The sequence below is a fragment of the Herbaspirillum sp. WGmk3 genome (assembly GCF_023952535.1).
Classification (GTDB): Bacteria; Pseudomonadota; Gammaproteobacteria; order Burkholderiales; family Burkholderiaceae_D; genus Herbaspirillum; species Herbaspirillum huttiense.
This window is the reverse complement of sequence record NZ_JAKYWT010000004.1, coordinates 226847-283326: the sequence shown is the minus strand read 5'-3', so window position 1 is coordinate 283326 and position 56480 is coordinate 226847. Positions and strand designations below refer to the sequence as shown.

At 63.4% G+C, this 56480-nt stretch carries 53 protein-coding genes, 1 tRNA gene and 1 pseudogene (2 of these 55 running past the window's edge); 40 read left to right on the top strand and 15 right to left on the bottom strand.

Going from position 1 to position 56480, the window contains the following annotated elements; genetic code table 11:
* Positions 1-1485, top strand: partial view of a dihydrolipoyl dehydrogenase gene (gene lpdA / locus MKD49_RS17005; protein WP_134134784.1) — the 3' portion only. The gene continues 291 nt to the left of window position 1, outside the view; 1485 of the gene's 1776 nt are visible here — the last part of the coding sequence; the start codon falls outside the window, past its left edge; the stop codon is at positions 1483-1485.
* A gap of 90 nt (positions 1486-1575) precedes the next feature.
* Here lpdA and MKD49_RS17000 read toward each other — a convergent pair whose 3' ends face one another.
* Together MKD49_RS17000 and MKD49_RS16995 are read right to left on the bottom strand one after the other, a co-directional pair.
* Positions 1576-2991, bottom strand: a complete 1416-nt coding sequence (locus MKD49_RS17000) for an FAD-binding oxidoreductase (RefSeq protein ID WP_121038413.1) — start codon at positions 2989-2991, stop codon at positions 1576-1578.
* 8 nt (positions 2992-2999) lie between these two features.
* Positions 3000-3686: an aspartate/glutamate racemase family protein gene (locus MKD49_RS16995; RefSeq protein ID WP_204725157.1), complete on the bottom strand. Its 687-nt coding sequence runs from the start codon at positions 3684-3686 to the stop codon at positions 3000-3002.
* 118 nt (positions 3687-3804) lie between these two features.
* Between MKD49_RS16995 and MKD49_RS16990 the strand changes: the two genes are divergently transcribed.
* From MKD49_RS16990 to MKD49_RS16950, 9 genes are all read left to right on the top strand, one after another.
* Complete coding sequence (locus tag MKD49_RS16990) at positions 3805-4749, top strand: LysR substrate-binding domain-containing protein (RefSeq protein ID WP_252696882.1); 945 nt, start codon at positions 3805-3807, stop codon at positions 4747-4749.
* A 131-nt stretch (positions 4750-4880) separates the two neighbouring features.
* Positions 4881-5822, top strand: coding sequence for a dihydrodipicolinate synthase family protein (locus MKD49_RS16985; RefSeq protein WP_252696881.1), 942 nt, complete (start codon positions 4881-4883; stop codon positions 5820-5822).
* Between the two features lie 10 nt (positions 5823-5832).
* Positions 5833-6612, top strand: a complete 780-nt coding sequence (locus MKD49_RS16980; protein WP_209583008.1) for an SDR family oxidoreductase — start codon at positions 5833-5835, stop codon at positions 6610-6612.
* Positions 6613-6627: 15 nt separating this feature from the next.
* Positions 6628-8100: a dihydropyrimidinase gene (gene hydA, locus MKD49_RS16975; protein WP_252696880.1), complete on the top strand. Its 1473-nt coding sequence runs from the start codon at positions 6628-6630 to the stop codon at positions 8098-8100.
* Complete coding sequence (locus tag MKD49_RS16970; protein ID WP_252696879.1) at positions 8097-9056, top strand: N-carbamoyl-D-amino-acid hydrolase; 960 nt, start codon at positions 8097-8099, stop codon at positions 9054-9056. Before hydA ends, MKD49_RS16970 begins: the two co-directional genes overlap by 4 nt.
* 38 nt (positions 9057-9094) lie before the next feature.
* Entirely contained in the window at positions 9095-9967 is an 873-nt protein-coding gene (locus tag MKD49_RS16965) for a transporter substrate-binding domain-containing protein (protein WP_134134791.1), read from the top strand.
* A gap of 53 nt (positions 9968-10020) precedes the next feature.
* Positions 10021-10770 carry an amino acid ABC transporter ATP-binding protein gene (locus MKD49_RS16960; RefSeq protein ID WP_256497688.1) on the top strand — a complete coding sequence of 250 codons (750 nt, stop codon included), beginning with the start codon at positions 10021-10023 and terminating at the stop codon, positions 10768-10770.
* Between the two features lie 3 nt (positions 10771-10773).
* On the top strand, positions 10774-11445 hold the full coding sequence (locus MKD49_RS16955; protein ID WP_134134793.1) for an amino acid ABC transporter permease: 672 nt from the start codon (positions 10774-10776) through the stop codon (positions 11443-11445).
* 12 nt (positions 11446-11457) lie between these two features.
* A complete protein-coding gene (locus MKD49_RS16950; RefSeq protein WP_121038443.1) occupies positions 11458-12132 on the top strand; it encodes an amino acid ABC transporter permease in 675 nt (224 codons plus the stop codon).
* Between the two features lie 20 nt (positions 12133-12152).
* Here MKD49_RS16950 and MKD49_RS16945 read toward each other — a convergent pair whose 3' ends face one another.
* Entirely contained in the window at positions 12153-13781 is a 1629-nt protein-coding gene (locus tag MKD49_RS16945; RefSeq protein ID WP_252696878.1) for a methyl-accepting chemotaxis protein, read from the bottom strand.
* Between the two features lie 703 nt (positions 13782-14484).
* Between MKD49_RS16945 and MKD49_RS16940 the strand changes: the two genes are divergently transcribed.
* The 20 genes from MKD49_RS16940 (at position 14485) to MKD49_RS16845 (ending at position 33682) form a co-directional block, all read left to right on the top strand.
* Positions 14485-15270 carry an ABC transporter ATP-binding protein gene (locus tag MKD49_RS16940; RefSeq protein WP_121038449.1) on the top strand — a complete coding sequence of 262 codons (786 nt, stop codon included), beginning with the start codon at positions 14485-14487 and terminating at the stop codon, positions 15268-15270.
* Positions 15271-15335: 65 nt separating this feature from the next.
* Complete coding sequence (locus MKD49_RS16935) at positions 15336-16331, top strand: ABC transporter substrate-binding protein (RefSeq protein WP_034340420.1); 996 nt, start codon at positions 15336-15338, stop codon at positions 16329-16331.
* Between the two features lie 2 nt (positions 16332-16333).
* Positions 16334-17194: an ABC transporter permease gene (locus MKD49_RS16930; protein ID WP_252696877.1), complete on the top strand. Its 861-nt coding sequence runs from the start codon at positions 16334-16336 to the stop codon at positions 17192-17194.
* A gap of 40 nt (positions 17195-17234) precedes the next feature.
* Positions 17235-18005: an SDR family oxidoreductase gene (locus MKD49_RS16925; protein WP_166675534.1), complete on the top strand. Its 771-nt coding sequence runs from the start codon at positions 17235-17237 to the stop codon at positions 18003-18005.
* A 67-nt stretch (positions 18006-18072) separates the two neighbouring features.
* Positions 18073-18609, top strand: a complete 537-nt coding sequence (locus tag MKD49_RS16920; RefSeq protein WP_034340408.1) for a cupin domain-containing protein — start codon at positions 18073-18075, stop codon at positions 18607-18609.
* 17 nt (positions 18610-18626) lie between these two features.
* A complete protein-coding gene (locus MKD49_RS16915) occupies positions 18627-19523 on the top strand; it encodes an alpha/beta fold hydrolase (RefSeq protein WP_252696876.1) in 897 nt (298 codons plus the stop codon).
* 5 nt (positions 19524-19528) lie between these two features.
* Positions 19529-20362: an IclR family transcriptional regulator gene (locus MKD49_RS16910; RefSeq protein WP_166675535.1), complete on the top strand. Its 834-nt coding sequence runs from the start codon at positions 19529-19531 to the stop codon at positions 20360-20362.
* Between the two features lies 1 nt (position 20363).
* Positions 20364-21188 carry an SDR family oxidoreductase gene (locus MKD49_RS16905; RefSeq protein ID WP_039787815.1) on the top strand — a complete coding sequence of 275 codons (825 nt, stop codon included), beginning with the start codon at positions 20364-20366 and terminating at the stop codon, positions 21186-21188.
* Positions 21181-22902 (top strand): thiamine pyrophosphate-binding protein, encoded by a 1722-nt coding sequence (locus MKD49_RS16900; RefSeq protein ID WP_252696875.1) that lies wholly within the window; start codon positions 21181-21183, stop codon positions 22900-22902. Before MKD49_RS16905 ends, MKD49_RS16900 begins: the two co-directional genes overlap by 8 nt.
* A gap of 10 nt (positions 22903-22912) precedes the next feature.
* Complete coding sequence (locus tag MKD49_RS16895; RefSeq protein ID WP_209582983.1) at positions 22913-23713, top strand: aspartate dehydrogenase; 801 nt, start codon at positions 22913-22915, stop codon at positions 23711-23713.
* A 22-nt stretch (positions 23714-23735) separates the two neighbouring features.
* Entirely contained in the window at positions 23736-25214 is a 1479-nt protein-coding gene (locus MKD49_RS16890) for an aldehyde dehydrogenase (RefSeq protein WP_039787808.1), read from the top strand.
* Positions 25215-25233: 19 nt separating this feature from the next.
* Positions 25234-26205 carry a VOC family protein gene (locus MKD49_RS16885; protein ID WP_121038470.1) on the top strand — a complete coding sequence of 324 codons (972 nt, stop codon included), beginning with the start codon at positions 25234-25236 and terminating at the stop codon, positions 26203-26205.
* Between the two features lie 23 nt (positions 26206-26228).
* Positions 26229-27383, top strand: coding sequence for an FAD-dependent monooxygenase (locus MKD49_RS16880; protein ID WP_121038473.1), 1155 nt, complete (start codon positions 26229-26231; stop codon positions 27381-27383).
* 41 nt (positions 27384-27424) lie between these two features.
* Positions 27425-27730, top strand: a complete 306-nt coding sequence (locus MKD49_RS16875) for a hypothetical protein (RefSeq protein ID WP_371925490.1) — start codon at positions 27425-27427, stop codon at positions 27728-27730.
* Positions 27730-27963, top strand: a complete 234-nt coding sequence (locus MKD49_RS16870) for a recombinase-like helix-turn-helix domain-containing protein (protein ID WP_034338512.1) — start codon at positions 27730-27732, stop codon at positions 27961-27963. Before MKD49_RS16875 ends, MKD49_RS16870 begins: the two co-directional genes overlap by 1 nt.
* A 34-nt stretch (positions 27964-27997) precedes the next feature.
* Positions 27998-29047: an aromatic ring-hydroxylating dioxygenase subunit alpha gene (locus MKD49_RS16865; RefSeq protein WP_034338505.1), complete on the top strand. Its 1050-nt coding sequence runs from the start codon at positions 27998-28000 to the stop codon at positions 29045-29047.
* A complete protein-coding gene (locus tag MKD49_RS16860) occupies positions 29044-29487 on the top strand; it encodes a RidA family protein (protein WP_252696874.1) in 444 nt (147 codons plus the stop codon). The genes MKD49_RS16865 and MKD49_RS16860 overlap by 4 nt, the downstream gene beginning before the upstream one ends.
* A gap of 38 nt (positions 29488-29525) precedes the next feature.
* The gene (locus tag MKD49_RS16855) at positions 29526-30473 is read left to right on the top strand and encodes a PDR/VanB family oxidoreductase (protein ID WP_204725164.1); all 948 of its coding nucleotides are present in this window, start codon (positions 29526-29528) and stop codon (positions 30471-30473) included.
* Positions 30474-30741: 268 nt separating this feature from the next.
* Positions 30742-31815 (top strand): porin, encoded by a 1074-nt coding sequence (locus MKD49_RS16850; RefSeq protein WP_121038485.1) that lies wholly within the window; start codon positions 30742-30744, stop codon positions 31813-31815.
* Between the two features lie 208 nt (positions 31816-32023).
* Complete coding sequence (locus MKD49_RS16845; RefSeq protein ID WP_252696873.1) at positions 32024-33682, top strand: methyl-accepting chemotaxis protein; 1659 nt, start codon at positions 32024-32026, stop codon at positions 33680-33682.
* Here the strand turns inward: MKD49_RS16845 and MKD49_RS16840 are convergent.
* Together MKD49_RS16840 and MKD49_RS16835 are read right to left on the bottom strand one after the other, a co-directional pair.
* Positions 33586-34893 carry an MFS transporter gene (locus tag MKD49_RS16840; RefSeq protein WP_252696872.1) on the bottom strand — a complete coding sequence of 436 codons (1308 nt, stop codon included), beginning with the start codon at positions 34891-34893 and terminating at the stop codon, positions 33586-33588. The genes MKD49_RS16845 and MKD49_RS16840 overlap by 97 nt on opposite strands.
* A gap of 57 nt (positions 34894-34950) precedes the next feature.
* Positions 34951-35757, bottom strand: coding sequence for a substrate-binding domain-containing protein (locus tag MKD49_RS16835; protein WP_252696871.1), 807 nt, complete (start codon positions 35755-35757; stop codon positions 34951-34953).
* 109 nt (positions 35758-35866) lie between these two features.
* Here MKD49_RS16835 and MKD49_RS16830 point away from each other — a divergent pair, with 109 nt between their 5' ends.
* Entirely contained in the window at positions 35867-36775 is a 909-nt protein-coding gene (locus tag MKD49_RS16830) for a LysR family transcriptional regulator (protein ID WP_121038496.1), read from the top strand.
* A gap of 738 nt (positions 36776-37513) precedes the next feature.
* Here the strand turns inward: MKD49_RS16830 and MKD49_RS16825 are convergent.
* From MKD49_RS16825 to MKD49_RS16810, 4 genes are all read right to left on the bottom strand, one after another.
* Positions 37514-37598: transfer RNA gene (locus MKD49_RS16825), tRNA-Leu, on the bottom strand.
* A gap of 79 nt (positions 37599-37677) precedes the next feature.
* A complete protein-coding gene (locus tag MKD49_RS16820) occupies positions 37678-38118 on the bottom strand; it encodes a surface-adhesin E family protein (protein ID WP_121038499.1) in 441 nt (146 codons plus the stop codon).
* A gap of 287 nt (positions 38119-38405) precedes the next feature.
* Positions 38406-39485, bottom strand: a complete 1080-nt coding sequence (locus tag MKD49_RS16815; RefSeq protein WP_121038501.1) for a tartrate dehydrogenase — start codon at positions 39483-39485, stop codon at positions 38406-38408.
* A gap of 214 nt (positions 39486-39699) precedes the next feature.
* Positions 39700-40638, bottom strand: coding sequence for a D-hexose-6-phosphate mutarotase (locus MKD49_RS16810; RefSeq protein ID WP_134134807.1), 939 nt, complete (start codon positions 40636-40638; stop codon positions 39700-39702).
* Positions 40639-40806: 168 nt separating this feature from the next.
* On the opposite strand from MKD49_RS16810, the gene MKD49_RS16805 reads away from it, so the two are divergent.
* A complete protein-coding gene (locus tag MKD49_RS16805) occupies positions 40807-41721 on the top strand; it encodes a LysR family transcriptional regulator (protein WP_034332993.1) in 915 nt (304 codons plus the stop codon).
* A gap of 10 nt (positions 41722-41731) precedes the next feature.
* Here MKD49_RS16805 and MKD49_RS16800 read toward each other — a convergent pair whose 3' ends face one another.
* Complete coding sequence (locus MKD49_RS16800) at positions 41732-42715, bottom strand: LysR family transcriptional regulator (RefSeq protein WP_252696870.1); 984 nt, start codon at positions 42713-42715, stop codon at positions 41732-41734.
* Between the two features lie 135 nt (positions 42716-42850).
* Positions 42851-43918, bottom strand: a complete 1068-nt coding sequence (locus tag MKD49_RS16795; protein ID WP_034332988.1) for a substrate-binding domain-containing protein — start codon at positions 43916-43918, stop codon at positions 42851-42853.
* A 229-nt stretch (positions 43919-44147) separates the two neighbouring features.
* Here MKD49_RS16795 and MKD49_RS16790 point away from each other — a divergent pair, with 229 nt between their 5' ends.
* The 6 genes from MKD49_RS16790 to MKD49_RS16765 all read left to right on the top strand — a co-directional run bounded on the left by MKD49_RS16790 (position 44148) and on the right by MKD49_RS16765 (position 52458).
* Complete coding sequence (locus MKD49_RS16790) at positions 44148-45794, top strand: OFA family MFS transporter (RefSeq protein ID WP_121038509.1); 1647 nt, start codon at positions 44148-44150, stop codon at positions 45792-45794.
* 487 nt (positions 45795-46281) lie between these two features.
* A complete protein-coding gene (locus MKD49_RS16785; protein ID WP_252696869.1) occupies positions 46282-46758 on the top strand; it encodes a formate dehydrogenase subunit gamma in 477 nt (158 codons plus the stop codon).
* Positions 46758-48320, top strand: a complete 1563-nt coding sequence (locus MKD49_RS16780) for an NADH-quinone oxidoreductase subunit NuoF (RefSeq protein ID WP_252696868.1) — start codon at positions 46758-46760, stop codon at positions 48318-48320. Before MKD49_RS16785 ends, MKD49_RS16780 begins: the two co-directional genes overlap by 1 nt.
* 53 nt (positions 48321-48373) lie before the next feature.
* Positions 48374-51247, top strand: coding sequence for a formate dehydrogenase subunit alpha (gene fdhF, locus MKD49_RS16775; protein WP_121038515.1), 2874 nt, complete (start codon positions 48374-48376; stop codon positions 51245-51247).
* Between the two features lie 79 nt (positions 51248-51326).
* The gene (fdhD, locus tag MKD49_RS16770; protein ID WP_252696867.1) at positions 51327-52169 is read left to right on the top strand and encodes a formate dehydrogenase accessory sulfurtransferase FdhD; all 843 of its coding nucleotides are present in this window, start codon (positions 51327-51329) and stop codon (positions 52167-52169) included.
* 61 nt (positions 52170-52230) lie between these two features.
* Positions 52231-52458, top strand: coding sequence for a formate dehydrogenase subunit delta (locus MKD49_RS16765; protein ID WP_034331331.1), 228 nt, complete (start codon positions 52231-52233; stop codon positions 52456-52458).
* A gap of 260 nt (positions 52459-52718) precedes the next feature.
* Here MKD49_RS16765 and MKD49_RS16760 read toward each other — a convergent pair whose 3' ends face one another.
* A complete protein-coding gene (locus MKD49_RS16760; protein ID WP_252696866.1) occupies positions 52719-53219 on the bottom strand; it encodes a flavin reductase in 501 nt (166 codons plus the stop codon).
* A 204-nt stretch (positions 53220-53423) separates the two neighbouring features.
* Here MKD49_RS16760 and MKD49_RS16755 point away from each other — a divergent pair, with 204 nt between their 5' ends.
* Both MKD49_RS16755 and MKD49_RS16750 read left to right on the top strand, forming a co-directional pair.
* Positions 53424-54350, top strand: a complete 927-nt coding sequence (locus MKD49_RS16755; protein WP_252696865.1) for a LysR family transcriptional regulator — start codon at positions 53424-53426, stop codon at positions 54348-54350.
* Between the two features lie 25 nt (positions 54351-54375).
* Positions 54376-54691, top strand: a pseudogene (locus MKD49_RS16750) (antibiotic biosynthesis monooxygenase).
* A 3-nt stretch (positions 54692-54694) separates the two neighbouring features.
* Here MKD49_RS16750 and MKD49_RS16745 read toward each other — a convergent pair.
* The 3 genes from MKD49_RS16745 to MKD49_RS16735 form a co-directional block, all read right to left on the bottom strand.
* The gene (locus MKD49_RS16745) at positions 54695-55507 is read right to left on the bottom strand and encodes an alpha/beta fold hydrolase (protein WP_252696864.1); all 813 of its coding nucleotides are present in this window, start codon (positions 55505-55507) and stop codon (positions 54695-54697) included.
* 127 nt (positions 55508-55634) lie between these two features.
* Complete coding sequence (locus MKD49_RS16740; RefSeq protein WP_134134823.1) at positions 55635-56195, bottom strand: nuclear transport factor 2 family protein; 561 nt, start codon at positions 56193-56195, stop codon at positions 55635-55637.
* A 114-nt stretch (positions 56196-56309) separates the two neighbouring features.
* Positions 56310-56480: the end of an ABC transporter permease gene (locus MKD49_RS16735; protein ID WP_034331325.1), read on the bottom strand. 648 nt of this gene lie beyond the right edge of the window; 171 of the gene's 819 nt are visible here — the last part of the coding sequence; its start codon lies off the right edge, out of view — the gene reads right to left on this strand; it ends in the stop codon at positions 56310-56312.

The window sequence follows — 56480 nt, the reverse complement described above, 5'->3', positions numbered from 1 at the left end:
CCTGCTGCTGCACCCGCCGCACCGGTGGCGGCACCGGCCGCTGCCAGCTTCGGCGGCAGCGCCGACGTGCAGTGCGACGTGATGGTGCTCGGTGGTGGTCCTGGCGGTTACTCGGCTGCCTTCCGCGCGGCCGACCTGGGTCTCAATACCGTCATCGTCGAGCGCGATGCCACCTTGGGTGGCGTCTGCCTCAATGTCGGCTGCATCCCCTCCAAGGCCCTGCTGCACGTGGCGGCCGTGATCGACGAGACCGCCGCCATGGCCTCGCACGGCGTGAGCTTCGGCAAGCCCGAGATCGACATCGACAAGCTGCGCGCCTACAAGGACAAGGTCATCGGCACCATGACCGGTGGCCTGGCCGGCATGGCCAAGGCGCGCAAGGTGCAGGTGGTCCGTGGTGACGGCCAGTTCGCCGGCCCCAACCACATCGAAGTCACCGCCGGGGACGGCAGCAAGAAGGTGGTGCAGTTCAAGCACGCCATCATCGCCGCCGGTTCGTCCGTGGTGAACCTGCCGTTCGTACCGCAGGATCCGCGCATCGTCGATTCGACCGGCGCGCTGGAACTGCGCCAGGTGCCCAAGCGCATGCTGGTCATCGGCGGCGGCATCATCGGCCTGGAAATGGCCACCGTCTATTCCACTCTGGGCGCACGCATCGACGTGGTCGAGATGATGGATGGCCTGATGCAAGGCGCGGACCGCGACATGGTCAAGGTCTGGCAGAAGTTCAACGAGAAGCGCTTCGACAACGTCATGGTCAAGACCAAGACCGTGGCCGTGGAAGCCCTGCCGGAAGGCATCAAGGTCACGTTCGAAGCCGCTGAAGCCGGTGCGACTGCACCCGAGCCGCAACTGTACGACCTGGTGCTGGTGGCCGTGGGCCGTAGCCCCAACGGCAAGAAGCTGTCGGCCGACAAGGCGGGCGTGATCGTTTCGGATCGCGGCTTCATCGCCGTGGACAAGCAGATGCGCACCAACGTGCCGCACATCTTCGCCATCGGCGACCTGGTGGGCCAGCCCATGCTGGCGCACAAGGCGGTGCACGAAGGCCACGTGGCTGCTGAAGCGATTGCCGGCGAGAAGAGCTTCTTCGATGCCAGCGTGATCCCCTCGGTGGCTTATACCGATCCGGAAGTGGCATGGGTCGGCGTGACCGAAGACGAAGCCAAGGCCAAGGGTATCAAGATCGAGAAGGGCCACTTCCCGTGGGCCGCTTCCGGCCGCGCCGTGGCCAATGGCCGGTCGGAAGGTTTCACCAAGCTGCTCTTTGATGCCGAGACCCATCGCATCATCGGTGGCGGCATCGTCGGTACGCACGCAGGCGACATGATCGGCGAAGTGGCGTTGGCCATCGAGATGGGCGCGGATGCCGTCGATATCGGCAAGACCATCCACCCGCACCCGACCCTGGGTGAATCGCTGGGCATGGCCGCTGAAGTCGCAGAAGGGCATTGCACGGACTTGCCGCCGCAGCGCAAGAAGTAAGCGCAGCGTCTTGCATGAACAAAATGGCGGACCCTCGGGTCCGCCATTTTTTTTCGTGCATTCACGGTTCAAGCCTGCTTCATTCTCCGGCTAGAGCAACTTGCCCGGATTCATGATCAGGTTGGGATCAAACGCCTGCTTGATGCGCAGCATCAGTTCCATCTCCAGCGGCGACTTGTAGTGCCGCAGTTCGTCGCGCCGCAATTGGCCCACGCCATGTTCGGCGCTGATGCTGCCTTGTTTCTCCGTCACCAGGTCGTGCACCAGTCTGTTGAGCTGCAACGTGGCCTGCCTTACCTCTTCATAAGAAGAGGACAGCGGGATCATCACATTGAAATGCAGGTTGCCATCGCCCAGATGGCCGAAGTTGATGATCTCGGCCTGCAGCCCGCAAGCGGCGATCGCGCGCTCGGCCTGGTCCACGAACCCGGCGATGGCCGAGATCGGCAGGGCGATGTCGTGCTTGATGACCTTGCCCGCCCGTACCTGCGCCTGCGAAATGCCCTCGCGGATTTTCCACAGGGCGGCGGCCTGGGTACCGTTGGAGCAGAGCATGGCGTCAGTGACCAGCGCATCTTCCATGGCTTGCCCGAGCAGCTCCTCCAGCATGGATTGCAAGCCCAGGTCTTCGGTATCGGCCAGTTCGATCAGGGCGTTGTAGCGAGCCGGCTGCGCCAGCGGCGCGCGGGTGTCGGTGACGTGCTGCAGCACCAGCGCCAGCGAGGCGGCCGACATCATCTCGAAAGCCACCAGCCGGTCGCCGCAGCGCGCCCGCGTGCGCGCCAGCAGCTCGGCCAGCTGCGCCAGGCTGTCGCAGCCGACCCAGGCGGTAGCGCGCGCGTGCGGTTGCGAAAACAGTTTCAGTACCGCGCCGGTGATCACGCCCAGCGTACCTTCGGAGCCAATGAACAGGTCGCGCAGGTCGTAGCCGGTGTTGTCCTTGCGCAGGCCGCGCAAGCCATTCCAGATGCGGCCATCGGGCAGGACCACCTCCAGTCCCAGCGCCAGCTCGCGCATGTTGCCAAAGCGCAGTACCGCAATTCCGCCGGCATTGGTGGCCAGGTTGCCGCCGACCGTGCAGCTGCCTTCGGCCCCCAGGCTGAGCGGGAAGTAGCGTCCTGCGGCGCGCGCCGCTTCCTGTGCATGGGCCAGGATCACCCCGGCGTCCACCGTCATGGTGTTGTTGATGGGGTCCACTGCGCGGATGCGGTTCATGCGCGTGGTCGAGAGAATCACCTGGGCGCCGCTGTCGTCGGGCGTAGCGCCGCCACTCATGCCGGTGTTGCCACCCTGGGTGACGATGGGGGTATGGGTCTGGTGGCACAGGCGCACCACTTCGGCGGTTTGCGCGGTGTCGGCCGGGCGCACCACGACGGCGACGCGGCCCTGCCATTTGTTGAGCCAATCCTTCACGTACGGCGCCTGCTCGTCGGCTGCGGTGACCAGTCCGGCATCCCCCACGATGCTGCGCAGTTGCTCGATCAGTTGCTGGGTATTTTCATTCATATCGGTCCTCAGGCACCATGCCAGTTCATCTTGATGCGGCCGATGGCCATGGCCGCTGCTGCCTGGCTGGGTTCCACCACCGGTATGCCCAGCGCTTCCTGCAAGGCGTCCCGATAGACCGCCATGCCGGCGCAACCCATGACGATCACGTCGGCACCCTGTGTATCGCGCAGGCGCAGGCCCACTTCGCACATGCGGGCCAGCGTGCGGTCGTAGTCGGCCAGATCGGTCACGTTCAGGCCGATGGCCAGTTCGCCCGCCAGCCGTGATTGCACGCCCATCGCGCCATAGGCGCGCAGATGGCGCGGGATCGAGCCCGGCAGGATGGCGATGACGCCGAAGCGCTGGCCCAGTGTCAGGGCTGTCAGCACGCCACTTTCCATGATGCCCAGCACCGGCACGTCCACCGCCTCGCGTACCGCGTGCAGGCCGGGATCGGAATAGCAGGCAATCACGAAAGCCCCCGCACGGGCACGCAAGGAGCGCGCCAGCGCCACCAGCTGCGGGGCCACGTTGTCCACGTCCTGCTGGGTCTGGATGCCGGGCGGTCCCGACGGCAGCGACAGGCATTCGATGGCCGGTCCGCCGGCCATGCGCAGCGGCGTCATGGCCGCATCGATGCCGCGCGTGACGGCGGCCGTACTATTGGGATTGATGACGAACAGGGCAGGGCCGTCGGCCGGGACAAGGGACATGATGGTTTCTCGCAAAACAGGAGTCAGCACAGGCAACGACTCTACCCCAGGCCGACGGGCATGCTCCTTGCTCATTTGTGTGTTCCCCTTAACATGCTGTTATGCGCGATGAGGATCCATGGCACTGAACCTGCGCCAGATCGAGGTGTTCCGCGCGGTCATGACGACCGGCTCCATCAGCGGTGCCTCGCAATTGCTGTTTGTCTCGCAGCCGGCGGTGAGCCGCCTGCTCTCCCACACCGAACAACGGGTCGGCTTCGCCCTGTTCGAACGCATCAAGGGCCGGCTGTACGCCACGCCCGAGGCCAAGAAGCTGTTCCATGAAGTGGAATATGTGTATCAGGCCGTGCAGCGCGTCAACGAACTGGCCACCGACCTGTCGGAAAACCGCAGCGGCATCCTCAACATCGTCTCCAGCCCGAGCATCGGGCAGATGCTGATCCCGCAGGCCATCGCGCTGTTCCGCAACCGCCATCCGGAGGTCAAGCTGACCTTCCACTGTCTCAACTATGGCTACCTCAAGGACCGCCTGCTGTCGCGCCAGGCCGACCTGGGCATCATCATCCTGCCGATGGAACACCCCAGCCTGCAGGTCACGCCCCTGTGCAGCAACCGCCTGGTCTGCGTGCTGCCCTACAACCACGAACTGACCCGGCGCGGCACGCTGAGCCTGGCCGATCTGCGGCCATTCCCGCTGATCTCCTACAACCGCGATTCGCCCTTCGGCGGCATCGTCGGACGCTTCTACCAGACCGAGGAAGAGCCCCTGCGCCCCATCATGGAAGTGGGCTCGCCCCAGAACGCCTGTTCGCTGGTGCAGATGGGGGCGGGGGTGGCGCTGGTCGATGAGTTTTCGGTGCGCAGCTGGGCCGGCACCAGCCAGATGGTGGTGCGGCCGGTGGCGCGCGCCCCCATCTTGCGGGCCAACCTGGTGCATGTGCGAACCGAGCCGCTCTCGCAATTGACCCAAGCCTTCATTGCTGAACTGCAGCAGCTGGTGCGGGCGCAGGGATATGGCCTGCCTGATGAAGAAACGAACATATCGGCTGGAACCGGCGATTAACACGACGTTAAGGCAAGCACACAAAAAGGCAAGCGACAAGCGCAGATGACTCCACGACAATCGTTTCCAACTTCTCCGGTCCGCCCTCAGGCGGGCCACCGTGTCCACACTCTCTTCATGGAACGTCGCGCATGTCTTCAACTCTTGCCCCTGCTTCCGCGCTGGCCACTGCGCGCGGTGTCTATACCATCTGCCCCACGCCTTTCACTGTCGATGGCGCACTGGACCTGGGCAGCATCGCTACCCTGGTCGAGTTCCAGATCGAAGCCGGCGTCTCGGGCCTGGCCATCCTCGGTTTCCTGGGGGAAGCGCACAAGCTCTCCAATGCAGAGCGCCGCGCGGTGACGTCAACGTTCGTCAAGTGTGCAGCAGGACGGGTGCCGGTCTGGGTCGGCGTGCGCGCCCTGGGCCTGGCCGGTGCCATCGAGCAAGCCACGGAAGCGGCTGAGGCGGGTGCGGCGGCCGTCTTCGCAGCACCCTTGGACATGGCTTCGGATGCGGTGCAGTTCGACTATTACAAGTCGCTGGCTGCAGCCCTGTCCATTCCTGTCGTGATCCACGACTTCCCCGATTCCTTCGGGACCGAGATCAAGGCCGAGGTGATTGCCCGCCTGGGGCGCGAAGGCGGCGTCAACTTCATCAAGATGGAAGAACCGCCGGTGGGCCAGAAGATCAGCCGCATCCGCGACCTGGCCGGTGAATCGATGCGCATCTTCGGTGGCCTGGGCGGCGTGTATTTTCTGGAAGAGCTGCAGCGTGGCGCGGTCGGCACCATGACCGGCTTTGCCTTCCCCGAGATCCTGGTGCGCATCTACGACCAGTTCGCCGCCGGTGACCTGGCGGGTGCGGCAGCGACCTTCGACAAGTATTGCCCGCTGATCCGTTACGAGTTCCAGCCCAAGATCGGCCTGTCGCTGCGCAAGTATGTCTATCGCAAGCGCGGCGTCATCAGCAGCGATGCGATCCGTTCGCCGGGCATGCGCATCGATCCCGAGACCGAGCGCGAACTGGAAGCCGTGATCGCCCGCGTGGGCCTGGACCTGGATCAGCGCGGCGCGCTGGCCATCCGCTGAGGAGCCGCCGATGGATCTGGGAATCAGCGGGCGACGCGCCCTGGTATGTGCCTCCAGCAAAGGCCTGGGCCTGGCCTGTGCCATCTCGCTGGCACGCGAGGGCGTGGCCGTGACCATGACCGCACGCGGGGCCGAAGTCCTTGAGGCCGCAGCGCAGCAGGTACGCGCGGCCACCGGGGCCACCGTCACGACGGTGGCGGGCGACATCACCACGCCCGAGGGCCGCACACTGGCGCTGGCCGCCTGTCCCGCGCCGGACATCCTGGTCACCAACGCCGGCGGTCCCAAGCCGGGCGATTTCCGCGAATGGTCGCGCGAGGACTGGATCGCGGCCATCGATGCCAACATGCTCACCCCCATCGAACTGATCAAGGCCACCGTGGATGGCATGATGCAGCGTGGCTTCGGCCGCATCGTCAACATCACCTCCGGCGCGGTGAAGGCGCCCATCGACATCCTCGGTTTGTCCAACGGCGCGCGCTCCGGCCTGACCGGATTCGTCGCCGGCCTGGCAAGAACGACCGTGGCCCACAACGTCACCATCAACAACCTGCTGCCCGGTCCTTTCGAGACCGAGCGACTGCTGACGACGGCCGCGGCCAGCGCACGCGGCAGCGGCAAGTCGGCCGAAGAGGTGCTGACGGCCCGCCGCGCCGCCAACCCGGCCCGCCGCTTCGGCCAGCCTGCCGAATTCGGCGACGCCTGCGCCTGGCTGTGCAGCGCCCAGGCAGGTTTTGTCACAGGACAAAACCTGCTCATGGATGGCGGTGCCTATCCCGGAACCTTCTGACCTCAAGACTCCCGCATGGACTTCGACCTCACCATCCGCAACGGCCGCATCTCTACCGACCGCGAGACCTTCTTTGCCGATATTGGCGTCAAGGACGGCGTGATCGCGCGCATTGCGCCGCACCTGCCGCCAGGACGCGAGGACATCGATGCCGCCGGACGCTGGGTCCTGCCTGGCGGCATCGACAGCCATTGCCACATCGAGCAGCTCTCCGGCATGGGCATGATGTGTGCCGATGATTTCTATTCGGGCTCGGTCTCGGCGGCTTTTGGCGGTACCACCACCATCATCCCGTTCGCGGCCCAGCATCGCGGCAACCGCATCCCCGACGTGATCGCCGACTATGCGCAACGTGCCCGCGAGAAGGCGGTGATCGACTATGGCTTCCACCTGATCCTGGCCGACCCCGACGAGCAGGCCCTGCAACACGACCTGCCGCAAGCCATTCGCGATGGCATCACCTCGCTGAAGGTCTACATGACTTACAACGCCCTCAAGCTTGATGACTACCAGTTGCTGGACGTGATGGCGCTGGCCGGCCGCGAAGGGGCGCTGGTGATGATCCATGCCGAGAACCACGACATGATCCGCTGGCTCGCCTCGCGCCTGTTGGACCAGGGCCATACCGCGCCCAAGTTCCACGCAGTGGCCCACGACCCGCTCGCTGAGGCCGAAGCCAGCCAGCGTGCCATTGCGCTGTCGCGCCTGATCGGTGTGCCGGTGTTGATCGTGCACGTGGCCGGGGCCGAAACGGTGCAGACCATCCGCAGTGCCAGACTGCTGGGCGCGCAGATCTATGCTGAGAGCTGCCCGCAATACCTGTTCCTCACGGCCGAGGATATCGATCTGCCCGGCGTGGAGGGTGCCAAGTATTGCTGTAGCCCGCCGCCGCGCGATGCCAATGCGCAGGAGGCGGTCTGGGCCGGGCTCAAGGATGGCACGCTGGGCATGTATAGCTCCGACCATGCGCCGTATCGCTTCGACGAGAACGGCAAGCTGCCGCGCGGTGAAGACACCACCTTCAAGGAAATGGCCAATGGCGTGCCGGGCATCGAGCTGCGTCTGCCGCTGCTGTTCTCCGAGGGCGTGCTCAAAGGCCGCCTCGACATCCACGAATTCGTGCGCCTGACGGCCACCAATCACGCCCACATGTATGGGCTGTCGCACTGCAAGGGCAATATCGCCGAGGGGCTCGATGCCGATCTGGTGATCTGGAACCCGGAACGCGAGACCACCATCACCGCAGCGCTCCTGCACGACAACGTCGGCTATACGCCCTATGAAGGACGGCACATCCGGGGGTGGCCGGAAGTGGTCACCAGCCGCGGCCGCGTGGTGGTCAGCGAGGGGGAATTGAAAGTGGCGCGCGGCTCGGGCCGCTTCATCGCACGCCACTGTCCGGCACCGGCCAGTATTGCGCAGCGGCCGACGCGCAGCCATCTGCCGGGCTTGCTCGGCCTCAAGGGAAAGGCATGGGAATCGCAATGAGCAACAAGGACAATCGCTTCGGCCTGGCCGTGGCGCAGATGGGGCCCGTGCAACTGGCCGAGGACCGGACCACGGTGGTGCGCCGCCTGCTGGAGATGATGCGCGAGGCCGCAGCCCGTGGCGCGAAGATGGTGGTGTTTCCGGAGCTGGCGCTGACCACGTTCTTCCCGCGTTACTGGATGGAAGACCAGGCCGAAGTCGATGCGCGCTTCTTCGAGAGCGAGATGCCGGGTCCGCAGACACGGCCCTTGTTCGAACTGGCCGCGCAGCTCAGGATCGGTTTCTACCTCGGCTATGGCGAACTGACCCCCGATGGCCATCACTACAACACCGCTATCCTCGTGGATGAAACAGCCCGGATCGTGGCCCGCTATCGCAAGATCCACCTGCCGGGACACAGCGACCACAAGCCCGATGCACCCTTCCAGCATCTGGAAAAGAAGTACTTCGAGGTCGGCAACGATGGCTTTGGCGTCACCGACATGCTGGGCACCCGCATCGGCCAGTGCCTGTGCAATGACCGCCGCTGGCCCGAGACCTATCGCGTCATGAGCCTGCAGAGCGCACGTATCGTCACGCTGGGCTACAACACGCCGTCCTGGAACATCCACTGGAACGAACCGCCCCATCTGCGCATGTTCCACCACCTGCTGTCGCTGCAGGCCAATGCCTACCAGAACGGATTGTGGGTGGCGGCCGCTGCCAAGTGCGGCTTCGAGGATGGCTTCCACATGATCGGCGGCTCGGCCATCGTCGCGCCTTCCGGCGAGATCGTGGCGCAGGCGCAGGGTGAAGAGGATGAGGTGATCTTCGCCAGTTGCGATCTGCAACTGGGTGAAACTTTCCTGCAGCACGTCTTCAATTTCGCCAAGCACCGCCGTCCGGAACATTACCGCCTCATTGTCGAGCGCACCGGGGCCGGTGCGCCGCTGGCACCGTCCGAGCTGTCTACCTGAATCACTGTCCACCTTCCACCCAATCGAGGAGTGTTGCGATGTTTCCGTTCCTGGTCCTGCCTTCCAAGTCTTCCCTGAAATACTCCCTGCTGGCCGTCCTCTCGGCCAGTGCACTGCTGTCGGCCGGTGCCATGGCCCAGGGTGGCCCGCTGCGCACCGGAGTCGATGCCACCTTTGCGCCGCATGCGATGGTCAAGCTGGGCGGCGGCCTGCAAGGCTTCAACATCGACCTGGGCGAAGAACTGGCACGCCGCCTGGGCCGCAAGATCGAAATCGAAGGCACGGAATTTTCCGGGCTGGTGCCGGGCCTGAATGCCAAAAAATATGACTTCGTGCTGGCCCCCGTCACCGCCACCCCGGAGCGTGCCAAGGCCATGCTCTTCACCGAAGGCTATCTCGATACCGACTACACCTTCGTCATCAAGAAGGGGGCAGCCCCCATCAATGCGCTGGAGGACCTCAAGGGCAAGACCATCTCGGTCAACAAGGGCTCTGCCTATGAGCTCTGGGCGCGCGACAACGCCCCCAAGTACGGTTTCAAGTACGACGTCTATGGCAACAATGCCGATGCGGTGCAGGCGGTGCAATCCGGCCGCGCCGATGCCAACCTGGCCGGCAGTACGGTAGCCGCCTGGGCTGCCAAACAGAATCCTGCCGTGCAGACCACTTACACCGTCAAGACCGGTCTGGTGTGGGCGCTGGCCTTCCGCCTGGACGACAAGGCCGGCCGCGATGCTGCCGGCATGGCGCTCAAATGCATGAAGCAGGATGGCACGCTGGGCAAGATCGCGCAGAAGTGGTTCGGCTATACCCCGGCCGCCGATGCCACCGTGGTCAAGGTCGGCGTGGGGCAGGGCGTGCCTGGGCTGGATGGTTACGACCCGACCCCGGTGACGCTCAAGTGCAATTGATGCCACTGAGCCGACACTTTATGCCGACCGCCTGAACCGAGACAGAAGCCTCCATGAACCTTGCCGCTCCCATCCTAGAAATTGTCGGCCTGCACAAGTCCTATGAAGGCAATACCGTCCTGCGCGGGATCGACCTGCGCGTACGGCCTGGCCAGTTGATCTGCGTGATCGGTCCGTCCGGTTCGGGCAAGAGCACCATGCTGCGTTGCTGCAACCGGCTCGAAGAACCCAGCGCCGGCCAGATCGTGGTGGATGGGCAGGACATCATGCATGCCCGCACCGATCTCAATGCGGTACGCCAGAAGATCGGCATGGTGTTCCAGCAGTTCAACCTGTATCCGCACATGAGCGTGCTGGGCAATGTGATGCTGGCGCTGAAGAAGGTCCAGAAGCATACGCATACCGAGGCCGAGCGCCGCGCGCGGCGCGCCTTGGAACAGGTGGGCATGCTGGAGAAGGCATCTGCCTTCCCCGGCCAGCTCTCCGGCGGACAGCAGCAGCGCGTGGGCATTGCCCGGGGCATCGCGCTGGAACCCAAGGTGATGCTCTTCGATGAACCCACCAGCGCGCTCGACCCCGAACTGGTCGGCAGTGTGCTGCAGGTGATGCGGCAGTTGCGCGAGGCTGGCATGACTATGCTGGTGGTCACGCACGAAATGGCCTTTGCCCGGGCGGCGGCCGACCGTGTGGTTTTCATGGACGGTGGCGTGATCGTCGAGGAAGGGCCGCCCGAGCAGATCTTCGGCGATCCGCAGCAGGCTCGCACCAAGGCCTTCGTGGCGCGCTTCGCACAGCACGGCTGAGCCATGGAGCAATTTCTCTTTACCTTCTTCAATGCCGAGGTCGCTGCGCGCTACTGGCCGGACATTCTGCGCGGCATGGGCGTGACGGTCCTGCTGAGCCTGGCGGTGATTGCCTCCGGCCTGCTGCTGGGGCTGTCGCTGGCGGTGCTGCGTGCGACCGGCAAGCGCGGCCTGGTGTGGCTGGTGGTGGCCTTTGCCGATGTGATGCGGGCCTTGCCGCCGCTGATCCTGATCATCGTGCTCTTCTTTGCGTTTCCGTACATCGACCTGGCCATGTCGTCCTTCACCGCGACCTGGCTGGCGCTGACCCTGGTACTGGCGGCCTATGCCGAGGAAAGCATCTGGGCCGGCATCGCCTCCTTGCCGCGCGGCCAGAGCGAAGCGGCGCGCTCGACCGGCCTGTCATGGGGACAGACCATGGTCGCCGTGATCCTGCCGCAGGCACTGCGTATGGCGGTGCCGCCGCTGACCAACCGGGTCATCTCGATTACCAAGAACACGGCACTGGGATCGGTGGTGGCCTTGTCGGAGATTCTCAATACGGCCCAGGCCGCCAGCAGCAATGCCGGCAATCCCACACCCCTGATGCTGGGTGCGGCGGCTTATCTGGTGATCTTCATTCCGGTGGTCTTGTTCGCGCGCTGGCTCGAAACCCGCTGGCGCTGGAAACGATAGGAGAGGACCGTCATGGATGCCTTGCTGCAGAATTTCTTCAACCTGGAGGTCTATCGCCAGGTCCTGCCCTTCCTGCTGGGCGGCTTGTGGACCACGGTGTGGCTGTCGCTGCTGGTCATTCCCATCGGCGTGGCTTCGGGTTTGCTGCTGGCCTTGCTGGCCACGCAGAGCCGCTCGCGCACGGTGCGCATTGCGGTGGCGGTGTATGTGGATTTCTTTCGATCCTTCCCGCCGCTGGTGCTGCTGATCCTGATCTATTTCGGCGCACCCTTCCTCGGGCTGGAACTGCCCAAGCTGCTGGCCGTGGCGCTGGGCTTCATGTTCAACAATTCCAGCTATTTCGCCGAGGTGCTGCGCGCCGGCATAGAAAGCGTACCGAGCGGCCAGATGGAAGCGGCCCGTTCTACCGGCCTGTCGCGCACTCAGGCGCTGGCCTGTGTGATCGTGCCGCAGGCCGTGCGCAACGCCTTGCCTGACCTGGTCGGCAATGGCATCGAGGTCATCAAGCTGACCACCATTGCCAGCGTGGTGGCACTGCCTGAACTGCTGCGCGTGGCACGCGATGCGCAATCGCTGGTCTACAACCCTTCGCCCATCGTGCTGGCAGCCTTGCTCTATCTGGCGCTGTTGCTGCCGCTGGTGCGCTGGCTGTCGCGGCTGGAGCACCGCGGCCGCACCTTGCACTGAGGGCGGCCGCAGGCGCTGCATCAAGCTGCGCTGAGCAGCCCCATGCGCGGATGAATCGCGGTCTCGCGTGTCGGAGCCACGGCAGGCTGAACCTGTTCCAGCCGGAACACTGATACGGCATCCCGCAGACTGTCAGCCTGTTGCGCCATGGATTGCGCCGCACTGGCCGACTCTTCCACCAGCGCCGCATTCTGCTGCGTCACTTCATCCATCTGCGAGATGGCGATGTTGATCTGGCTGATCCCCGAACTCTGTTCGCTGGAGGCGGCAGTGATCTCGCTCATGAGGTCGTTGACCTGCTGGATCGATTGCACCACTTGATCCATGGTCTGACCAGCTTCATCGACCAGTTTCTGGCCAGCTTCCACATGTTCCACCGACGACTCGATCAGGCCACGGATTTCCTTGGCCGCCGAGGCGCTGCGCTGGGCCAGCGAGCGCACTTCGCTGGCGACCACCGCGAAGCCGCGTCCCTGCTCACCGGCGCGCGCCGCTTCCACCGCGGCATTCAAGGCCAGGATGTTGGTCTGGAAGGCGATGCCCTCCACGGTGGAAATGATCTCCGTGATCTTGTAGGCACTCTGCGAAATATCCTTCATGGTATCGACCACGCGTTCCACCACTTCGCCTCCCTTTTGCGCGTGCAGCGAGGCCGCGCGCGCCAGCTGGTTGCCCTGGCCGGCGTTCTGGGTGTTCTGCTCGACGGTGGAGGTGATCTCTTCCATGCTGGAGGCGGTCTCTTCCAGCGAAGCCGCCTGCTCTTCGGTACGGCGTGACAGATCCAGATTGCCCACCGCGATCTGGCCGGCGGCAGTGGAAATCGATTCGGCGGATCGCTTGATGCCGTCGACGATGCTGGTGAGCTGGGCACGCATGTTGTCGAGAGAGGCCATCAGGCTGTGCTGGTCGCCCTTGGCCAGCGGGATGCTCACCGCCAGGTTGCCCTGGGCGATCTGCGCCGCCAGGACCTGGGCATCGGCCGGTTCGCCACCCAGCTGGCGCAGGACACTGCGCACGATCAGGACGGCTGCGCCCAAGGCCAGCAGCACCGAGCCGGCCACCAGGGTCCAGATGGTCGTGGCGATGCGTTGATAGGTAGTTTCGGCATCGGCGGCGGCCTGATCGTTGAGATCGTCTTCCAGGCGGCCTAGCGCATCCAGGTTGTCGAGCCACTTGGCCTGCACCGGACGAATCTTCTGGACCAGCAGGTTGATCAGATCAGTGGTCTTGTTCTCCTGGGCCAGAGTGACGGCCTGTTTCAGCAGTGGCTCGGTATCGGCGGCGTTTTGCGCGATCTGATCGAAGAACTCATGCTCCTTGCGGGAGGTATCCGGCGCGTCAAAGAGCTTGCGCAGCTTGTCGCGGGCTTCCTGATAGCTTTTTTCCTGTACCTTGATGCGTTCGATTTCTCCGGCGACCAGCGCCGGATCCTGGAACAGGGCGATGTTGCGGATGGCCAGGGCACGAATACGCACGCTGTTGTTCATGACGTCCGCCAGACCACCTTGCTGGTTGTTGGCGACGATGTTGCTCAGATTGCTCTTGACCGTGGACAAGCCCCACATGCCCACCAGCGAGATGACGAGCAGCAGGACGATGACGCCGGCAAAACCTAACGCCAGGCGAGTGGATACCTTCAGTTTGTTCATGAAAAAGCCCCTGTGGATGAAATGTGCTGCCGATTGGGTTGCAAAACCCCCCGTTCAGGCCTGCCTTGGCTGTTGCCGCCTTGTGCAGGTTTTGTGACTTTTCCCGTATATAAGTAGTGCAAAATGGCTTTTCACCATGTTGGTGCGGTGGTTTTGAGCCGTTTGCATGGTTTATTGCCATCATTTTCTTAGATTTTGAAACGATTGCACGGGTGTTGTAACGCTATTGAGTAAGCTCAGCCAGAAAAGATCCATCAGGATGTGATTATTTTTCTCTGACACAAGTGCGCTCCGTTCTCCTGTGCGAGGCGATTGCCAGCGCAGAGGGCGTCGCATCGCTACGACAAGAGCCACGACGGTGCGAAGCCTGCACCTTGCGCAGGCGAAGGAGGGAGATTTCGGGGCGAATTTGCTGCTTGCCCCGAAATGACGGCGCTCAGATGCTGCCTCCACTGCTGGTACGCGAATTGCTTAATCGTTCAAAACGGTTTCTATATAAATCAGTAGTTCATATATGGAACAAAATAAGTTATTCGGTGCCGAGATATCTGCTATATTGGCGTTGAATATCTCTCATATATAAATTGCTGTTTCATATATGGAACAATTTGGTGCCCGGCAGGAGGCACCCGTCCACCAGTGACGGCAGCCGGGAAGACTAGCCGGGGCGCACTCGCGCGCTGGGGCAATCAGCAGAGGCAACATGATCGAAATCGAATTCCGCAAGGTCGGCAAGAGCTTTGTCGATCGCCAGACAGCGCAAGCGCGCGCTGCCGTCACCAACGTCAACCTCTCCATCAGGAGTGGCGAAGTGGTCTCCATCATCGGACCCTCGGGCTGTGGCAAGAGCACCCTGCTCAACATGGGGGCCGGGCTGTATCTGCCGAGTGAGGGCGAAGTCTTCGTTGGCGGCGAGAAGGTCATCAAGCCGGTGCGCAAGGTGGCCTTCATGCTGCAGAAAGACCTTCTCATGCCCTGGCGCAATATTCGCGCCAACGTCACCCTGGGTCTGGAGATTGACGGCATGCGCGAGGCCGAGCGCCGCCGCATTGCCGACGAGTTGCTGGCCAAGTGCCACCTCAGGGGTTTTGAGGAGCATTACCCCTATCAGCTTTCCGGCGGCATGCGTCAGCGTGCCGCTCTGGCACGAACGCTGGCGGTGGATCCGCAGGTATTGCTGCTGGACGAGCCTTTCTCGGCGCTGGATGCGCAGACCAAGATGGTGCTGCAGCAGGACCTGGCCAAGATGCTCTATGAAAAGAAGAAGACTGCGCTTTTCATCACCCATGACCTGGTGGAAGCCATCGCGCTGTCGGATCGCCTGCTGGTCATGAGCGAACGTCCCGGCACCATCGTCGAGGAAATCGAGGTCAACCTGCCGTTCCGCGACAACCCGCTGGAGCGCCGCAAGCTGCCCGAGATCGGCCCCTTGCAGGGACGCCTGATGGAACTGCTCAAGGTGGGCAAGGAAACCGCCGAACTCCACTGATTCACGCTGCATCTTCACCCGTCTTCACCCCGTCAACAGAGAGACCTCAAGGGAGAGCCTGAAACATGAAGAACCTGTTTGCATCCGCCACCAGTGCACTTGCCCTGGTCGCTGCCGTCGGCGCGTTCGTCGTCCCGGCGATGGCCCAAGCGGCACCGGAAGAAGTGACCTACCTGCTGCCCGCGCCACCGAATTCACCGGCCTTCGCGCCCTGGGTACTGGCACAGCACAAGGGCTATTACGCCGATGAGAACCTCAAGGTCAGTTTCATCGTCGCCAAGGGCGGCGTCGATGTGGCCAAGCAGATCGGTGCCGGCAATGCCGTCATTGGTGGCGCCATCGGTGATACCCCCATCGTGGTGCGGGCCAATGGCATTCCGGTGAAGGCCATCGCGGTACTGGGGGCCGGTTCGGTGACCATGGTGGCGGCCAATCCGGCTGAGGGCATCAAGACCCTGAAGGATCTGAAGGGCAAGACCGTCACCGTCATGTCCTATACCGATACCACCTATTACGCCTTTCTCGGCAGCCTCAAGACGGCCGGCCTGTCCAAGACCGACGTGCAGATCCAGGCGGCCGGCCCCTCCGGCGTGTGGCAGCTTTATACGTCCGGCAAGTCGCAGGGCTTTGCAGGCGTACCCGACTGGGTGGTCAATGCCACTGATGCCGGCGCAAAACTGGAGTTGCTGGACAACGGTGGCTTCAAGAGCATGGCACAAGCCATTCTGGCCTCCGATGACACCATCAAGAAAAACCCGGAACTGTTGAAGCGGCTGGTGCGTGCCACCCTGCGCGGCATGCAGGACATCATGAAAGATCCGAAGGCCGCAGCCGATGACTACGTCGCCGCGCTGCCCACCTACAAGGGCAAGGAGGCCAGCATCCAGACTACCTTCGAGATGTACAACAAGTATGTCTATGCCAGCCAGAAAACCTTGGGCCAGATTGATCCCTCACGCATGGACGCGGTACAGAAGTTCTACGTCAGCGAAGGCATCGTGAGCAAGGCGACACCGGTCAATGAACTCTTCACCAACCAGTTCGTGGGAGTGGCCAAGTAATCATGAACACCACGACAGCCAAAGACCTGACCATGTCCAGTTCCGAGCCATCCGCAGCCGCTCCTTCCCGTCCGCGCCGCCAGTTCCTGAGCGATAAGGCGCAGACCGTGTGCGGTAGCCTGGTGCTGCTGGTGCTCTTCGTCGCCGCCTGGCAATGGGGCCCCGGCATGCTCGGCATGCCGGAATACATCCTTCCCAACTTCATGCAGGTGGTGCGTGAAGGCGTGGTGATGTGGAACAACGCGCAGCTGCTGCAGCACTTCGGCATCACTGCCATGGAAGTCGTGTTCGGTTTCCTCTTCGGGGCCCTGCTGGGGCTGGCAGTAGGGGTGGCGCTGGGCTTGTCGCCGCGTGCCGAAGCGATGCTCTCGCCTTACATCCTGGCACTGCAGATTGCACCCAAGGTGGCGTTTGCGCCGCTGTTCGTGATGTGGCTGGGCTACACCATCTATCCCAAGATCATCGTGGCGGTATTGATCGTGTTCTTCCCCATCATGATCAATGTGCTCTCGGCAATCCGTACCGTCGACCCGGACATGGTCAACCTGGTGCGCACGCTCAACGCCGGCCGCTGGCAGATCTTCCATCTGGTCGAGTTCCGTTCGGCGCTGCCGGCTCTGTTCTCCGGCTTGCGCATCGCCTCCACGCTGTCAGTGATCGGCGTGACCGTCGGCGAGCTGGTTGGCGGCAATCAGGGGCTGGGCTATCTGCTGGTCGATGGCGAAGGGCAGGGCAATACAGCTGCCGTGTTCGTCTCCATCGTCGCATTGACGCTTATCGGTGTGGTCACCTACGGGGCCGTGGTGTGGGCCGAACGCAAGGTGCTGCACTACCTGCCCAAGGCCAATACCAGCACCGTCTGATATTGAGCGCGATTTCCCGATCGGTAACAGGAGCATGAACATGTCAGCAACAAGTACGGCGACTCTTCTGGCAGGACGACGCATTCTGGTCACGGGCGCGGCACGCGGCCTCGGCCTGGCGTTCGTCGAGGCCATCGCCGCTGCCGGTGCCAGAGTGGCCATGGCCGATATCCTGCAGGACACGCTGGCAGCATCGGTGTCGACGCTGCAGCAGCGCGGCCTGGCGGTCGAAGGTTTTTCACTGGATCTGGCCGATCCTGCCTCAGTGCAGTCCTGTGCACAGGCTGCCATCGCCTGGATGGGCGGGCTCGATGGCCTGGTCAACAACGCCGCCATTACCAATTCCGGTGGCAAGAGCAGCGAGCAACTGGCGCTGGAAATGTGGGATCGCGTCATGGATGTCAACGTGCGCGGCACCTGGCTCATGACCAATGCCTGCCTGCCGGCACTGCGGACCTCGGGGCGCGGCGCTATCGTCAACCTGTCCTCGGATACGCCGTTGTGGGGGGCGCCGAACCTGCTGGCCTATGTGGCCAGCAAGAGTGCAGTCATCGGCATGACCCGTTCGCTGGCGCGTGAAGTCGGTGCCGACAACATCACCGTCAATGCCGTGGCGCCCGGGCTGACGCTGGTGGAGGCCACTGAGTATGTGCCGCAGGCGCGCCACCAGCATTACCTGGAGGGCCGTGCCCTGCAGCGTGATCAGTTGCCCGAGGACGTATGCGGTGCCGTCGTCTTCGCGCTGTCGGATATGGCGCGTTTCTTTACCGGCCAGGTGATGGCCGTCAATGGTGGCTTCGTGATGCATTGAAGCGGCCTGTATGGCAAGTCAACTCCGTGCAACCGGATCAATTCAGGACCAATTCAAGGAGAAAAGTATGACCGATATGTCCGAGCAGGAAAACATGGGCCGCAGCTGGGATCGCCCGGCAGGGGCCAGCTTCGCCGACTGGATGGAATCGCGCGTGGCGCGTCTGTCGACCCGCAAGTACGACTGGAACGCGCTGAAGTTCCAGGCCGACTACGACCCCAAGTACCGCCGCGCACAGATGCGCTACATCGGCACCGGCGGCACCGGCGTGGCGCACGATGCCAACGTGATTCCGTCGGAGCACTTCACCTTCTCGACCATGATCATTCCGGCCGGCCACGAAGGTCCGTCGCACCTGCATGTGGATGTCGAAGAAGTGTTCTTCGTGTTGCGCGGCAAGCTCAAGCTGGTGCTTGAAAAGGACGGTGAACGCTTCGAAACCATCCTCACCGACCGCGACGTTGTTTCGGTACCGCCGGGCGTGTATCGCGAGGAAATCAACATCGGTGACGAAGATGCGCTGATGTGCGTGATGCTGGGGGCCAAGAAGCCTCTCACGCCGACCTATCCGCCCGAACATCCGCTGACCTCGGTCAAGCGCTGATCGTCCCGGGAGCGAGCATGTCCGCCATCTTGCCCGCCGGGGCCGCCACGTCATGCGAGGCGCTGTCCGCGTCGCTGGTACTGCTCGATCGCCATTTCCCAGAGCAGCGCGTGGCGTTGCCCGATGGGCAGGTCAGTTATCGCAGCGCTGGCCGCAGCGACCGCGATCAGGTGGTAGTGCTGCTGCACGGCATCAGCTCCGGCGCGGCATCCTGGCTGCATATGGCATTGGCGCTGGCGAACGACGCCCGCGTGATCGCCTGGAATGCGCCCGGTTATGGCAGCTCCACAGCGCTGCCGATGGCCATGCCCAGGGCCAGCGATTACGCGGCACGCCTGCAGCAGATGCTGGCGGCGCTGGAGATCAGTCAATGCGTGCTGGTCGGTCACTCGCTCGGGGCCTTGATGGCCGCAGCCTATCTGGCTCGAGGTGATGGCCGCGCCACATGCACGCTGCTGGCCGACCCGGCCCTCGGCTATGGCGGGGCAGGGCAGCAAGAGCGGTCAGTACAGGTTCGCCAGGAGCGCCTGGGCGCATTGCAGCGGCTCGGTGTGGCTGGCCTGGCCGCGCAGCGTACGCGTCTGCTGTCGACGCAGGCCAGTGACGAACAGCACGCCTGGGTGCGCTGGAACATGCAGCGGCTCGATGTGGCGGGTTATACCCAGGCGGTGCACTTGTTGTGCGGTGACGATATCGCGACTTATTTGCAGGCAGCGCCACGACGGGGGTTGTCGGTGGCCTGCGGCGCAGAAGACATTGTCACCACCCCACAGGCCAGTGAAGGGCTGGCCCGGCAATTTGAAATTCCCTTTCAATTGGTGGACGGCGCCGGCCATGCCTGTTATATCGAGCAGCCGTTGTCCTTTGCCGCGCTGGTGCGCGCGCAATTCACCTCAACCAACCAGAACAGATAATCATCATGAACAAACCAGTGATGCCAGAAGAAGAGTCGCAAGACAAGTACTCCGTCCCCGGCCTGGAACGCGGCCTGCGCCTGCTGTGCGAATTCAGCCGCCAGGACAAGACCCTTTCCGCTCCCGAGCTGGCGCGGCGCCTGGATATTCCACGCTCCACCGTGTTCCGCCTGCTGGCCACGCTGGAACGCATGGGCTTCGTCGAACGTGCCGATGGCGGCCGCGACTATCGCCTGGGCATGTCGGTGCTGCGCCTGGGCTTTGAATACCTGGCCTCGCTGGAACTGACCGAGATCGGCCGTCCGCTGCTGGACCGCCTGCGCGACGAGATCGGCTATTCCTGCAACCTCGTGGTACGCGATGGCCGCTCCATCGTCTATGTCGCCAAGTCGGTCACCCAGACCGCCTTCACCAGTCACGTCAACGTCGGTACCCGTCTGCCGGCGCATGCTACCGTGCTGGGCCGCGTACTGCTGGAAGACCTGACCCTGCCGCAACTGCGCACCCTGTATCCGGAAGAACACCTGGAAGTCTTCTCCAGCAATACGCCCAAGACCGTAGTGGAACTGTTCGACATGGTGCAGGCCGACAAGGAGCGTGGCTTCGTGTTGCAGGAAGGTTTTTTCGAAACCAGCATTTCCACCGTGGCGGCTCCCGTACGCGATCACTCCGGCCATGTTGTGGCCGCCTTGGGTGCCACCATTCCGTCGCCGCATATCGACGCCAGCCAGCTCGATGTGATCGTGTCTCGCGTACGCGAGACCGCTGCCGAACTCTCGCGTCTGCTCGACCATGCACCGGAGCGTGGGGCCAAGGTCGTCAACATGTGGCGAGGCTGAGATGGCGATGACTTCTCTCCAGGGCAAGGTGGCGGTGGTCACCGGCGGTTCCTCCGGGATCGGCTTGGCCACCGTGGAACTCTTGCTGGAAGCGGGTGCAGCGGTGGCCTTCTGTGGTCGCGACGGTGAGCGTCTGCAGCATGCCGAAGCTGCGCTGCGCGAACGTTATCCCGCGGCGCGGTTGTACAGCGCGCCCTGCGACGTACTGGTGCAGGAGCAAGTGCGGGCCTTTGCCGCCTCGGTGGAAAACACGCTGGGCCCGGTTTCCATGCTGGTCAACAATGCTGGTCAGGGTCGCGTCTCGACTTTTGCCGACACCCCTGACGAGGCCTGGAGCGAAGAGCTGCATCTCAAATTCTTTTCGGTGATTTATCCGACGCGTGCCTTCCTGCCGCAACTGCAGGCCATGAGTGCGCAGCATGGCGATGCCGCCATCGTATGCGTCAACTCGCTGCTGGCGACCCAACCTGAGCCGCATATGGTGGCCACATCGGCCGCCCGCGCCGGCGTGCACAACCTGGTACGTTCGCTGGCCACCGAACTGGCCTGCGGGGAGGCCGCCCGTGTGCGCGTCAACGGCATCCTGATCGGGCTGGTGGAATCGGGCCAATGGCGCCGCCGCTACGCCGCTCGTGGTCCGGAGCTGCAGGACCAGAGCTGGGCCCGGTGGACCGCTGCGCTGGCCGCAAGAAAACAGATCCAACTTGGCCGTCTCGGCCTTCCCCGGGAAGCTGCGCAGGCGATCGTATTCCTCGCCACGCCGCTTTCCTCGTACACCACAGGCAGCCATATCGATGTTTCAGGAGGACTTTCCCGCCATGCCTAATACCCAACCCAAAGTCACCGTCGGCTGCGCGATCGCGGCTTTCCTCGAACAGTGCGGCGTCAAGGCTGCCTTCGGTGTGATCTCGATCCACAACATGCCCATCCTCGATGCCTTCGGCGAGCGCGGCAAGATCCGTTTCATCCCGGCGCGCGGTGAGGCCGGCGGTGCCAACATGGCCGATGCCTATGCACGTACCACGGGCGGACTGGGCGTCTGCCTGACCTCGACCGGTACTGCCGCCGGCAATGCCGCCGGTGCCATGGTCGAGGCGCTGACCGCCGGCACACCGCTGTTGCATCTGACCGGCCAGATCGAAACGCCTTATCTGGACCAGAGCCTGGCGTACATCCATGAAGCCCCGGACCAGTTGAGCATGCTCAAGGCGATCTCGAAGGCGGCCTTCCGCATCCGCAGCGTCGAGACGGCCATCAGCACCATCAAGCTGGCCGTGCAGACCGCATTGACGCCGCCCATGGGGCCGGTCTCGGTCGAGATTCCCATCGACATCCAGGCGGCCATGATCCCCCTGCCGATCAATCTGCAACCGCTGGCCATTCCGCAAAGCGTACCGTCGGCGCGTGCGCTGGACGAACTGGCCGAGCGGCTGATGAAAACCAAGCGCCCGCTGCTGTGGCTGGGCGGCGGTGCCCGTCACGCTGGAGCGCAGGTACAGCGTCTGCTGGCATTGGGTTTCGGTGTCGTGACCAGTACCCAGGGGCGAGGCATCGTGCCCGAGGATGATCCGCGCTCGCTGGGTGCCTTCAACCTGCACAAGCCGGTCGAGCAGTTCTACCAGAGCTGCGACGCCATGCTGGTGGTCGGTTCGCGTCTGCGCGGCAACGAAACGCTGAAATACGAACTCAAGCTGCCACGTCCCCTGTACCGGGTCGATGCCGATCCGGCGGCCGAGGGCCGCTGCTATACCAGCGACTATTTCGTCTGCGGAGATTCCGCGTTGGTGCTGGCGGGACTGGCGGATCGCCTGGCGGCACTCAAGGTCGATCCCGATTTCATGGGCGATCTCAAGAAAGCTCGTGACACGGCGGTGCATGGACTGGTCGATGGCCTCGGTCCCTACAGCGCGCTGGTGGAGCAACTGCAGCAGGCCGCCGGTCGCGAATTCAATTGGGTGCGCGACGTGACGGTCTCCAACAGCACCTGGGGCAACCGCCATCTGCGCATCTTCGATCCCCGCGCCGGCGTGCATGCGCTGGGTGGCGGCATCGGCCAGGGATTGGCCATGGGCATCGGTGCGGCCATCGGTGCGGCGGTCACCCAGTCCGGCAAGAAAACCTTCACGCTGGCCGGCGACGGCGGATTCATCCTCAACCTGGGCGAGCTGGCCACGGCCGTGCAGGAACAGGCCGACATGGTGATCGTACTGATGAACGACAAGGGCTATGGCGTCATCAAGAACATTCAGGATGCGCAATACGGCGGCCGTCGCCATTACGTGGACCTGCATACGCCTGATTATGCCGAGCTGTCCTCGGCGCTCAAGTTGCGACACAAACGCGTGGGCGATCTTGCCGAAGTCGCAGCCGGACTGGACGAGGCCTTGTCCTCCCCGGGGCCGTTCCTGCTGGAAATCGACATGCTGGCGATCGGCAGCTTCAAGACCGCTTTTGCCGGCCCGCCGGTCAACGAAAAGGAAAAGGCCGCTGCCGCGGCGGCGGCTGTCGTTGCGGCTGCAGCGACAGCGGCCACGGCCTGAGGAGAAAGGCATGCTGCACGTATCGATGATCGGATGCGGTGCCATTGGCGCAGGCGTCATGGAAATCCTCAAAAGCGATCCCGAGGTGGCGTTCGACATGGTGGTGGTGCCCGAGGCCCACATGGAGCGTGCCCGCAGCACCGTCTCCACGCTGGCACCCGCGGCGCAGGTAGTGTCGCGTCTGGGCGAGGAGCGTCCCGACCTGCTGATCGAATGCGCCGGCCACCAGGCCATCAGCGAACACATCATTCCGGCTCTCGAGCGCGGCATTGCCTGCATGGTGGTGTCCATCGGTGCCTTGTCCGAACCCGGTCTGGTCGACAAGCTGGAAGCCGCCGCCCGTGCCGGGCGCACGCAGGTGCAACTGCTGTCCGGCGCGATCGGTGCCATCGATGCGCTGGCCGCCGCCAAGATCGGCGGTCTGGATGCGGTGATCTACACCGGACGCAAGCCCCCTCAAGCCTGGAAAGACACGCCAGCAGAGTCGGCCTTCAATCTGGACACGTTGCAGGAAGCCACGATGATCTTTGAAGGCAGCGCCCGCGAAGCCGCTCGCCTCTATCCCAAGAATGCCAATGTCGCGGCCACGCTGTCGCTGGCCGGGCTGGGGCTGGACCAGACACAGGTGCGGCTGTATGCCGATCCCGGCGTGAGCGAGAACATTCACCACGTGGATGCCAGCGGTGCCTTCGGCGGTTTCGAGCTGACCATGCGCGGCAAGCCGTTGGCCGCCAATCCCAAGACATCGGCGCTGACCGTCTACAGCGTGGTGCGTGCCCTGGGCAATCGCGCCCATGCGCTGTCGATCTGAACCGGGCCAGGAGAAGTTGACCATGTTGAATCTGAATGACATCCAGCCCATCTGCATTGCCGGCCAGTGGCGTCCGGGAGCCGGTGATCGCTATGCCACGCTCTATCCCGCCACCGGCGAAGCGGTGGCCAGCCTGCACGCGGCCAGCGTGGCCGATGTGGAGGAAGCCATCCTTGGTGCCGACCGTGCGTTTCGCACCAGTGGCTGGGCGCAGAAGAAACCGCACGAACGCGCTGCCGTGCTGTTTCGCGTGGCGCAGCTGATCCGCGAGAACGGCGAAGCGCTGGCGCAATTGCAGCGCCTGGATAATGGCAAGCCCATCAGCGAGACACGCAACCTGGTCGCCAGCGCTGCTGCCACCTTCCAGTTCTTTGCTGCTGCCTGCGAGACCCTGGAAGAATCGCTGACCCCCATGCGTGGCGACAACCTGACCATGAGCGTGCATGAGCCCATGGGCGTGGTGGCCGCCATTACGCCATGGAATTCGCCCATCGCCAGCGAAGCGCAGAAGATGGCGCCGGCGCTGGCGGCTGGCAATGCGGTGGTGGTCAAGCCGGCGGAAGTCACGCCGCTGGCCGCGCTGGCGCTGGCACGTTTGTGCATCGAGGCCGGCGTACCCGCAGGCCTCATCAGCGTACTGCCGGGCAAGGGCTCGGTCATCGGGGATGCCATCACGCTGCATCCGCTGGTCAAGCGGGTTTCCTTCACTGGCGGCACCAGCACCGGCAAGCATATCGCCCACATCGCCGCCGACAAGATGATGCCGGTGTCGCTGGAGCTCGGTGGCAAGTCGCCGACCATGGTGTTCGAGGATGCCGACATTGATCATGCTGTCGCCGGCGTGCTCTACGGGATCTTCAGCAGTTCCGGCGAATCCTGCATTGCCGGTTCGCGCCTGTTCGTGGCGCGGTCCTTGCATGAACCGTTCATGGAGCGACTGGCGGCGGGTGCCGCTGCGCTGCGCGTGGGCGATCCGGCGGACGAACGCACCCAGATGGGGCCGCTGATCACCGCCCGTCATCGTGAGGGCATCGAGCGTTACGTCGATATGGGCGTCACCGATGGCGGCCGCATCCGCACCGGTGGCGTGCGTCCCAAGGGCCCCGCCTTCGAGCGTGGCTACTTCTATACGCCGACCATCATCGAGGGAGTGCGCAATGACCAGAGGATCTGTCAGGAAGAGATTTTCGGGCCGGTGCTGGTGGCCATGCCTTTCGACGATGAGGAGGATCTGATCCGGCAGGCCAACGATAGCGTCTACGCCCTGGCCGCCGGCATCTGGACCCGCGACTACAAGCGTGCCTGGCGCGTGGGCCGTGCGGTGCAGGCCGGCAATGTCTGGATCAACACCTACAAGCAGTTCTCGATCTCGACCCCTTTCGGGGGCTGGCGCGACAGCGGCCTGGGCCGCGAGAAGGGACGGCTGGGCATCCTCCAATACATGGAGCAGAAAGCCATGTACTGGGGACTGAACGAACAGCCGCTGCCCTGGGCCGGCTGAACACGCAATGGAGAATCACATGGACGTTTTGGGTATCGACGAAATCATCTACGGCGCAGACGACCTGCCGACCTGCCGCCGTTTCTTCCTCGACTGGGGCATGGTGCTGGAACAGGAGAGCGCAGCCGAGCTGGTCTTCGTATCGCAGAACGGCTGTCGCGTCATCGTGCGTGACAGCGCCGATCCCGGCCTGCCGCCGGCCATCGAGGCCGGTCCGACCCTGCGCGAAGTGGTGTGGGGCGTGTCCTCGGCGGCGGTGCTGGACAAGTTCGCCAGTCGCATCGGCGGTCTGCCCGGTTTCCTCAACGACGGCCGGCGCGTGGGCTGTACCGATCCCAACGGACTGGCTGTGCGTTTCCAGGTCTCGGTCAAGCGCGAGGTGGAGCTGCAATGCGCCCGTATGAACACCTGGAACGAGAAGAACCGCATCAACCAGCGCAGCCCCATCTACGAGCGCGCTGCGCCCATCGAAGTAGGACACGTGGTGTTCTTCGTCAAGGATGTGAAGGCCTGTGAAAAATTCTATTGCGAGCATTTCGGCTTCGTGCCCTCCGACCGTTATCCGGAACGCGGTGCCTTCCTGCGCTGCGCCGACGTCGGCGGCCATCACGACATCTTCCTGCTGCAACCGCCGGAGGCGCGCGCGGGCCTGAACCACGTGGCCTTCACGGTGCGCGACATCCATGAGGTCTTCGGTGGCGGCATGCACATGTCACGCCAGGGCTGGGATACGCAACTGGGGCCGGGCCGCCATCCGATCTCCTCGGCTTATTTCTGGTACTTCAAGAATCCGGCCGGTGGCCTCATCGAGTATTACGCCGACGAAGACCAGCTCGATGCGCACTGGGAACCACGCGACTTCGAACCCGGACCGACGGTGTTTGCCGAATGGGCCATCGATGGCGGCATCGACGGCAATACGCGGCGCCAGAAGAATGCCCAGGGACCGAGCGGCAAATTCCTCACCGACCGTGCGGCAGCGGACAAGTAAATCATTGACCAAAGGAGATCAACATGTCCTTCAAGATCGGAGTCCTCGGTGCCGGCATCGGCGGCCTCACGGCAGCCATTGCCCTGCAGCGTGCCGGACATGAGGTGGTGGTGTATGAGCAGTCACGCCAGTTCCTGCGCGTGGGTGCAGACATCAACCTGACGCCCAATGCGGTCCGCGCACTGGACGGGTTGGGCATCGGCGAGGCCGTGCGCCGGACCGCTGCACGTCCCACGCATCGCATCAGCCGCACTTGGAATAGCGGCGAGGAAACGTCGCGCTTGACCATGGGCGACACTGCCGAACAGAAATATGGCGCGCCGCAGCTGACCATCCATCGCGCCGATCTGCTGGCAGCGCTGGCCGGGGTGTTCCCGCTGGAGCAGGTGCGCTTTGCCAAGCGTGCTGAAGCAATCCGCGCGGAGGGCGATGGCATTGACCTGCACTTCACCGATGGCAGCACCGATCGCGTCGATGTGCTCATCGGCGGCGACGGTATCCATTCCGCCGTGCGCACCGCCATGTTCGGCGCGGAGAGCCCGCGCTTCACGGGTGTGGTGGCTTTCCGTGCCGTCGTGCCTGCAGCGAAAGTGGCCGGTGTCCCCAACCTGCAGGCCTTCACCAAATGGTGGGGACCGAACCCGGAAAGCCAGATCGTGACCTTCCCGTTGAATCGCGGCGAGGACATCTTCATCTTTGCCACGACCGCCCAGGAGAGCTGGCATCTGGAATCGTGGACCACACCGGGCAACGTGCAGGAACTGCGCGACAGCTATGCGGGCTTCCATCCCGACGCCATGGCGCTGCTGGACGCCTGCGACGAAGTGCTCAAGACCGCGCTCTATGAACGCGATCCGCTGCCGGCCTGGGCCAGGGGCAACATGGCCTTGCTGGGAGATGCCTGTCATCCCATGATGCCCTTCATGGCGCAGGGGGCCGGCATGGCCATCGAAGATGCCGTGGTGCTGGCACGCTGCCTGGCCACCGTGTCCGCCCTCGAAGACGTGGCCGCTGCTCTGCACCGATACGAGCAGTTGCGCATGGAGCGTGCCTCGACCATCCAGATCGGATCGCGCGGCAACAACTGGCTGCGCGCAGGCGGCAATGCCGACTGGGTCTATGGCTACGATGCCTGGCAGGTACCGCTGCAGCCGCAAGTTGCAGCCGTTGCTGCATGAGACAGGGCGTGCCAGTGAAACCGGAAGACCCCGCCGACACCATGCTGCTGACCATCGTCCTGAAGCATGACCAGTCCATGAATCTCGACCGGATTCAGGCCCACATGAAGGCGATGGACTGGTGGGAGCGGTTTCCTGTTGCCGGAACGCGCGTGGTGTCCTGGACCGTGGCCATGGGCCTGGGCCAGATCGTCACGCTGGCGCTGCCGCCAGCGCTGCTGCCGCAAGTCAATGTCGAGCTTGAACGCTCGGCCTGGGGCGTGTTCCGTACCGAGTGCTACCCCACTTACGATTTTGTTCCCGTGCGCGAGCGCATTCGCGAGCGCGTCAGAAATGGAGGCCAATGATGGTTGCAACTGTTACCGATGTCTATCTCAATCCGCACCAGGCGCGCCGCCGCCCGCCGACCCAGTTCGAAGATCTGCTGGGCGATTCCATCGAGCGCGCCTACGCCGCCGGAATCCACGAATTGAGCGCGCTGGTGGCGCATCTCAATCGTACCGGTCCGAGCTGTCCGTACAACGCCGGTGTCTGGACCGAAGCCAATTATCAGGAAGAGATCGCCCGCCTGGCCGCCTGACGGCGACCGCCAGCCCTTACAGGAGAGTACCCAAATGAGAACTGCTGCCCATGATCCCGTCGATGCCGTCCTGGCTGTCGGCCTGAAAGACCTGTGGTATCCCGTCTGCCCATCCGAGTTCGTGGCTGAGAAGCCGGTTTCGCTGCGCCGCCTGGGCAAGAAATTCGTGTTCTGGCGTGAGCCCTCGGGCAAGCTGCATGCGCTGGAAGATCACTGTCCGCATCGCGGTGCACCGCTGTCCATGGGCATCCCCATGGGAGACCGCATCGCCTGTGGCTATCACGGCGTGCAGGTGCGTTTCGACGGCGTGGTCACCAGCGTGCCCGGCAGCCCCGGTTGCAAGCTGGAGGGTGCCAAGGCTACCCGCCGCTTCCACGTGACTGAAGCGGCCGGTGCCATCTTCCTCTACAACAGCCTGGAGGATGTCGACACGCCACCGCCGCTGCGCCTGCCCGAGGAACTGACCAGCCCCGAGTATTCCAATTTCCTGTGCTACACCGAGTGGAAGGGCGACTATCGCTACGTGCTGGACAACGTGATGGACCCGATGCACGGCACTTTCCTGCACAAGCAGTCGCACTCCATGGCCGAGGGCGACAATACCGCCAGCTTCGGCATCCGCGAGACCGACATCGGCTTCGTCTTCGAAAAGGAAGGCCAGCGTGACGTCAACTTCGACTGGACTGAATGGGGCGATACCGGCCTGCACTGGATGCGCCTGGCCATTCCCTATCCCAAGACCGGCGGTCCCGGTGGCAGCTTCGTCATCATCGGCAGCTACACGCCCGTCGTCGACAACATCGCTGCCGTCTTCCACTGGCGCTGCCGCAAGCTCTCGGGCTGGCAGCGTGATACCTGGCGCTTCCTCTATCGCAACCGCCTGGAAGCGCGCCACTGGAACGTGCTGGAGCAGGACCGGGTGGTGCTGGAACTGATGGAGCCGGATGCCAACCAGCGCGAGATGCTGTACCAGCACGATATGGGCATCGTGCGTCTGCGCCGTCATCTGCGCGGACTGGCCAAGGCCCAGCTGGCGCGCGAGGAGGAACTGGCGGCGGCCAGGGCACCGGTACGCGCGGCATGAGCGACGCCGCCCGTGCGCCCGCCATGCGTCATGTGAAGTGCGCCAGCGTGCCGGAGCCGGACGCTGCGACCTGGTCCAATTGCCTGGTGATCGGCGAGGACATCGTCATGTCTGGCATGACGGCGCATCCGGCCACGCGGCAGCAGACGCTGGATACCTATCGGCAGACGCTGGTGGTGCTCCGCAAGATCGCCGACCTGGTGAGCGCTGCCGGAGGAACACCGGACAGCATCACCAAGCTGGTGATCTACCTGACCGATATCGCGCACAAGGATGAGGTGGGACGGGCGCGCCGTGACTTCTTCGGCGAACAGGGACCGTATCCCTGCTCCACGCTGGTGGAAGTCAGCGCTCTGGTGTTTCCGGAGCTGACGGTGGAAATCGATGCGTATGCCCGGCTGGGTGTGGATCTGCGGCAGGCTGTGCGCGTGACCGTATGAGCGTGTTTGAACGAATCTGAATTGATGGTGGTGCATTCATGAGCAGTCCTCTTCTTTCCGTCCGTGTGCAGGCCATGCGCTTCGAGGCGCAAGGCGTTGTCAGCGTCGAACTGTGCCTGCCCGACGGCGGCGAGTTGCCGGCTTTCGAGGCCGGTGCGCACATCGACCTGCATCTGGCCAACGGTCTGGTGCGCAGCTATTCGCTGTCGAATTCACCGGCCGAGCGTCATCGCTATGTGGTTGGCGTGCTCCACGACCGTGCCAGTCGCGGCGGATCGCGCTATGTCCACGAACAATTGCGGGTCGGGTCGACGCTTTCCATCTCGGTTCCGCGCAACAATTTTCCGCTGGAGGAAGCGGCACCCCTGTCGGTGCTGATCGCCGGCGGTATCGGCATCACGCCGATCTCCTGCATGTATCACCACCTGCGGGCCCAGGGCAAGGAAGCGGTACTGCACTACTGCGCCCGTTCCCGCAAGGAAGCCGCTTTCACCGCCCAACTGCTGGGGCAGCCGGGCGTGAGCAGCCATTTTGATGACGAGGCTGGTACCGCGCCTGATCTGCGTGCCGTATTGGGGGCCTATCCGAAGGAGTCGCATTTCTATTGCTGCGGACCGACTCCCATGCTCAACGCCTTTGAAAGTCTGTGCGAAGAACTGGGTCTGCCCAACGTGCACATCGAGCGCTTCGCCGCCGAGAAAGTGGCACCCGTCCAACACGGCAGCTATGTCGCCGAACTGGTGCGCAGCAAATCCAGCCTCACGGTGCCGGCCGGCAAATCGTTGCTGGATACCCTGCTCGATGCTGGCATCGCGGTCGACCACAGCTGCCGCGAAGGGGTGTGCGGTGCCTGCGAGACGCGTGTGCTGGAAGGCGAACCGGAGCATCGCGACGGCGTCCTCAGCAAGGCCGAGCGCGCCGCCGGCAAGACCATGATGGTGTGCGTTTCCGGCTGCAAGGGGCAGCGCCTGGTGCTGGATCTTTAGCCACTGTTGCGCAGGACCGTGCCCGTGCTCCGGCACCGGGCATTTTTTTGAGCTCGAAAAATTTTTGGAACGGCGATCCATAGGTGAAACAAATATCACCGGACCCGGGCCATCCGGCAAGCCTGTGCTGCCCGCTGACCATGCAGCGGCGGCCTTGCCGGCAGAAGTCACCTTTCCTGCGCACGGGGCACAGGGGAGCAGTGAGTGAATGCGGCCTGGCCGCGTGTTTGGACTTTATTCGTTGAAGGGGAGTTTGATGAAGAAGTTAATGATGGCCGCAGCGGCCTCCTGTCTGTCGGCAGGAGCCTTTGCGCAGAGCAGCGTGACCATCTACGGCAGTCTCGATGCTGGCGTAGCCTATATCAACAACCTCAATGGCGGCTCGGTATCGCGCCTGGATCAGGGCACGATGCAGCCGGACCGCATCGGCTTTCGCGGGACCGAGGACCTGGGAGGCAACCTGAAGGCCATCTTCCAGCTCGAAGCCGGCTTCTACACCGATAGTGGTGCTACCCCCAATTCGTCCAAGCTGTTCAACCGTTACAGCACCATCGGCCTGTCAGGTGACTTCGGTGCAGTCACCCTGGGCCACATGCCCGACGTCGTGTTCGACTACGTGGGCAAGTTGTCCAACGGCTTCCAGCTGACCAACTGGTATCTGTTCCATCCGGGTAACCTGGACAGCCTGGCCAACACCTACCAGTTCGACAATGCCGTGCGCTATACCTCTCCAACCCTGGGTGGTTTTCAGGGCAGCCTGATGTACGGCTTCGGTGAAGTGGCAGGGGACAGCAGCAATGGCCGCAACGTCAGTGCGGGCGGCACCTACACCAATGGTCCGTTCCGTGCGGCGCTGGCCTATTCGAAGCTGAACAATCGTGCTGCAGGATTTGCCGGGACCTTCCTCACCAGCGTGGGTCTGGGCAATGCGGGGACGGTCTTCAACAGTCTGACCACGACGGCCGGCGGCCTGGGCTACACCATTGGCAACGTGCGTCTGAATACGGCCTACACGCAAGTCAAGCTGGCCCTGCCCAGCGGTGCCACGCCCAAGCAGAAGAACCTGGATCTGGGTGCGGCGTGGCGCTACGCAACGCTCGATACCATCAACTTCGGCTACGGTCTCTCCAAGCTGGAGGGCGCACGCTGGAACACCTTCAGTCTGTCTCATGTGCATGAATTCTCCAAGCGCACCCAGTGGTACGTGCAGGCGGCTTACCAGCGTGCCGGTGGCGATGCACGCTTTGCCGTCATGAACGGTACCGGCGCCTCCGGTGCCACCGGAGTCTCCGGTGGGCAGGGCCAACTGGTCACCACCATCGGTATGCACCACTCGTTCTGATGTCCGGAACAGGCTCTCATGCCGAGGGCCGCTTTACCTTCTGTGAATAGTCTGGTCTTGCGTGCGCCCCTCCTGGAGCGGATGGGCGCTTCGTAGTGCCTTGGGCGGAGAAGCAGTTTTCTCCGCCATTTTTTTATCCATACCGGATTGATTGCCGGACGGCACCGCTGCCGCGTCCGCCGGCATTCTTGCGTCGCGGAGAGTCTTCATGCTTGCACACCTCAAACTGGGTACACGTCTTTCGCTGGGCTTCGGCCTGGTGCTGGCGCTGCTGACCGGCATTACGGTCCTGGCCATCGCCAGTCTGTTCACATTGCACCAGGATACGCGCCGCATCGTCGAGGACCGATACCCGCAGGTCCTGCTGGCCAATGACGTGCTCTTGCGCATCAGTGAAAACGCCAGCGCCATGCGCAACCTGCTACTGCTGGACGACCATCAGAAGCTGACCGAGGAGATTGCCCGCATCGCCAAGGGCGAAGCGGCCATCACGGCCACTCTGGACCAGTTGCAGGCGCGCCTGTCCAGCGAGCAAGGCCGCAAATCATTTGCCGACATCCTCGCCTTGCGTAGCAAGTATTACGAGGGACAGCAGCGCTTCCTGCAACTGGCTTCCACCGGTGCTACCATGGATGCCACCGAATTTCTGCTGACCACCCTGCGCCAGGATCAGGAGAACACCATCGCGCGGCTGAAGGGCTACATCGCCGTTGGTACGCGAATGATGGAGCGCAGCGGTGAAGAAGCCGCCGCGCAGTATCACCAGAAGACACGCATCATGCTGGCCATCGCCCTGCTGGCAGTGGCATCCGGCGGTGCGTGCGCGTGGTGGATCACGCGTTCCATCACCCGCCCGGTGCGGCATGCGGTCGGGGTGGCGCAGCAGGTGGCCCATGGCAACCTCGACAGTCGTATCGAACCGGGGGGGCGGGACGAGCTCGGCCAGTTGCTGGAGGCGTTGCGCCAGATGAATGGCAGTCTCACCGGCATCGTGGGCGAGGTACGAAGGGGGGCCGAGACCATTGCCACTGCATCCTCCGAGATCGCCGGCGGCAATCTCGATCTCTCTTCGCGTACCGAGCAGCAGGCAGGGTCGCTGGAGCAGACCGCCGCCGCGATGGAAGAACTCACCTCCACCGTGCGCCAGACCGCGGACAACGCCAAGGCGGCCAACCAGCTCGCAGCCGAAGCCGCGACAGTGGCTGCGCGCAGCGGTGCGGTGGTGCAGCAGGTGGTGGCAACCATGGCGGGTATCAGCCAAGCCTCGAGCCGCATTGTCGACATCATCGGCGTGATCGATGGCATCGCCTTCCAGACCAACATCCTTGCCTTGAACGCAGCGGTGGAAGCGGCACGCGCCGGTGAACAAGGCCGGGGGTTTGCGGTGGTCGCCTCGGAGGTGCGTTCGTTGGCCCAGCGTTCCGCCGGCGCCGCCAGGGAAATCAAGGCGCTCATCGATGATTCAGTGGCGCAGGTGGATGCCGGTGGACGTCTGGTGGAGCAGGCCGGTTCGACGATGGAAAACGTGGTGATCAGCGTGCAGCGCGTTTCGCACATCGTCGGGGAGATCAGTGACGCTACCCAGGAACAGCGTACCGGCATCGAACAGGTCAATCAGGCCATCGTGCACATGGATGAGACGACGCAGCAGAATGCCGCACTCGTGGAACAGGCGGCTGCGGCTGCGCAGTCCTTGCAGCAGCAGTCGCAGCGGCTGCGCGAACTGGTGGGCGTGTTCCGGCTGCCGCTGCTGCCACCGGAAGAGGCTGCTCAGGCAGTGGAGCTTGCGGATGCCGTTGCCGGTTTGCCCCGATACAGCACCAGCGTCGCGATCAGCCCGCAGACCGCCGCAAAGCTCATCCAGTAACCAGGGGCGGCCTTGTCGCCGGTCGACTCGATCAGCCAGGTCGAGACCAGCGGCGTGAAGCCGCCGAAGATCGCGGTAGCCAGGCTGTAGGCCAGCGAGAAGCCGACCGTGCGCACGTGCGCCGGCATCACTTCAGTCAGCGCCACCACTGCCGCGCCGTTGTAGCTGGCATAGAGGAAGGACAGCCACAGCTCGGTGATCAGCAGGTTCTTGAAACTGATGTCGGCGACCAGCCAGGACATCATCGGATACGCCGTCAGCAAGGTCAGCAACGTGAAGGCCACCAGCACCGGACGACGGCCCACGCGATCCGACAGTGCGCCCATGACGGGCAGCCAGCAGAAGTTGGACAAGCCCACGCAGAAGGTCACGATGAGACTGTCGGAGGCCGACAGCTTGAGCACCGTCTTGCCGAAGGTCGGCGTGTAGATCGTGATCAGATAGAACGACACGGTCGTCATCACCACCATCATCATGCCGGCCACCACGATCTTCCAGTTCTGGGCGATCGAGGCCATGATTTCCGCAAAACTCGGATGGTGCTTGCGGGCCATGAATTCTTCCGTTTCCTGCAGCGAGCGGCGGATGATGAAGATGGCCGGCACGATCATGCAGCCGATGAAGAAGGGAATGCGCCAGCCCCATTCGCTGATCTGCAGCGGCGACAGCCACTGGCTGACCAGATAGCCGATCAAGGCGGACGCCATGATGGCCGCCTGCTGGCTGGCCGACTGCCAGCTCACGTAAAAGCCCTTGTTGCCGGGCGTGGCCATCTCGGCCAGATAGACCGACACGCCGCCCAGCTCCACCCCCGCCGAGAAGCCCTGCAGCAATCGTCCCGTCAGCACCAGGATCGGTGCCGCGATGCCGATGGTGGCATAGCCGGGCACGAAGGCGATCAGCAAGGTGCCGATGGCCATGATGGCCAGCGTCACGATCAAGCCCTGGCGACGGCCTACCCGATCGATGTAGCTGCCCAGGATGATGGCGCCCAGGGGGCGCATCAGGAAGCCCGCACCAAAGGTGCCGAAGGTCAGGATCAGCGAGACGAACTCGTTGTCCGACGGGAAGAAGGTCCTGGAGATGTAGCTGGCATAGAAGCCATACAGGAAGAAGTCGAACATCTCCAGGAAGTTGCCGCTGGTCACCCGCAGGACGGTGGACAGCTTGGAGTGCTTGGCGGTGCTGCTTGTTTTGGTTGTTGTGTTCATGTCGGTCTCTCTCTTTCTCTCTTTGAGGCAGTACTTGGACGCCTTCCTTCACATTCTTCAGCGAGGCGCGGGGTCCAGGCCGGATGCCTTGATGGCGTCGATGGCTTCGGGCGAGGCCAGGAAGTCCAGCAGTTCCCTGGCGGCCTTGGGCTCGTGGGTGCCGACCACGACGCCACCGGAGAAGGGGGTGATCTGCTGGGCGCTCTCGGGGATCGGTCCGATGATGTCGATGCCCTTGACCGGCTTGAGCTCGGAGATCTGCTGCAGGCCCACTTCGGCATCGCCGCGGGCGATCACTTCACCGACCGGTTCGGCCGGAATCATGCGGCCCTTGTAGGCCATCTGCTGGTCGATGCCCAGGCGCTTGAAGAGCTTGGTGGAGAGGAACACGCCGCTGGCGCTGTCGGAGTAGACCACCGAATGGGCGGTCAGCAGGGTGCGCTTGAAGGCGTCGATGCTGGAGATGTCAGGCTTGGGGGCACCGGCCTTGACGGCCAGGCCGATGCGCGAGAGGGCCAGCAGCTTGTGCTCGGACTTGGAAACCTTGCCTTCGGCCACCAGCTTGTCCAGCGAGTCGCCGACCATGATGACCACGTCGATCTGTTCGCCGCGTTGCAGGCGATTGGGAATGGCTTGCGGGGTTTCTCCCATGGACGGGCCCCAGCCGGAGATGAGTTTGTGGCCGGTCTTCTTTTCGAAGGCGGGGGCCAGTGCCTTGTAGGCGGCGGCAAAGCCACCCGAGCTGACCACGTGCAGGTCGGCGGCAGAGGCCAGCGAAGTGACGGCACCCAGTGCCAGGGCCAGGACACTGCGCTGGAAGAGGGAGGTGCGCACACAGCGTGCGGTGGAGTTGGAACGGATCATGCGGATCTCCTGATGACGATGTATTTCGTCGTGGTGAGGGATGAAACCCGGCAGTTTGCGTAGAATCCGTTGAAAAGTTAATTGCAATTATTCTGGGGATTGATAAAAAATGCGCATCAATATCGAGACCGCCGAATTGCAGGCCTTTCTCGCCGTCGCGCGCCAGTCAAGCTTTCGGGCGGCGGCTGAGGGTCTGTTCATTACGGCACCGGCACTGAGCCGCCGCATCGAGAACCTGGAGCAGGCCTTGCAGGAAAGACTGTTCGATCGCACCACCCGGCGCGTCTCGCTCACCCCTGCCGGTGAATTGTTTCTGGTGCATGCCCAAGCCGTGATGGATGAACTGGAGCTGGCCGTCAGGAGCGTGGAGCAGGGCATGGCGCATCGGCGCGAACACGTGACGGTGGCCTGCGTGCCCTCGGTGGCCAACAATTTGCTGCCGCTGGTATTGAAACCGTACGCGCGCACGCATCCCAATGTGCGGGTGCGCATCATCGACGAAAATGCGGCGGAGGTGCTGGAGAGCGTGCGCAAGGGCGAGGCCGATTTCGGCGTGAACTTCATCGGCGCGCAGGAAGCCGAGATCGATTTCCAGGAATTGACGCGCGAACGTTATCTGGCGGTGATGCCGGCTCATCATCCGCTGGCTGCGCAGAGCAGCTTGCACTGGAAGTCCCTGGCGGGGGAGAAGCTGGTGTCGGTCTCCTCCAGCAGCGGCAACCGCAGCCTGATCGACAATGCCTTCTCGCGGGTACCGCAGCGGCCGGTGATCCAGTATGAGACCAATCACGTGGCCGGGGCCATCAGCCTTGTCGCCGCCGGGCTTGGGGTGGCCTTGCTGCCGGAGCTGGCCATTCGCAATGCGCCCTACAAGGGCATTGTGGCGCGGCCGGTGACCAGTCCGGTCTTGAGCCGGGCGATGGGCTTGATTACCTTGAAGGGACGGGTCCTGAAACCGGCGGCCGCGACGCTGGCGCAAGCCTTGCGCGAGGCGATGGCGAGCAAGCCGCGTAAATGATTTTCTGGTACACAGGGCTGCCTAAATTTTGTGCGGTTTATTGGGAGGGCAGGCGGGGACGGCACTTGCGTGGGGTGAAAATGGCTTATCCACAAGTTTATGCACATAAAACGGGGATAAGTTTCCAGCGTTGGCGCGGTTTCTGGCGGGGTTGCGCAAATTATTTGCAAAACCGCTGGCCATAAAAAAGGCCCTCGCAAGCGAGGGCCTTTTTGTTTGTATTCTTTGCAATCCGGACCTGCGGTTGATGCTGTTGTCCATGACTCGCTGCCTGTCGAAAAACGGGGTGGCGGCATGCGCTGGAGCGCGCGGTTGCGGCGGTCTTTTTTCGAAGAGGGGGCGATTATATAGCCGTGGGCGGAAAAATGATACTGCTTGCTGCAGAAAATTATTTTCGCTCCCGAGAGGGCGGGCCTTCCCGGACAAATGGATAGCCGGACTGGTACAGGATCCATCCTTGGCCCTGCTGGCAGGCGATCTCGCGATGCATGAAGAATGAAGTCCTTGACGAACGGCGCAGGTCAACGGAAATCATCCATGGACAGACAGCGGTAGCGACGGCGAGCCAGTCTTCGGAGAAATCATTCTCGAGCTGCGCACCAAAAAACTTTTACGTCTTCCAGGGCCAGGAAGAACGCTGATGCCAGGTCCCTGGACGGACTTGAACAACAAAAAGCCCGCAGTGTCATCGGACACTGCGGGCTTTCAAACATCTCGGTACTGCATCGAACAATTCTGTGGTGCCGGGAGCCGGAATCGAACCGGCACGCCTTGCGGCGCGGGATTTTGAGTCCCGTGCGTCTACCTATTCCGCCATCCCGGCGACGCGAGCCAGCGATTATTACCGATTTCGCTTTGCCGGGCAAGCCCTGAAGACCCCCGGTGCACCACTGATGTGAAAATTATTTACCGCACACCGCCTCAATCGCCCGTTCCCCCGTCGAACCAGGTATCGGATCCTGCAGTTTCACGTCCGAATACGCCAGCTGCGGTGCCAGCAGCAATTGACCCTTGCCATCGGCCTGCGCATACATCTTGCGGCTGCCAAAGCCGAGCTGGCGCGCCGTGCAGTCAAAGTAGGCGGTCGAGATCTCCGACAGGTAATACGTCTTGCTGCCCTGGCCCATCAGCAGCTGCGGACGGTTCCAGTTCAGCAGGATCTGCGCCTGCCGCACGCTGCGCGTGTTGACGATGCTGCCCTTGTCGATGAAGAAGCTGCCGATGTTGTTCTCCCCCAGCGGCATCCACTCGGCATGCGCCGGCAGGCAGGCCGCAGCCAGTGCCGTCGCCAGCAGAAGGGACAGGCGGGGTGCGGAGAGGAAAGAAGAAAAGCGTGGATCCATGTGGGGCAGGGCGTCGCGTCAGGTCAGCATCATGGCCAGCATGGCGACATCGTCCTCCAGCAACAGCACCAGCGTGATGCTCCAGAAGAGCAGCTCCACCAGCAAGCGGTGTCCTGTCATGCGCAGGCTTGCAGCCATGTCCAACTCATCGATCGCGAAAAATGAAAGTGCGGCCATCCTAACATGCCCTTTACGATTGAACATGGCCCCACCGCATGAAATGCCCCACGAAAAAATGGCCCGCACCAGGCGAGCCACTTGTTGCTGCAATGAAGACCGGTCAGCGATCAGATCGCTGCAGCAATCGCCTTGCCCACTTCGGTCGTATTGCTCTTGCCGCCCAGGTCCGGCGTGGTCGGTCCATTGACCAGCACCTCCTCGATGGCCGCCAGCATGGCATCGTGCGCCTGGCGATACTTGCCTTCGCCATTGCCCAGGAAGTCCAGCATCATCGCACCGGACCAGATCGTGGCCACCGGGTTGGCAATGTTCTTGCCGAAGATGTCCGGCGCCGAACCGTGCACCGGCTCGAACAGCGACGGCAGCTCGCGCGTCGGATTGATGTTGGCCGAGGGCGCAATGCCGATGGTGCCGGCGCAGGCCGGGCCGAGGTCGGAGAGGATGTCGCCGAACAGGTTGGAAGCCACCACCACATCGAAGCGGTCCGGGTTCAGCACGAAGTGCGCGGTCAGGATGTCGATGTGGTACTTGTCGCGGCGCACGTCCGGATACTTGGCGCCCATGGCTTCCACGCGCTCATCCCAGTAAGGCATGGTGATGGCGATGCCGTTGGACTTGGTGGCCGAGGTCAGGTGCTTCTTGGGACGGCTCTGCGCCAGGTCGAAAGCGAACTTCAGGATGCGGTCGGTGCCTTTGCGGCTGAACACCGATTCCTGGATCACCGTCTCGCGTTCGGTACCTTCAAACATGCGGCCGCCGATGGCAGAGTACTCGCCTTCGGTGTTCTCGCGCACCACGTAGAAATCGATGTCGCCCGGCTTGCGGTTGGCCAGCGGGCAGGGCACGCCAGGCATCAGGCGCACCGGACGCAGGTTGACGTAGAGGTCGAAATCGCGGCGGAATTTCAGCAGCGAACCCCACAGCGAGACGTGATCGGGCACCGTGGCCGGCCAGCCGACCGCACCGAAGAAGATGGCTTCAAAACCCTTCAACTGATCGAACCAGTCATCCGGCATCATCTTGCCGTGCTGCGCGTAATAACCGCAGTGCGCCCAGTCGAAATGGGTGAACTCGATGTCGATGCCGAACTTCTTGCTGGCGGCCTCGACCGCGCGCAGGCCTTCGGGCATCACTTCCTGGCCGATGCCGTCACCGGCGATGACGGCGATCTTGTGGGTCTTGCTCATCCTTGCTGCTCCTCTGGAAAAAGGGGAAACCGGCTTGCCGGGACTGTATATGAAGTGCCGCCATCATAAATCGCTTCCCGCACGGGATCATCCACGAACTGGTGATTTTATAAAACACGATTCGTGAACAGTGCAGAAAACGTCAGCCATGAAAAAAGGCAGTGCCGTCATGACAGCACTGCCTTTTTCGGGTGAGTCTGCTGCGAGGGCCGCGTCAGCCGCCCAGCGTCTCGCCCCAGAGGGTCACGCCCATGGTGTGCTCGGCGCCCGGTTCCAGTTCCACCAGATCGTCCATCACGTTGGCGGTCTCGATGCACAGCATGCGCTGCCAGGCATCATCGGCAAACTGCGACAGGCGGCGCGCCTTGCTCACCCACGGGTTCCAGACCACGGCCGAGGTCGAGCCGCTGGCTTCGATGTGGATGCGGCGGTTCCAGCCCTCGTCGCGGATGGCCAGGTGCGGCGGCAGGTCCAGGTAGATGCGGTCGGTCTCGCTGCTGACCACCAGCGGACGCTTCTGCTCGCGCTCGGCCCAGCCTTCCAGCGTTTCGATATAGCGCTGGCCTTCGAGGCCATCGACCGTCACGTTGTGGATGCTGCTGACCGCAAAGTAGCTGTGCAGCGCTTGCGTGAGGGCGATGTGCTGTTCGCTGCCATTGCGGGTGGTGAGTTTCAGGTGCAGGCGGTCATCCAGCAGGATTTCCAGGCGCAGTTCGATGCCCGGCGGCAGGTGGCGCAGGGCCGGCGATTCGGTCGTCGGCGGGATGGCCAGGACCAGGCGCACGGTATCGCCTTCGATGGCGTTTTCCATCAGCAGCCAGGGAATGCCGCGCACCAGGCCGTGCGCCGGCAGGCGGCCACCAGCGTGCAGCGCTTGTACTTGCGGCGGGTTGCGCATGAGGTCGCCGAACCACGGCCAGCACACCGGGATGCCTCCACGTACCGAATTGCCGGCTTCGAAGGCGGCTTCCTCGCTCATCCAGATCACCGGTTCCTGGCCGTGCACCTGGTAGCGCAGCACCTGCGCGCCTTGCTCGGCGATCAGCAGTTCGGCGCGCTCGGTCTGCACGCGCAGGCATTGCAGCTGATTGACTTCGATGCGCTGGATATGAGGGAGATCGGGCGGGACTTCCTGTTCGTCGATGAGGCTCATGCTGCTACTCCAAGAGAATTCGTTGCGATTGCGCAAGACTGCCACATTTCGGGCGCTTGCGGGAAATTGGCCGCTGGGGCAGGCGATGCGCTGCGTCTCGCGAGGTTGGGGGAGGAGGGCGGTCCGGGGCTATAATTCACAGATCGTGGACTCCAATGCCTACATATCGTGAACAATTCTCCCCTGCTTGAAGACCTGCGCCTGTTCTGCGTGGTGGCCCGCCACAGCAACTTCGCCGAATCGGCGCGCGAGGTCGGTGCCTCGCCGGCCTACATCAGCAAGCGCATCGCCCTGCTGGAACAGGCGCTGGGCGTGCGCCTGTTCCATCGCACCACGCGCAGCGTGGTCATGACCGAGGACGGCGGCAATGTCCACGAATGGGCGCGCAAGATCCTCGATGATGTCGAGCAGATGATGGAAACCGTCAGCAGCGCCAAGCGCGTGCCGCGCGGGTTGTTGAAGATCAGTACCAGTTTCGGCCTGGGGCGCAAGGTGGTGTCGCCGCTGCTGTCGCGCTTTGCCAGCGAACATCCGGAACTGAAGATACAGCTGGAGCTGGTGGACCGGCAGATCGATCTGGTCAACGAGGGCATCGACCTCGATATCCGGGTGGGCGCGGGGCATGAGCCGCACCTGTTCTCCAAGCGCATCCTGCCCAGCCAGCGCGTGCTGTGCGCCAGTCCGGCGTATCTGAAGAAGCATGGCGCGCCCGCCGACCTGGCTGCGCTGCGCCAGCACCAGTGCCTGGTGATCCGCGAGCGCAACCAGTCCTTCGGGATCTGGCGCATGATGGGCCCCAAGGGACAGGAGACGGTGAAGGTGTCCGGTGGACTGGCCTCCAACCACGGCGAGATCATCCACCAGTGGGCGGTGGATGGGCACGGCATCATCCTGCGTTCGATCTGGGATGTGGCCGACAGCCTCAAGCGCGGGCGCTTGGTGCGGGTGCTGCCGCAGTATTTCCAGGAGGCCGACCTGTGTGCGGTCTATCCGGTGCAGTTGAAGAATTCGGCCAAGGTGCGGGAATGCGTGCGCTTCCTGCAGAAGCATCTGGATGTCACGGCATCGTCGGCGACGGTGTAGACGAGCGGATTCAACGTCCGTCGAATCGCTGCCGCACGATGCGCTCCAGCACCTGCGCCACCAGCGCCACCGAGGCATCTTCCGCGTGACGGCGATGCTGCAGCAAGCGCAGCGGTGGGGCCTCCAGCGGCAGCGGCGGGCGCAGACAGGTCAGTGCCACCGGATGCGCAGCGGTAGCGGCCGGCACGCAATGCATGGGCATGACCGCGATCAGGTCCGAGCCCTGCAGCAGCGCCGGAGCCATCAGGAAATTCGGGATCACCATGCCCACGCGACGACGCAGGCCCTGCATGGCGATCTGCTCGTCGATCATGCGGTTGAGCGTGTCGTGGCAGGCGATCTGCAGATGCGGATACGAGAGCCAGCGCGACAAGGTCAGCGCATGCGCTGCCGGATGATCGCGCCGCATCACGGCCACGCAGCGCTCCTGCAGCACTTCACGTCCGCGCAGCTGGCCGGTCGGCCTGGTTGCACCCAGTACCAGATCGGTCTGCCCGCGTTCCAGTCGGGCGGCGGCATCGGCATCGCCCAGCCAGGTCTGGAATTCCAGATCCAGTGACGGCAGCTCGGCAGCCAGTTCCTGATACAGCGCATGCGCTACCACCTGCGCCGGATAGTCCGGCATGAGAATGCGCACGCGTTGCGCCACTGCGGCTTGCAATGGCACCTGCTGCGCCGGGCCGGCCGTCTGCGCTTGCGCATCGCCGGCCAGCAGCTGGCGCACCGACTCACGCAGCGCCTGTGCCGTGGCCGTCAGCCGCATCTGCGTGCCGCCATCTTCCAGCAGCGGATCACGCAGCAACTGACGGCACCGTTCCAGCGCACTGGCTGCGGCCGGCAGGGGCAGGCCCACACGCGCCGCAGCACGCGCCAGATGGACTTCATCGAGAACCGCATCGAGCAGGCGCAGCAGGCGCGCATCCATGCCCGCCAGTGCAGGCATCGCAGGCAGGGGAGTAGGCAGGGCGGGGGAATGGCTTGCAGCGGAATTCATGGCGCAGGGAGGCGTGGCAGCGAAAAGAGAAGGGCCTGCTGCCAGGACGGCAGCAGGCCAGGGGCGCGAGTGTAGCCGCTTCGCCCCACGCCCACAAGCGGCGCTTGGTGCAGTGTGGCCTCGGGCCGGACCCGGTCAGCCGAAGGCTTCCTTGATGGTCTGGATCTTGCCCATGTCGTTGGCGTCATAGCCGGCCAGGTTGTTGACCACCTTGCGGAAGCTGTCCGATTGCAGGATATCGATCACCGAGCGGATCAGCGGATCCTGCAAGGACGCCGCCGGCAGCGCGAAGAAGTAGCGTTCGCGCACCAGCGGGATGAAGCCCAGGCCGAAACGATGCGCCGCCGTCTGCACGCCGAAGCCGACATCGGCCATCCCGCTGGCGATGAAGGCCGCCACCGCCGAGTGCGTGAACTCGGTGTTCTCGAAACCGTTGATCTTCTTGTGGGGGATGCCGGCACCATTGAGCATCAGTTCCAGCAGCATGCGCGTGCCCGATCCGGCTTCGCGGTTGACGAAACGCAGGTCGGTGCGGGTGAGGTCGGCCAGGCCGCGCAAGCCCTTGGGATTGTCCGGCTCGACGAACAGGCCCTGGTTGCGGATGGCCAGGTGGATCAGGCAATCGCTGCGCTTGTTGAGCCACTTGGCATAGGTGGCGATGGCCGGTTTCTCGAATTCTCCCAGCGGCACATGGAAGCCCGCCAGGTCGCATTCCTGGCGCGACAGCGCCGCCACCGCATCGGTGCTGTGGCGGTAGCGTACCTCCACCGGCAGGCGGCCTTCATTGATCTTGTTGAGCAGTGCCGCCACCGCAAAGCCGTGGCTGGCATTCAGGCGCACCTTCTCGGATTTGCCTTCCACCGTCTTGCCCAGCTCCACTTCCAGTTCCGAGGCCAGGCTGTCGAGGGTGGGGGAGAGACGCGCCGTCACCAGGCGATCGGCCCACAACAGCTTGCTGGCGAAATCGGTCAGTGTGGTGCCGCGGCCACGCCCGCTTTCAATGAGGGCGTTGCCGAACAGGCGCTCGGCCTCGCGCAGCAGGCCCCAGGCATGGCGATAGGAATAGCGCGTCAATTGCGCGGCACGCGCAATCGAGCCGCTCTGCTGGATCGCGGTGAGCAGGGTCAACAAGTTGGCCGTGTCCAGCGCCGCCTCGTTGTCGTAGGCGATTTCCCAGTGAGGTTTGATGTGGACTTTGAACATTTATGTGAAAGAAAGCATATTGAAACGGCCGTTTATCGGTGATAATTTCGCGTCACTCTGCATAAATGATAGAAAATATATGCGGTGTTGTACATAAATAAATAAACGAAAAGAGAAGGATATCGCCGCAAAGATGGGTCGGTGTCACGATCCGCCCCTACCGGCTTTGCGATGCAGTCCTTCCTTCGATTTGCCCACATCACACACTCATAAAATATTCGGAGGAATAATGGCTTTCGATTTCCTGAACAAGGAACACACGGTCGCCAAGCCTGGCTTCAATCGCTGGCTGGTACCGCCAGCAGCGCTCGCAATCCACCTGTGCATCGGCATGGCCTACGGTTTCTCCGTGTTCTGGCTGCCGCTGTCCAAGGCCCTGGGCGTGACCGCGCCCATCGCTTGCGGTGCCGATATCGGCTTCTTCGCGCAAGTCTTCTCGTCCACCTGTGACTGGAAGATTTCCATGCTGGGCTGGATGTACACGATGTTCTTCGTCCTGCTGGGCATCTCCGCTGCGCTGTGGGGCGGCTGGCTGGAACACGCCGGTCCGCGCAAGGCCGGTGTGGTGGCTGCCATCTGCTGGTGCGGCGGCCTGCTGATCTCGGCCCTGGGCGTGAAGACGCACCAGATCTGGCTGATGTGGCTGGGCTCCGGCGTCATCGGTGGCGTCGGTCTCGGCCTGGGCTACATCTCGCCGGTGTCGACCCTGATCAAGTGGTTCCCTGACCGTCGCGGCATGGCCACCGGTATGGCCATCATGGGCTTCGGCGGTGGTGCCCTGGTCGGCACCCCGCTGGCCGATGCGCTGATGAAGAAGTTTGCCTCCCCCACCTCCGTGGGCGTGTGGGAAACCTTCGTGGTCATGGCCGTGATCTATTTCGTCTTCATGATGGCCGGTGCCTTCGGCTACCGCGTGCCGCCCACCGGCTGGAAGCCGGCTGGCTGGACCCCGCCGGTGGCCAAGTCCTCGGCGACCATGATCACCCAGAACCACGTGCACGTCTCCAAGGTCTGGGGCATTCCCCAGTTCTGGCTGGTGTGGCTGGTGCTCTGCCTGAACGTGTCGGCCGGTATCGGCGTCATCGGCATCGCTTCGCCGATGCTGCAGGAAGTCTTCGGCGGCAAGCTGCTGGGCGTGGACATCGGTTTCAATGACCTGTCGGTCGAGCAGAAGGCCGGTATCGCGGCACTGGCTGCCGGCTTCACCGGTCTGATCTCGCTGTTCAACATCGGTGGCCGTTTCGCATGGGCTTCGTGCTCGGACTTCTTCGGCCGCAAGATGACCTATGCCATCTTCTTCGTGTTGGGCTTCGTGCTGTACGTGAGCCTGCCGTGGTCGGCCAAGGCCGGCAACATCCCGCTGTTCGTCGGCGCAGTCTGCATCATCCTGTCGATGTATGGCGGCGGCTTTGCCACCGTCCCTGCTTACCTGGCCGACCTGTTCGGCACCCAGATGGTGGGCGCCATCCACGGCCGCCTGCTGACCGCGTGGGCGACCGCCGGCATCCTGGGCCCGGTGGTGGTGAACTACATGCGTGAGTACCAGCTGTCCCTGGGCATGCCCAAGAACGAGGTCTACAACACCACCATGTACATCCTGGCCGGCATGCTGGTGCTGGGCCTGATCTGCAACCTGCTGATCCGCCCGGTCGCCGCCAAGCACTTCATGACGCCGGAAGAACTGGCCCGTGAAAAGCAGCTGGCCCACGAAAAGTCGGCCGCCGACGCAGCCGTCACCGCCGGTTCGGGCGACATGTCGCAGATCGGCAGCGGCGGCAACCCGGTCGTCATCGGCCTGGCCTGGGCGGCCGTCGGCATTCCGCTGATCTGGGGTATCACCCTGGTGCTGCAGAAGTCGGCCGTGCTGTTCCGCTGATTGTGCAACACCTCAACGACGATGTAATTTTTGATTACGTAGTCGAGTGAATTTGTAGTCAAGTCATTGTTACACCCGCAGGCCGGCTCCACCCGGCCTGCACGCAGGACCGCAGCGGCGAAAGCCGCTGACACAAGCTGCCATGGCCCCGTGAACCAGGGCAGCTTGTGTCAGCGACTATCAAAAAACAGGAGCATGGCCCGTCCCCGGCAAGGGCAGGCCAGCATCCGCAGTGTTCACACCAACCCATCAAGGCAGGGCGAACATGCAACAACGGAGACCAGCTGGTTCATCTCGCACGGCCGTGCGCACCCTTCACCGGGGCAGCGTCATGCCGCCGCATTGTTCTCCCCATCCCTTGATCTGCTTTCCACAGGCTGCTCCTCCCTAGGCGCGGCTCTTTCCTTTCATTCGTCATTTGCGCGGTCCGCAGAAGATCCTCCGGGAGAAGGACCAGGACCGCATCGAAGCAACACAGGAGGCAACAATGAAGAGGCAACAGGTTTTCGACGTGGCGGCGGTGCGCGGCATCATCGCCGAGCGCAAGGACATGGCTGGTGCCATGCTCCCCATCCTGCACGGCATCCAGGACAAGGTCGGCTACATCCCGGCCGATGCGGTCCCGATGATTGCGGGCGAGTTGAACGTCTCGCGCGCCGAGGTGCATGGCGTGATTTCGTTCTATCACTTCTTCCGCCAGGAACCGGCCGGCCGCCACGTGGTGCAGGTGTGCCGTGCCGAGGCCTGCCAGGCGCGCGGCAGCGAAGCGTTGGCTGAACATGCGCAGAATGTGCTGGGCTGCGGTTTCCATGAAACCAGCGCCGATGGCCAGTTCACGCTGGAACCGGTGTATTGCCTGGGCCAGTGCGCCATCGGTCCCAACCTCACCCTCGACGACGAGCTGCACGCCCGCGTCGATGCCGACAAATTCAAGCGCCTGATCCAGACCAAGCGGGAGGCATGATGAGTACGCACGAAACCGTGACCATCTATGTCCCGCGCGACTCCACCGCGCTGGCCTTGGGGGCCAACGAAGTCGCCGCCGCCATCGCTGCCGAAGCGCAAAAGCGCGGCCAGTCTATCAAGCTGGTGCGCAACGGTTCGCGCGGCATGTTCTGGCTGGAGCCGCTGGTGGAAGTGGCCACCGCAGCCGGCCGCGTGGCCTACGGGCCAGTGGCTGCGGAGGATGTCAGCGGCCTCTTCGATGCAGGGCTGCTCGCAGGAGGCCAGCACACGCTGCATCTGGGCCTGACTGAAGAAATCGGCTTCCTCAAGAATCAGGAGCGCCTGACCTTCGCACGGGTCGGCATCATCGATCCGCTTTCGCTGGAGGATTATCTGGCCCATGAAGGTTATGCCGGATTGAAGAATGCGCTGGCCAAAACACCGGAGGCCATCGTCCAGCAGATGATCGATTCGGGTTTGCGTGGCCGGGGTGGTGCGGCTTTCCCGACCGGCATCAAATGGCAGACCGTGCTGCGCGCACCGGCCGCGCAGAAGTACGTGGTCTGCAATGCCGATGAGGGCGACTCGGGTACCTTCTCGGATCGCATGATCATGGAAGACGATCCCTTCACGCTGATCGAAGGTATGACCATTGCCGCCGTCGCGGTGGGCGCGACCGAGGGCTACATCTATGTGCGCTCCGAATATCCACATGCCATTGCGACGATGAACGAAGCCATCGCCATCGCCACCGAGCATGGCTACCTGGGCGATGACATTCTCGGTTCCGGCAAATCCTTCCGGCTGGAAGTGCGCAAGGGCGCAGGAGCCTACATCTGCGGCGAAGAAACCGCCATGCTGGAAAGCCTGGAAGGCAAGCGCGGCGTGGTGCGCGCCAAGCCGCCGCTGCCCGCCATCGAGGGCCTGTTCGGCAAGCCGACCGTCATCAACAACCTCATCTCGCTGGCCTCGGTGCCGGTGATCCTGGCGCGTGGTGCGGACTTCTACAAGGACTACGGCGTAGGGCGCTCGCATGGCACGCTGCCCTTCCAGCTGGCCGGCAACATCAAACAGGGTGGCCTGGTGGAGAAAGCGTTCGGTCTCACGCTGCGCCAGCTGCTGGAGGATTTCGGCGGCGGCAGTGCCTCGGGACGTCCGATCCGCGCGGTGCAGATGGGCGGACCGCTGGGCGCGTACCTGCCGCCCTCGCAATTCGATACGCCGCTCGACTATGAAGCTTTCGCCGCGATCGGCGCGATGATCGGGCATGGCGGGCTGGTGGCGTTTGACGACAGTGTCGATATGGCCAAACAGGCTCGCTACGCCATGCAATTCTGTGCCGTCGAATCCTGCGGCAAGTGCACGCCTTGCCGCATCGGCTCCACACGCGGCGTGGAAGTGATCGACAAGATCATCGCCAACGAGGAGCGGCCGCAGCAGATCCATCTGTTGAAGAGCCTGTGCGACACCATGGTCAATGGTTCGCTCTGCGCCATGGGCGGCATGACGCCGTTCCCGGTGCTGTCGGCCCTGAACCATTTCCCCGAAGACTTCGGCGCGCCCGGCGAACAGGCAGCCTGATCCCATCAGCGATTTAGCGCATCAGCGCATCAGCGAATGCAAGGAGTTGCACCATGAATCAGCTCAACGAAACGGATTACGGCACCCCCGCACGTGCCTCGGAAAACCTGGTCACGCTGGAGATCGACGGCGTGGCCGTGACGGTCCCGGCCGGCACCTCGGTCATGCGCGCCTCGGTCGAGGCCGGCATCAACGTGCCCAAGCTGTGCGCCACCGACAGCCTGGAACCCTTCGGTTCCTGCCGCCTGTGCCTGGTGGAAATCGAAAAGGATGGCCGCAAGATGAAAGGCTATCCGGCCTCCTGCACCACGCCCTGCGAACCGGGCATGAAGGTGCAGACGCAGACCCCCAAGCTGGCCGAGATCCGGCGTGGCGTGATGGAACTCTACATCTCGGATCACCCGCTGGATTGCCTGACCTGTCCCACCAACGGCAACTGCGAACTGCAGGACATGGCCGGCGTGGTCGGCCTGCGCGAAGTGCGCTATGGCTACGAGGGCGAGAACCATACCACCATGAAGAAGGATGAATCCAATCCCTACTTCACCTATGACCCTTCCAAGTGCATCGTCTGCAACCGCTGCGTGCGCGCCTGCGAAGAAACGCAGGGGACCTTTGCGCTGACCATCAACGGCCGTGGTTTCGAGTCGCGCGTATCTGCGGGGCAGATGGAAGCCTTCATGGAATCCGAATGCGTCTCCTGCGGTGCCTGCGTGGAGGCCTGCCCGACCGCGACGCTGACGGAAAAGACCGTCATCATGCTGGGCCAGGCCGAGCACAGCAAGGTCACCACCTGCGCCTATTGCGGCGTGGGTTGTTCCTTCAAGGCCGAGATGAAGGGCAATGAAGTGGTGCGCATGGTGCCGTACAAGGATGGCAAAGCGAATCAAGGCCACTCCTGCGTCAAGGGCCGCTTCGCCTGGGGCTATGCGACCCACAAGGACCGCATCCTGAATCCCATGATCCGCAAGAGCATCAACGATCCCTGGCGCGAAGTGTCGTGGGAAGAAGCGCTGTCCTACGCGGCCAGCGAGTTCCGCCGCATCCAGGCCAAGCACGGCAAGGATTCCATTGGCGGCATTACTTCCTCACGCTGCACCAACGAAGAAACCTATCTGGTCCAGAAACTGGTGCGCGCCGCCTTCGGCAACAACAACGTCGATACCTGCGCCCGCGTCTGCCACTCGCCGACCGGGTATGGCCTGAAGCAGACCCTGGGTGAATCGGCCGGGACGCAGACCTTTGAATCGGTGATGAAGTCGGACGTCATCCTCATCATGGGGGCCAACCCGGCCGCCGGCCATCCTGTGTTCGCTTCGCAGATCAAGCGTCGCGTGCGCCAGGGGGCCAAGCTGATCGTGATCGATCCGCGCACCACCGAGATGGTCAAGTCGCCGCATCTGAAGGCCGACTATCACCTGAAGCTGCGCCCCGGCACCAACACCGCCATCATCACGGCGCTGGCTCATGTGATCCTTTCGGAAGGCCTGCAGAACGAGTCCTACATCCAGGAACGCTGCGACCTGCAGTCATACAAGGATTGGAAAGAGTTCGTCCTGCGCGAAGACAATTCCCCCGAAGCCATGGCCGCCATCACCGGCGTGCCCGCCGAGATCATCCGTGGCGCGGCGCGCCTCTATGCCACCGGCGGCAACGCCGCGATCTACTACGGTCTGGGCGTGACCGAGCATGCGCAGGGATCGACCACCGTGATGGGCATCGCCAACCTGGCCATGTGCACCGGCAACGTCGGCCGCGAAGGCGTGGGCGTGAATCCGCTGCGCGGGCAGAACAATGTGCAGGGCTCCTGCGACATGGGCTCCTTCCCGCACGAGCTGCCGGGCTATCGCCACATTTCGGATTCCACCGTGCGCGGCCAGTTCGAACAGGCCTGGGGCGTGACGCTGAACCCGGAGCCGGGCCTGCGCATTCCCAACATGTTCGATGCGGCCCTCGATGGCAGCTTCAAGGGCCTGTATTGCGAAGGGGAAGACATCGTCCAGTCGGACCCGAATACGCAGCACGTCGCGGCGGCCTTGCAGGCCATGGAATGCATCGTGGTGCAGGACCTGTTCCTGAACGAAACGGCCAAGTATGCGCATGTCTTCCTGCCCGGTTCGTCCTTCCTGGAAAAGGATGGCACCTTCACCAACGCCGAGCGCCGCATCTCGCGCGTGCGCAAGGTGATGCCGCCGAAGGCCGGCAAGTCCGACTGGGAAGTCACGGTGGCCCTGGCCGAAGCGCTGGGTTACCCGATGCCGTACAATCACCCCTCGGAAATCATGGACGAGATCGCCGCCCTGACGCCCAGCTTCCATGGCGTGAGCTACGACAAGCTGGAAAAACTCGGCAGCATCCAGTGGCCCTGCAACGAGGCAGCGCCGGAAGGCACGCCCATCATGCACGTGGGCAGCTTCATCCGTGGCAAGGGCAAGTTCATCAACACGCAGTATTTCGCCACCGACGAGAAGGTGACGCAGCGTTACCCGCTGATCCTGACCACCGGCCGCATCCTGTCGCAGTACAACGTGGGCGCGCAGACGCGCCGCACCGAGAACTCGCAATGGCATAGCGAAGACCGGCTGGAAATCCACCCGCACGATGCCGAGGACCGTGGCATCCGCGAGGGTGACTGGGTCGGCGTGGAGTCGCGTGCAGGCCAGACCGTGCTGCGGGCGACGGTGACCGAGAAGGTGCAGCCGGGAGTGGTCTATACCACCTTCCACTTCCCCGAATCGGGTGCCAACGTCATTACCACCGACAACTCCGACTGGGCCACCAACTGCCCCGAGTACAAGGTGACGGCGGTGCAGGTGATGCCGGTGACGCAGCCCTCGCAATGGCAGCAGCATTACGAGCGCTTCAACCGTGCGCAGCTCGATCTGCTCAAGGGCGAGGTGCCGGCGGAACCCCTGGTGACGAAGTAAGCGGCGCGGGCCTGACGGGCCCGTGCCGGCGTGATTTCCGCAGACACGAGCCCAACCCATCCGCATCCAGCAGGACAGCATGAACACACGCAACAGCAGCAGCCCCGTCATCGACGACACCACCGGCGACTACGCCACCTTCGCCCGCGTGCAGGTAGATCGCTGGCGCGATGGCCAGCGCGAGACGGTCGACGATGTGGTCGCCGAGGAAGTCCCCATCGCCCTCGAATACAACGGCATCTCGCACGCCGTGATGATGGCCACGCCCGCCGACCTGGAAGATTTTGCGTTGGGCTTCTCGCTCACCGAAGGCATTCTGGCCGCGCCGGGCGAGCTGTATGAATGCGAGATCGTCCCCGGCTGCGAAGGCGTGCAGGTACAGATGCGCATCGCCACCGAGCGCTTCGTGGCGCTCAAGGAAAAGCGCCGCAACCTGACCGGGCGCACCGGCTGCGGCCTGTGTGGTGCGGAGACGCTGGAGCAGGCGGTGCGGCATCCGCAGGCAGTGCGCGGTGGCGCGGTGTTTTCGGTGGAGCAGGTGCATGCAGCTTTCGAACAGATGCAGGCCGGGCAGCACTTGCAGCAGGCCACCGGTGCCACGCATGCGGCCGCGTGGATGGATGCGTCGGGCCGCATCGTGCTGGTCCGCGAAGATGTGGGCCGCCACAATGCGCTGGACAAGCTCATCGGCGCGCTGGCCGAAGAGGGGGCCGATTTTGCGCAGGGCGCGGCCATCATCACCAGCCGGGCCAGTTACGAGATGGTGCAGAAGGCGGCCACGGTCGGCATCGGTTTCATCGCTGCCGTATCAGCCCCGACCGCATTGGCGATCCGGCTGGCCGAAGAGACGGATGTGACGCTGCTGGGCTTCGTGCGCAAGCAGGGCCACGTGGTGTATGCGCGGCCGCATCGTTTGCGTTGAGCCGGCGGTGCGGATGAAGAATTGACGGACAATCGATGAACAGAGCAGGAGGAGACGCACCATGAATATCGAACACCTGGTCAAGATGGCCAACCAGATCGGCAGTTTCTTTTCCACCATGCCGGACCGCGACCAGGCCATTGCCGACCTGGCTTCGCACCTCAAGCGTTTCTGGGAGCCGCGCATGCGCAAGGCCTTCCTTGAGCATATCGAGAAGACGCAAGGGGAGGGCTTGGATCCCATCGTGCTGGAGGCAGTGAACCGGCATATGCAGCAGTTGGCGGTGTAGGGCTGCTGCCTTGCTTGTGACTTCGAGGAAACCGCTCAGTTGGATGAGCGGTTTTTTTTTCGTCGGTGGGGTGCGAGTGCCTAACTCAACCAGACGGCCGGCAGATGATCGTCAGAACGCCAATTGCACGCCAATACCCGTAAAAAAGTCGCAATAAGCTTTTGATTTAAAAGGTGAATTTCACGGCAATAAAATCGAAAAAGTCCGCCAAAAGCCCGCCAAAAGCCCGCCATCAAGTGCGCTGCGCAGTGTTCATCGCTTCACGCCGCCAACGCCACCTCCGCCGCAATCCGGTGAAAGCGCCGTCCAAAATAAGCCAGCCCATCGGCTTGCGATGCCGCCAGGCGGATATGCCGGATCTCCACGAACAGCACGCTGTGCGTGCCCGCCTGCTGCTGCAATACGATGTCTCCCTCCAGCACCGCCAGCGCATCGGGCAGCACTGGCTGGCCGTAGTCGCCGATCTCCCAGCCGACCTGCGCCATGCGTTCTTCGGCAGCCAGCCCGGTCATGCCGGCGATCATGCGCGCCACCTCTTCATGATGTCCGGCCAGGATGTTGATGCACAGCCGTCCGTTGCCCACCAGGATGGGATGGGCGGCGCTCTTGACGTTGATGCACACCAGCACCGTGGCCGGTTCGTCGGAGACCGAACTGACGGCGCTCACCGTCATGGCGGCGCGTCCTGCAGGACCATCGGTGGTGATGATGTTGACCGCAGCCGAGAGACGCGCCATGGCGTCGCGAAAATCTTGCTTCATGGTAGGTCCGTCCAAAAAAGAGATGACATCCGGCACAAGGCTTCGTATCCTTTGCGCCATCAGCAATGTCGTCTGCGGCGCCGTCAGGCGGATGTCGATCAGCAGGTGAGAGGGAGAACGCATCGCCTATGAAAGCCTGCGTCCTGGGATGAACAATAGACCCTGCACAAATGGCGGGTCAAATGATTGTCTGGAATGTTCCGCATGAAGCAAATGAATATCGGCGCGGTGGACTTGAACCTGCTCAAGACCTTCATCGTCATCTGGGAGCTGCGTAGCCTCACCGCTGCCGCCGACCGCCTGCACCTGACCCAGCCCGCCGTGAGCCACGCCCTGCGCCGCTTGCGCGAAATGTTCGATGATCCGCTCTTCGTGCGCAGCACCAGTGCCATGGTGCCCACCGAGACCGCGATCCGCCTGCATGAACCCATCGCCCGCGCCCTGGGCATCATCCACGAGGCCCTGCATACCCACGCCAGCTTCGATCCGGCCACGGCCACGCGGACCTTCCACCTGGTCATGTCGGACATGTCCTGCAGCCACGTGCTGCCCATGCTGATGGAAGAACTGGCCCACGCCGCTCCGCACGTTTCCATCGAAGTCCAGCAGATGGCCATGGAAAATCTGGGCGCGGCCATGCGCAACGGCGACATCGACCTGGCCTTCGGCTACCTGCCGGGCCTGCCCGAGGATTGCCAGAGCCAGCTGGTGCTCAATGACGACTACGTCTGCATGCTGCGCAAGACCCATCCCCAGGCCGGCGAACCGCTGACCATGGAGAGCCTGCTGCAGCTGCGCTACGTCTACGCCAACACCAATACCACCGGCCACCAGCTGGCCGAGGATGTGCTGCGCAATGCCGGCGTGAAGCGCGATTTCGCGCTGCGCATGCCGCACTTCACCGTGGCCCCGCAGATCGTGCGCGACACCGACCTGGCCCTGTTCCTGCCGCGCAGCATCGCCGAGCGCCACAACGTCGATGAGGCCTGCGTGCTGCTGGACCTGCCACTGGAAATGCCGCGCATCCCGGTGAGCATCTACACCCATACGCGCTTCTCGGCGGACTCGGGCATCCAGTGGCTGCGCAGCCTGCTCATCGAGATGTTCGGACGCGAAGTCGAGAACGCCTGATCCTTCCCCGTACTGGAGTCATTTCATGAGCATTGCCGTCACCGGAGACGTTCCCTATTACGCCGTCATCTTCACTTCCGGAGGGCGATCACGGCTATGGCGAGATGGCCGAGGCCATGGTGGAGGCGGCGTCGCGCCAGCCCGGTTTCCTGGGGCTGGAGTCGGCGCGCGAGGAGGTGGGCATCACCGTGTCTTACTGGGCGAGCCTGGAGGCCATCGCCGCGTGGAAACGCGACCTCGATCACCAGCTGGCCCAGCGCCTGGGACGCCAGCAGTGGTACGAGGCCTACAAGACGCGGATCTGCAAGGTCGAGCGGGATTGCGCCTTCACCCGCGATTGAACCTCAGCAACTGCGCTGCAGGAAATCCATCACCGCTTCAGCAAAGGGGCCTGGCATCTGGTCCGGCATGGGGACCATGCCGTCGTCCAGCGTCCGCCACTGGCTGCCGGCAATGGCCTGGGCGATGCGTTCGCTGTAGGGCGCCGCATGCGGATCGCGTCCCGCCCGCAACACCAGCGTGGGTGCGCGGACCAGGCCGATGCGATCTTCCATGGGATAGTTGCGGACCACGATATGGCCATGCGAGGCCATCGGTCCGGCCTTGAGGGCATCCACCATGAAGCGCGTGAGCAGGTCGGTATCGCCTTGCGGATAGAAGGGCTCGCGGCGCTGCCACAACTCCTGCAGGTGCGCGCCATCGGTACGGATCTCCACATCGTCCACGGTGCGCTTGCCCGCGTGCGCGCTGCGCCGTGCTGCGTCGTTGTAGGGACAGGAAGACAGCACCAGCGCCGCCACCCGCTCAGGAGCCGACGCAGCGATTTCCATGGCCGTGACTGCGCCGGTATGGTGGCCGAGCACGGCGGCCTTGCGGATGCCCAGCTGGTCCATCACTTCCAGCGCTAGGCCGGCCCAGCGCTCGATGCTGTGCTCCGCCGGTGGCGGCTTGCAGGAATCGCCAAAGCCGAGCGTATCGATGGCGATGGGGCGGTAGCGCTGCGCCAGCAGGGGCAGCACATCGCGGAATTCGTCCCAGGAACGCGGGGTCTGGTGCAGCAGCAGTACGGGCAAACCTTCGCCCATGCTGGCCACGTGCAGGGGGCCGGCGCTGGTGGGGATGAACTGGCGCACGAGGGCGGGAAGGGCAGGGGACATGGGAATGGCTCTCCGGCACGGTGAAGAGGCGGCAGCCTCTTCCCGGTCATCTCATCAACAACGAACAGCAGCGTGAAACGCCAAACGATATAAATGATTTGTATCGTTTGAAGAATGCAGCGCTTCGTTACTTCATCAGCACCGAATAGGTCGGCACATTGTTGGCCCAGCCGGAAGCCAGCGGTGCCACAAACACGTTTTCGGTACGGGTGCGTGCGATCTTCCACACGCCATCGACCTTCTTGAACAGGTTGTTGAGCCGGCTGGAGCGCAGCAGCGACGAGCCATCGCCGAAGATCCACGGCTGGCAGTGCACCCACTGGCCATCGGCGTGCGTGCAGTCGGCATTGACGTGGATCTGTTCCGAGGTCAGGTAGTGCACGTTCAGGAGCAGTTCCGGATCCTTCTTCTGGCCCCAGAAGGCCTGGAAGTGCTTGCGGATCGCTTCCTTGCCGACAGCCTGGCCGAACTGGCCCTCGTAGTAGGAACCGACGCCTTCCCAGATGGCGTCTTCGGCATAGAGCTCGAGGATCTTCTCGATGCGTTCGGCGTCATCGGCCACCGGCTCGGGGCAGGGCGTGTCGCACAGGAACATGTAGCGTGCCTGGATGCGGCGGATGTCGGCCTCGGCTTCGAGGATGTCGAGGCGGCGTTTGAGTTGCTGGATTTCCTGGGTGAAGTCGGTCATGGTGCGTGGTCTCTCGTGATCTTGATCTTGTATGGATGGGAAAAGCCAACCCTGCATACAAGCGCAGGGTTGGCAGCGGCGATCAGTGCATCGCCGCCAGGAGGGGCTTGGGGCTTACAGGTAGCGCGCCAGCAGCTTGCGGGTGGCGATGCGCAGTACGCGGTCGAACAGGTAGCCCAGCAGGCCCAGCGCGATGATGCCCACGAACACCCACTCGGTCCGGCTGAAGTTGCGCGCCGTCCAGATCAGGGCACCGAGGCCTTCGCGGGCCGAGACGATTTCCGC

What these genes read in the sequence shown, in the direction of transcription:
- MKD49_RS17000 (WP_121038413.1), bottom strand. Translation starts at nt 2,991, where the DNA reads ATGAATGAAAATACCCAGCAACTGATCGAGCAACTGCGCAGCATCGTG.
- MKD49_RS16995 (WP_204725157.1), bottom strand. Translation starts at nt 3,686, where the DNA reads ATGTCCCTTGTCCCGGCCGACGGCCCTGCCCTGTTCGTCATCAATCCC.
- MKD49_RS16990 (WP_252696882.1), top strand. Translation starts at nt 3,805, where the DNA reads ATGGCACTGAACCTGCGCCAGATCGAGGTGTTCCGCGCGGTCATGACG.
- MKD49_RS16985 (WP_252696881.1), top strand. Translation starts at nt 4,881, where the DNA reads ATGTCTTCAACTCTTGCCCCTGCTTCCGCGCTGGCCACTGCGCGCGGT.
- MKD49_RS16980 (WP_209583008.1), top strand. Translation starts at nt 5,833, where the DNA reads ATGGATCTGGGAATCAGCGGGCGACGCGCCCTGGTATGTGCCTCCAGC.
- hydA (WP_252696880.1), top strand. Translation starts at nt 6,628, where the DNA reads ATGGACTTCGACCTCACCATCCGCAACGGCCGCATCTCTACCGACCGC.
- MKD49_RS16970 (WP_252696879.1), top strand. Translation starts at nt 8,097, where the DNA reads ATGAGCAACAAGGACAATCGCTTCGGCCTGGCCGTGGCGCAGATGGGG.
- MKD49_RS16965 (WP_134134791.1), top strand. Translation starts at nt 9,095, where the DNA reads ATGTTTCCGTTCCTGGTCCTGCCTTCCAAGTCTTCCCTGAAATACTCC.
- MKD49_RS16960 (WP_256497688.1), top strand. Translation starts at nt 10,021, where the DNA reads ATGAACCTTGCCGCTCCCATCCTAGAAATTGTCGGCCTGCACAAGTCC.
- MKD49_RS16955 (WP_134134793.1), top strand. Translation starts at nt 10,774, where the DNA reads ATGGAGCAATTTCTCTTTACCTTCTTCAATGCCGAGGTCGCTGCGCGC.
- MKD49_RS16950 (WP_121038443.1), top strand. Translation starts at nt 11,458, where the DNA reads ATGGATGCCTTGCTGCAGAATTTCTTCAACCTGGAGGTCTATCGCCAG.
- MKD49_RS16945 (WP_252696878.1), bottom strand. Translation starts at nt 13,781, where the DNA reads ATGAACAAACTGAAGGTATCCACTCGCCTGGCGTTAGGTTTTGCCGGC.
- MKD49_RS16940 (WP_121038449.1), top strand. Translation starts at nt 14,485, where the DNA reads ATGATCGAAATCGAATTCCGCAAGGTCGGCAAGAGCTTTGTCGATCGC.
- MKD49_RS16935 (WP_034340420.1), top strand. Translation starts at nt 15,336, where the DNA reads ATGAAGAACCTGTTTGCATCCGCCACCAGTGCACTTGCCCTGGTCGCT.
- MKD49_RS16930 (WP_252696877.1), top strand. Translation starts at nt 16,334, where the DNA reads ATGAACACCACGACAGCCAAAGACCTGACCATGTCCAGTTCCGAGCCA.
- MKD49_RS16925 (WP_166675534.1), top strand. Translation starts at nt 17,235, where the DNA reads ATGTCAGCAACAAGTACGGCGACTCTTCTGGCAGGACGACGCATTCTG.
- MKD49_RS16920 (WP_034340408.1), top strand. Translation starts at nt 18,073, where the DNA reads ATGACCGATATGTCCGAGCAGGAAAACATGGGCCGCAGCTGGGATCGC.
- MKD49_RS16915 (WP_252696876.1), top strand. Translation starts at nt 18,627, where the DNA reads ATGTCCGCCATCTTGCCCGCCGGGGCCGCCACGTCATGCGAGGCGCTG.
- MKD49_RS16910 (WP_166675535.1), top strand. Translation starts at nt 19,529, where the DNA reads ATGAACAAACCAGTGATGCCAGAAGAAGAGTCGCAAGACAAGTACTCC.
- MKD49_RS16905 (WP_039787815.1), top strand. Translation starts at nt 20,364, where the DNA reads ATGGCGATGACTTCTCTCCAGGGCAAGGTGGCGGTGGTCACCGGCGGT.
- MKD49_RS16900 (WP_252696875.1), top strand. Translation starts at nt 21,181, where the DNA reads ATGCCTAATACCCAACCCAAAGTCACCGTCGGCTGCGCGATCGCGGCT.
- MKD49_RS16895 (WP_209582983.1), top strand. Translation starts at nt 22,913, where the DNA reads ATGCTGCACGTATCGATGATCGGATGCGGTGCCATTGGCGCAGGCGTC.
- MKD49_RS16890 (WP_039787808.1), top strand. Translation starts at nt 23,736, where the DNA reads ATGTTGAATCTGAATGACATCCAGCCCATCTGCATTGCCGGCCAGTGG.
- MKD49_RS16885 (WP_121038470.1), top strand. Translation starts at nt 25,234, where the DNA reads ATGGACGTTTTGGGTATCGACGAAATCATCTACGGCGCAGACGACCTG.
- MKD49_RS16880 (WP_121038473.1), top strand. Translation starts at nt 26,229, where the DNA reads ATGTCCTTCAAGATCGGAGTCCTCGGTGCCGGCATCGGCGGCCTCACG.
- MKD49_RS16875 (WP_371925490.1), top strand. Translation starts at nt 27,425, where the DNA reads ATGCTGCTGACCATCGTCCTGAAGCATGACCAGTCCATGAATCTCGAC.
- MKD49_RS16870 (WP_034338512.1), top strand. Translation starts at nt 27,730, where the DNA reads ATGGTTGCAACTGTTACCGATGTCTATCTCAATCCGCACCAGGCGCGC.
- MKD49_RS16865 (WP_034338505.1), top strand. Translation starts at nt 27,998, where the DNA reads ATGAGAACTGCTGCCCATGATCCCGTCGATGCCGTCCTGGCTGTCGGC.
- MKD49_RS16860 (WP_252696874.1), top strand. Translation starts at nt 29,044, where the DNA reads ATGAGCGACGCCGCCCGTGCGCCCGCCATGCGTCATGTGAAGTGCGCC.
- MKD49_RS16855 (WP_204725164.1), top strand. Translation starts at nt 29,526, where the DNA reads ATGAGCAGTCCTCTTCTTTCCGTCCGTGTGCAGGCCATGCGCTTCGAG.
- MKD49_RS16850 (WP_121038485.1), top strand. Translation starts at nt 30,742, where the DNA reads ATGATGGCCGCAGCGGCCTCCTGTCTGTCGGCAGGAGCCTTTGCGCAG.
- MKD49_RS16845 (WP_252696873.1), top strand. Translation starts at nt 32,024, where the DNA reads ATGCTTGCACACCTCAAACTGGGTACACGTCTTTCGCTGGGCTTCGGC.
- MKD49_RS16840 (WP_252696872.1), bottom strand. Translation starts at nt 34,893, where the DNA reads ATGAACACAACAACCAAAACAAGCAGCACCGCCAAGCACTCCAAGCTG.
- MKD49_RS16835 (WP_252696871.1), bottom strand. Translation starts at nt 35,757, where the DNA reads ATGATCCGTTCCAACTCCACCGCACGCTGTGTGCGCACCTCCCTCTTC.
- MKD49_RS16830 (WP_121038496.1), top strand. Translation starts at nt 35,867, where the DNA reads ATGCGCATCAATATCGAGACCGCCGAATTGCAGGCCTTTCTCGCCGTC.
- MKD49_RS16820 (WP_121038499.1), bottom strand. Translation starts at nt 38,118, where the DNA reads ATGGATCCACGCTTTTCTTCTTTCCTCTCCGCACCCCGCCTGTCCCTT.
- MKD49_RS16815 (WP_121038501.1), bottom strand. Translation starts at nt 39,485, where the DNA reads ATGAGCAAGACCCACAAGATCGCCGTCATCGCCGGTGACGGCATCGGC.
- MKD49_RS16810 (WP_134134807.1), bottom strand. Translation starts at nt 40,638, where the DNA reads ATGAGCCTCATCGACGAACAGGAAGTCCCGCCCGATCTCCCTCATATC.
- MKD49_RS16800 (WP_252696870.1), bottom strand. Translation starts at nt 42,715, where the DNA reads ATGAATTCCGCTGCAAGCCATTCCCCCGCCCTGCCTACTCCCCTGCCT.
- MKD49_RS16795 (WP_034332988.1), bottom strand. Translation starts at nt 43,918, where the DNA reads ATGTTCAAAGTCCACATCAAACCTCACTGGGAAATCGCCTACGACAAC.
- MKD49_RS16790 (WP_121038509.1), top strand. Translation starts at nt 44,148, where the DNA reads ATGGCTTTCGATTTCCTGAACAAGGAACACACGGTCGCCAAGCCTGGC.
- MKD49_RS16785 (WP_252696869.1), top strand. Translation starts at nt 46,282, where the DNA reads ATGAAGAGGCAACAGGTTTTCGACGTGGCGGCGGTGCGCGGCATCATC.
- MKD49_RS16780 (WP_252696868.1), top strand. Translation starts at nt 46,758, where the DNA reads ATGAGTACGCACGAAACCGTGACCATCTATGTCCCGCGCGACTCCACC.
- fdhF (WP_121038515.1), top strand. Translation starts at nt 48,374, where the DNA reads ATGAATCAGCTCAACGAAACGGATTACGGCACCCCCGCACGTGCCTCG.
- fdhD (WP_252696867.1), top strand. Translation starts at nt 51,327, where the DNA reads ATGAACACACGCAACAGCAGCAGCCCCGTCATCGACGACACCACCGGC.
- MKD49_RS16765 (WP_034331331.1), top strand. Translation starts at nt 52,231, where the DNA reads ATGAATATCGAACACCTGGTCAAGATGGCCAACCAGATCGGCAGTTTC.
- MKD49_RS16760 (WP_252696866.1), bottom strand. Translation starts at nt 53,219, where the DNA reads ATGAAGCAAGATTTTCGCGACGCCATGGCGCGTCTCTCGGCTGCGGTC.
- MKD49_RS16755 (WP_252696865.1), top strand. Translation starts at nt 53,424, where the DNA reads ATGAAGCAAATGAATATCGGCGCGGTGGACTTGAACCTGCTCAAGACC.
- MKD49_RS16745 (WP_252696864.1), bottom strand. Translation starts at nt 55,507, where the DNA reads ATGTCCCCTGCCCTTCCCGCCCTCGTGCGCCAGTTCATCCCCACCAGC.
- MKD49_RS16740 (WP_134134823.1), bottom strand. Translation starts at nt 56,195, where the DNA reads ATGACCGACTTCACCCAGGAAATCCAGCAACTCAAACGCCGCCTCGAC.